Genomic DNA, 56435 nt, shown 5'->3' with positions numbered 1-56435 from the left:
GCGGTTTCGCCAAGACTGGCGGTCAGCAGAAACACCAGCCCAGAGCCCGCCACGAAAGCCATAAAGCCGAAGTTATCGATCCAGCAGGTGAAGTAACCGCGCTTATCCACCGGCGCGTATTCGGCGAGGAATGTGGTCGCGCCGGACGTTTCGCCGCCTGCCGCAAAACCCTGCACCAGACGGGTGAGCACCAGCAGCGCAGGCGCCAGCAGGCCAATCTGATGATACGTCGGCAAGAGGCCCATGATGAAGGTGGCGCCGGAGGTGAGCAGAATGACCGTCGCCAGCACGCGCTTGCGGCCGATGCGGTCGCCAAGCGAGCCGAAATAGAGCCCGCCGAGCGGGCGCATAATAAAGCCCGCGCCGAACACCGCGAAGGACGAGAGCAGCGCCGCCGCCGGGTCGCCGGTCTGGAAAAACTGCATCCCGATAATGGCCGCCAGCGTGCCGTAGAGCCCGAAATCGAACCATTCAACAAAATGGCCGACGCCGGTCGCCAGCAGTACCTTGCGTAGTTTACGCGCCAGTTGCGCCTGGTCGTCCACGTCTGCCCTTGTCGCTTCACGTTGCACTGACTGCGTCATGCTGTCTCTCCCGGCTGGCGCGGTGACAATCGCGCGAGTGTTTCTATAATAGATATAGATCTATAAGCCGCCGTTGTCAGACCGCCCACGTTGCGCCGCTTAAAATGTGAGCTCCGCCACGCAGCGCCGCGTAAAAAGCCGGAAAGATCACATTTCGGCGCGCGTTAATCGCGCTTACCCGGCATCATGCGCAGCAGCGTGTTGTCTTTCCAGAAATAGTGATGCACGAGCGCCGCAGCCGCATGAAGCCCTATGACAAAGTAGCTGAGATTCGCGATAAAGGCGTGAATAGCGCGCAACTGCATTTCGCTGTCTTCATCCGGCTCGGCGGCGACCGGCATCCTGATGCCAAAGGCATACCAGTCACTGCCGCCATAATATTTGGCAACGATGCCGAGCAGCGGCAGACCGATAAACATCAGATAGATGACCAGATGCACCAGATGGGAAAGCCCGATATACATCGCGCGCGGTTTCGGCACGATGGGCGGCGCGGGGTATTTCATGCGCACCAGCAGGCGTGTGACCATCAGCACCAGAATCGCGATGCCGCAGCTAAAGTGCGTCCAGATAAACAGCCGCCCGAGAGGTCGCGGCACCAGCCCACGCAGTTCCATCGCCGCGTAAGCCATAACCACCAGAAAAAATACCAGCCAGTGAAGCGTGATTTGCAATGAGGTGTATTTACTGCGCATAAGACTATCCTGATTAAACGCAACGAAAACACCAGGATAACGGCTGAAGATGAAATATTCATTAGTTTTCATGCCACCGCAAAACAAATTAAAGGAGAGAGTATGAACGCCCACGACGCTCTGTTGACCCGTATGCGCGAGGCGGTTGCGCGCAGCCGCGAACTCTCCGTCTGGCCGCAGGACGAGGCGCCGGGCGCGCGTCAAAGCCCGGCGGTGTTTACCCTTGAGGAGCGCCTGACTGGCGCAAGCGAACTCGACCGCTCTGTCACCGGCATACGCGCGCCGCGCATTGTGGTTTACGCGCCGGAAAATCCTAACGGCATCGGCATTCTGGTGACGCCCGGCGGCTCGTACCGCCGCGTGGTGCTGGATAAAGAAGGCAGCGCGCTGGCCCCTGAGTTTAACGATCGCGGCTATACGCTGTTTGTGATGACCTATCGCCTGCCCGGTGACGGCCATGCCGAAGGCGCCGACGCCCCGCTCGCCGATCTCCAGCGCGCCATGCGGCTTATCCGCGCCCAGGCGACGCGCTGGCAGCTCGACCCGGATAAACTCGGCGTGCTGGGTTTTTCCGCAGGCGGTCACGCTGCCGCAAGCCTCGGCACGCGCTGGAACGATGCGGTGTACGCGCCGCTGGATGAAACCGACGCGTTCAGCGCCCGCCCGGCGTTTATGGGGCTGGCCTACCCGGTGATGACGATGGAGGAGCCGGTGGCGCACCCCGGCTCGCGGGAGGCGCTGACAGGCACAGCGCCGGATGACGCCGCTATCTGCCGCTACTCGCCGCAAAGGGCGGTTAACGCCAGCACGCCGCCCACGTTTCTTCTGCACGCGGTGGATGACCCGGCGGTAAAAGTGGAAAACAGCCTGCTGATGTTTAACGCGCTGCACGCGCAGGGCGTGCCGGTAGAGATGCATCTTTTTGAACAGGGGCAACACGGGTTCGGCATTCGCGATGCGCTGGGGCTGCCTGCGCACGTCTGGCCGACGCTGCTGATGAACTGGATCGAGAGCAAACAGTAACGCAGCGGGCCGCCCGTGAGCGGCCCTGCACTTTTAGCTTTGCAGATAAACGACCTGGGTTTGCAGGTATTCATGCAGACCGTGTTTGCCATCCGCCCCGCCGATGCCGGATTTGCGCCAGCCCGCATGGAACCCCTGCATCGCTTCGAAGTTCTCGCGGTTGATATAGGTTTCGCCGAACTTCAGACCTTTAATCGCTTTCATGGCGGTGGCGAGCGACTGCGTATAAATCGACGACGTCAGGCCGTACTCGCTGTCATTCGCCATCGCAAGGGCGTCCTCCAGCGTATCGAACGTGACGACCGGCAGTACCGGGCCGAACGTCTCTTCGTGCATGATGCTCATCTCCTGGCGCACATCCACCAGCAGCGTCGGCGGATAAAAATACCCCTTGCCCTCCACCGCCTTGCCGCCGAGCACTACCGTCGCGCCTTCGCTGACCGCACGCGCCACTTTTTCCTTCACGCGCGCCAGCGCAGCCGCGTTAATCAGCGGGCCCATGGCGATATCATCGCGTGCCCCCGGATCGCCGAATTTCACGGCGCTTAGCGCCTCGCCAAGGGCGCTCACAAAGCGATCGTAAATACCCTTCTGCACATAGACGCGCTCGGCGCAGTTACAGACCTGCCCGGTGTTAATCACGCGCGAATCGACAATCGCTTTTACCGCAAGCGGTACATCCGCATCGTCCATCACGATGGCGGGCGCTTTGCCGCCGAGCTCCAGACAGACTTTGGTGATGTTTTTCGCAGCCGCCGCCATGATTTTCTCGCCCGCGCCGACGCTGCCGGTCATGCTCACCAGCGCCACCTTCGGGTTACCCGCCAGCGCCTGGCCGACGGTTTCGCCGCGCCCGAACACCAGGTTAAAGACGCCCGCCGGCAGCCCTACCTCGTGTACGATCTGCGCAAACGCGATGGCGTTATTCGGCGTGAATTCGCTCGGTTTGATCACAATGGTGTTGCCGGTGATGAGCGCAGGCGCCAGCTTGCGGGCAATCAGGAAGAACGGGAAATTCCACGGGAGAATGCCGGTGGTGACGCCAAGCGCGCGTTTAAAGACGAGAATGTTCTCACCCGGCCGGTCGCTTTGCAGGATTTCGCCTTCATAACGGCGCGCCCACTCGGCCATATAGTCGATGTAATCCGCCGTGAAGTTGACTTCAACGCTCGCAAGCTGCTGCGTTTTACCGCCTTCCGCCACGATAAGCGCGCTGATCTCCGCCGCTTTTTCGCGAATGCCCGCAGCGATTTTACGCAGCCACCCGGCGCGCTCGATGGCGGGCAGCGCTTCCCAGTTTTCCTGCGCGCGGGCGGCGGCATCAATGGCGCGGCCCGCATCCTCTGCCGTTCCGTCCGGGATACGGGAGAGCACCGCCTCCGTGGCGGGGTTGACCACGTCGATCCACGTCTCGCCCTGCCACTGAACGAACTGACCGTCGATATACATCGGATGTTGTACGGGTGCTGTCATTGCGTGCTCCTGCTGTCGTATGGTTTTTAACAGGTGAATGAATTGTTAAAAAACTACGAATAACGGGCAGGCCAGCGAAGCGTTTTGGCTGAAAATGTGAATCAGGTCGGAAAAAACGGCGAAGAATCCCGCCGGGAGGTAACAATTATTCAACACGCGGCTGCCCGTTTGCGCTGCAAACCGCGCAAACGGGCAGCCGGGCCGTCAGGCGAGCGACCGGTGACGTAAAAAGCTGGTGAGCTGTGGTTCATCGTGCAGCGCCTGCCAGGCGTTCAGCACCTCAGGCGGGATCACCACTTCATCAATGAAATCGCGGCCCGCCGGGCCGTAGCCGCCAGCATCGTTGCGCAGACGCGGGATCTCGCCCAGCACCAGCGACAGATACCGCTCAACCGGCCAGAGCCCTTCGGACGGCTCGCGGAACTGCACTGCCCTGGCGCCGTTCTCCAGCACCGGCTGTACGCCGGGGAAACTCCGCCATTCGGTCGGGGACGGCGCGTCGCGCCAGGCGCGGGTAAACGTGGCGTGGGTGCGCCGCTGCATAGTCGGGTCCTGAATCAGGATGGCGCGCGCGGGCCATTCACCACGTTGCTCCAGCAGCTCGCGGGTGAAACGGGCGTTCTCGCCGCAGTTGGTGGATTTCTCCTCAACGATAATCTGCTCGTCGGGCACTTCATGAAAATCGCGGGCGATGCGGGCCAGGATCCCCGCCTCGGTAAGCCCCGTGGTGCGCAGATGGTTGTAGCGGGGATGCTGCGCCACCGCGGCATAGAGGAACGTGGTCGAGTGACCCAGCCCGCCGGTAACCAGCAGCGGCAGTCCGCTCTCTTTAGCAAGATGCGCGGCGGCGTCCACGGTCGGTAGCACCGCGTTGCCCGCGAGCACAATCAGCTGCGCGTCCCCGGCGGCGGGCGCTGCGGCAAAATCGTTACGGGCGAGCCACGCGCCGATGAGGTTAACACGCTGCAGCGTGCCTTCCGAAAGCAGAGGAAAAGGCATCATGTTCATGGTCACCTCCATAGTAAAAGCCAGCATTCAGCGTACCCACTGGCGCGCCTCGCCCCTACCGGAGAGCTCCTAATCTGAGAACTGCCACCCACTCGCCGGCGAGCGCGAAAAAAACGCTGCCAGGATTAATCATAAAACCGCATTCCTTTATAGGGCGCGGCGCGGCAGGCGGCGAGCCGGGTGGCGAGGCTGCCGACGTGCAGCTCAAGCTGATGCCCGTCCGGGTCGAGAAAATACCAGGAGTCGCCCTCGCTGCGGTTGGTTTTCCAGGGCGTTACGCCCGCGGCGGTCAGTGTTTCCACTACCTGCGGGAAATCCGCCTCACTTACGGTAAACGCATAATGCGTGTAGTCCGCGGCAGGCGAACCGGCATTTTCATCCAGCGACAGACACAGCCACAGAGAGCCGCACGAAAGATATGCCCCGCCGTCCCAGCGCGCATGCAGTCGCAGCCCCGGCAGCGACTGGTAAAACGCAAGGCTTCGCGCCACATCGCGCACCGCGAGCGTCAGGTGATTAAGCCCGCTGAGCATGCGCTGCGTCCTCGTCCTGAAGCGTTCTTGCGAAGCAGACCGCATCCTCCTGCCCCACATAGCGTCCGTAGTTGTCGATAATTTCATAACCGCGGCGCAGGTAAAATTCTACCGCGCGCGGGTTAGTGCGACGGGTCTCCAGCCACGCTTGCTGGTAGCCGAAGTCACGCGCGAAGCGCTCCGCCGCGCTTAATAACTGGCTCCCCGCGCCGGGGTTATCCGGCAGCGCGAACAGGCGTTTGATTTCGGCGACGCCAGGCTGAAGCGGACGGCAGGCCACGCAGCCGATGGCCGCGCCGCTGGCGTTACGCGCCAGCAAAAAAATCGCGCCCTTAACGCGCACATCGTCATTATCAAACGACTGCCTGCCCGAGCTGCCGGTGAGCGCGGCCAGCGTCTCGGAGAGCGCCGCGAGTAAAACGATAGCGTCAGGGTGCGTCGGATCGCTCGGTTCAATCAGGTAATCAGACATCTTTCTCTCTCATTCATGCGGCATCAACCCGCTTCAACAGCATAGCGCAGCGGCGGCCCGCGCCGTAGCAATTCAGACAACGCGCCGCAATACATTCACAATATTTTTTAAAGATTAATTTACATTCACTTGAATTATTAAAATGCCGCGCTCTAGAATAGTTAGAGCACTAACGAATGGATAACCGCTGTGGATACGCGTGACCTGACTTTCTCACATTTGCTGTGGATGACCGCCCACCACTGGCGGCTCGCGATGGACCGGCGGCTGAAAGGGCTTGGCATGAGCCAGGCGAGCTGGGTGGCCGTCGCCGCCATCGCGCGCAATGCAACGCCGCTGTCACAGGGCGAGCTGGCGCAGCAACTGGGTGTGGAGAGCGCGACGCTGGTGCCGTTGCTGAATCGTCTGGTGGAGCAGCATCTTATAGATCGCGTCACGCCGCCTGGCGATCGTCGCAAGCGGCTGCTGGTCGCCACAGACCAGGGCCAGGCGCTGTTTGAAAAGGTGAAAGTCGAGGCGGACAGCCTCAGGGAGACTATCCTTTCCACCATTCCCCCGGAAGAACTGGCCGTCACGCGTCGCGTACTGGACCGTTTGTTGCAGGAAATTGAAAAACAGTAATGCGATCGGTGAAACACGACCCTTATGCGCCGCGCGAATGGGCGCCTCATGAAAAACCGATGCTGCTCGGCTCGCCGTCGACGCCGCACCATGCGCCCTGGAAGCGCATCGCCTATGGCATCGTCGGGCTGCTGGTGTGTCTGACCGGCGCGCTCGGCAACGCGATGGTCACGGCGAACCTGCAAAATTTGCAGGGCACGTTCGCGGCCTGGTCGACGGAAATCGCCTGGCTGCCCGCGGTCTACGTGATGACCAACGTCTCCATCAACCTGCTGCTGGTGAAATTTCGCCAGCAATACGGGCTGCGCGCCTTTACCGAAGGGTTCCTGGTGCTCTACGTGCTGGTGACGTTTTTCCACCTGTTCGTTAACGATCTCAACACCGCGATTATGGTGCGCGCCGCGCACGGCATGGTGGGCGCGGCGCTCAGCTCGCTCGGCATCTATTACCAGATCCAGGCCTGGCCCGCGAAACATCGCCTGAAAGCGCTGACCATCGGTATTACCGGTTCGCAGCTGGCGATCCCCATCGCCCGCCTCTTCTCCACCGAGCTGCTGCAACTGGAGGAGTGGCGCGGCCTCTATTTGTTTGAGCTGGGGCTGGCGCTGATTTCACTCGCCTGCGTGATCGCGCTGAAATTACCGCCGGGCGATCGCCGTAAAGTGTTTGAGAAAAAAGATTTTATTACGTTCTTACTGATGGCGCCCGGCATGGCGCTGCTCTGCGGCGCGCTGTCGCTCGGGCGGCTCGACTGGTGGTTTGAAGCGCCGTGGATAGGCTGGGCGCTCGGCGCCTCGCTGGTGCTCATCATCACCGCTATCGCGTTTGAACATAACCGCGCTAACCCATTGCTGAACACCCGCTGGCTCTCCAGCGGCAGTATCGTGCGCCTCGGGCTGATTATGGTGCTGATCCGCATTGTCCTGGCGGAGCAGAACACGGGCGCTATCGGCTGGTTGCAGTACATCGGTTTACAGAATGAGCAGATGACGCACCTGGCGCTGGCGATTCTGGCGGGCGTGATTTGCGGCATCGTCACCAGCGCGCTCACTATCAACCCGCAAAAAACCGTCTGGCCGATCATGGTCTCGCTGGCGCTGATGATTATCGCCTCGCTGATGGACAGCCAGGCCACCAGCCAGACCCGCGCCGACCAGATGCTGATAAGCCAGTTCCTGCTCGGCTTCGGCAGCGCCTTTTTCCTGGCGCCGGCGATGCTGGCGGGCATCGGCGGCGTTATCGCCGATCCACGCAATCTGGTGAGCTTCTCGGTGCTGTTCGGCATGAGCCAGAACCTGGGCGGGCTAATCGGCTCGGCGCTGCTCGGCACTTTTCAGACCTGGCGGGAGAAATATCACTCCAGCCTGCTCGCCGACCAGCTCTCCTCGCTTAACCCGCTGGTGAATGAACGGCTCGCGCAGTATAGCCAGCTCTGGAGCAACCTGTTTACCGACCCGACGCTGCTAAACACCCAGGCGGTGCAGCAGTTGCAAACTGTAGCGACCACCGAGGCCAATATTCTGGCCTATAACGATACCTGTCTGCTGACGGCGGCTATCGCCGCCTCGACGCTCTTGTGGATTTTCTGGCGGCTTATCCGCCTGCGGCTTGCCGCGCGCCGTGCCCTGAAGCAGGCGATGCAGAGCGGCCAGTAACCTGACGATTTTTTGACTGAAATGATTCTGGAGTAGTGATGAGCCAACAAGGCGCCCCCACCCCCGCGTCGCCGGAAAAAAACAACCTGCGCGTGGTGTCCTTTTTCGCCGCCGGCGCCATCGGGCTGGTCGGCCTGCTGGTGATTATGTACGCCTGGCAGCTTCCGCCGTTTACCCGCCACGCGGCTTCCACGGATAACGCCTACGTGCGCGGCATGACGACGTTTATCAGCCCGCAGGTGAACGGCTATATCACCGCCGTCAACGTGCAGGATTTCGCGCATGTAAAACAGGGCGACGTGCTGATGACCATCGATGACCGTATCTACAAACAGCGGGTGCATCAGGCGCAGGCGACGCTCGCGATGCGCGAGGCGGCGCTTGCTAACAATCTGCAACAGCGCCGCAGCGCCGAGGCGACCATCGCCCAGAATAAAGCGGCGCTCGCCAGCGCCCGCGCCCAGAGCCTGCATAATCAGGCCGACTTACGCCGTGTGAAGGAACTGGCCCAGGACGGCTCGCTGTCGGTGCGCGAGCGCGACGCCGCCATCGCCAGCGCCGCGCAGGGCAGCGCCAGCGTTGAGCAGGCCGCCGCCCAGCTTGAGGTATCGCGTCAGAACCTGCAAAGCGTGATTGTGAACCGCGCGTCGCTGGAAGCGGATGTCGAAAATGCCCGCGCGGCGCTGGAGCTTGCCGAAATCGACCTGCAAAACACCCGTATCATCGCCCCACGCGACGGTCAGCTTGGGCAAATTACCGTGCGCCAGGGCGGCTACGTGACCGCCGGAGCGCGGCTGACGTCGCTGGTGCCGCCGCAGAACTGGATCATCGCCAACCTGAAAGAAACCCAGCTTGCTGACGTGAAAACCGGCCAGCCGGTCACGTTCACGGTGGACGCGCTGAATGATGAGAAATTCGAAGGCCGCGTGCAGAGCATCTCTCCGGCGACAGGCGTGGAGTTCAGCGCCATTACGCCCGATAACGCGACCGGCAACTTTGTGAAAATCGCCCAGCGTATTCCGGTACGTATCGAGGTGCTGGGCGACGCCGAAAAACGCGCCCGCCTGCGCCCCGGCATGTCGGTACAGGTCACGATCAACACCCGCAGCGAGGCGAAATAATGCGCCGCTCTCTGACTCTGCTGGCCGCCGCGCTCCTGCTCGCGGGCTGTCATTCAGGCAGCGTGGAGCAGGCCCGCCCGACGCTGGTTATTCCGCCGGCCTGGCGCGCCGCCGTCGGCCCGTCCTCGCCTACAGAAGGTTTCTGGTGGCGCAATTTTCACGATTCCGCGCTTAACCGCTATGTGGACCAGGCGCTGCGTTACAACAGCGACGTGCTGCTGGCCCGCGAACGCGTTAACCAATATCAGGCGCAGGTACAGGCGGCGCTCGGCGATCGCTTCCCGACGCTCGACGCTGGTTTGAGCGCCGGTCGCAGCCGTTCGCAATCCGCCGCGACGGGGCTGCCGGTGTATGGCGATCTCTATAAAGGCAGCCTGAACGCCAGTTATAACGTCGATATCTGGGGCCAGTACGCCAGCGCCGCCGATGCCGCACGGGCGAGCCTGGAGGCGCAGAAAGCGGCGGCCGCCGCCGCGAACCTCACCGTGGCGTCGCAGGTCGCCAGCGGTTATATCACGCTGCTGGCGCTGGATGAGCAGCTTCGGGTAACGCAATCAACGCTTGCCGCGCGCGAAGACGCGCTGAAGCTGGCGAAACGCCAGTATGAAACCGGCTACAGCTCACGGCTGGAGCTGATGCAGTCGGAATCCGAAGTGCGCGCCACGCGCGCGCAAATCCCGCAGATTCAGCACCAGATCACGCAGCAGGAAAACGCGCTGAGCATTCTCATCGGCCAGAACCCCGGCCCGGTCGCGCGCGGCGGCGAGTTTGACGCCTTAAGCCCGCTTACGATCCCCTCCCAGTTGCCGTCGTCGTTGTTAAACCGCCGCCCGGATATCGTTCAGGCCGAACAGACGCTGGTGGCGAGCGACGCGCAGCTGCAAGTGGCTCGCGCGCGTCTGCTGCCGGGCATTAACCTCACCGCGTCGGGATCGCTTCAGGAGAATACCCTGCCGGAACTGCTCGCCAATCCGCTGCGGCTCTGGAGCGTAGGCGCCAGCGTACTGGCGCCGCTGCTCAACCGCGAGGCGCTGAATGCGCAAGTAGACGTGACAACGTCACAAAAGAATCAGGCGTTGTACAGCTATGAGCGCACGGTGCGCAATGCTTTTAAGGAAGTGAACGACAGTCTTGACGCGGTGCAGCGCCTTGGCGAACAGCTCGTTGAGCTACAGGCGCAGGCGCAGGCCGCGCAGGAGACGCTGCGTATCGCCCATAACCGTTACCAGAACGGGTACGCCTCTTATCTTGATGAGCTGGATGCCCGCCGTACGCTCTTTTCGGCGCAGCTTAATGTGGTGCAGGTGAAAAATAATCTGCTGCTGGCGCAGGTGGATCTCTACCGGTCGCTCGGCGGCGGGTGGCCGGGCGGCGCAGCGCAAAGCGGGAAACCCGGCTATGCTCCATAGGTGGCCCACCCGTAGCATAACGCGCCCGCGCGGCGCGCTTTCAGGAGAGCGGTTCGATGCAGCAAGAATGGAGCGAAGTGGACGAGTATCTCGCGCAGGCGCTAATTCCCGCCGATCCGCTGATGGCGCAGGTGCTGGAGAACAACCGTCTGGCGGGTCTGCCGCCGCATGATGTATCGCCTTTGCAGGGGCAGTTTCTGGGGCTTTTAGTGATGATGACCGGCGCGAAACGGGTGCTGGAAATCGGTACGCTCGGCGGTTACAGCACGCTGTGGCTGGCGCGCGCGCTGCCGGAGGATGGCGTAGTGGTGACGCTTGAGGCGAACGCGGAACACGCCGCTGTGGCGGCCGCCAACCTGGCGCTGGCGAGCGTGACGCCGAAAGTGCAGCTGCGCGTGGGGCCCGCGGCGGAAAACCTGCCGCTGTACGCCGACGAGCCGCCCTTCGATCTGATTTTTATTGATGCCGATAAACCGAATAACCCGCTGTACCTGGAATGGGCATTGACGCTCTCGCGCACCGGCACGGTGATTGTCGGCGATAACGTGGTGCGCGACGGCGCCGTAACCGACCCGCAGAGCGACGATTTGCGCGTCCAGGGCGTGCGGACCTTCATTGAGATGCTGGGCAACCATCCGCGCCTGCGCGCCACCGCGCTGCAAATCGTCGGCAGCAAGGGCTGGGACGGATTTACGCTCGCGGTGGTGAAGTAAGTCCGGTCTGGTGAGACGGCGGGTGCGCTTCGCTTACCCGCCCTACGCACAGATGAGCGTGGGTGTTGTAGGGTGGGTAAGCGCAGCGCGCCCACCGTCGCCACATTACGCACCTACCCATGCCACACGAACACCCACCGCCCTCACATTTACGCCCCGCCCACCTGCTCCATCGCCTGCAACACGCGCTTATCGGAGACCGGATATGGCGTGCCGAGCTGCTGGGCGAAATAACTCACGCGCAGCTCCTCGATCATCCAGCGGATCTCCTGCACATCGTCGTCGTCGCGACGCGCGGGCGGCAGCTTGTTGAGCCACTGCTGCCACGCCTGCTGTACGGCTTCCACCTTCAGCATCTGCGCGCGGTCGCGGTGCGGGTCGACGGCCATTTTCTCAAGCCGTTTTTCAATGGCGTTGAGATAACGCAGCGTGTCGCCGAGGCGCTTATAACCGTTGCCGGTGACAAACCCGCGATACACCAGCCCGCTCATCTGGGCTTTAACATCAGACAGGCCGAGCGCCATCGTCATATCCACACGCCCTTTCAGACGCTTGTTGATACTAAAGACCGCCGTCAGGATCTGCTCAACCTGCTTTGCGATATCCACCACGGTGTCGTTAAGCTGCGCGCGCACGTTATCGTGAAGCTGCGCAAAGCCTGTCTCGCTCCATACCGGCCCGCCGTTTTCGGCGATAAGTTTATCGACGCCGCAGGAGATGCAGTCGTCAATCAGATCCAGCACCTTGCCGTACGGGTTGAAATAGAGCCCCAGCTTCGCTTTGTTCGGCAGTTTCTCGTGCAGATATTTAATCGGCGAGGGGATATTCAGCAGCAACAGGCGGCGCAGGCCGCGCCACATGGCGTGCTGCTGCTCCTGCGGGTTGTCGAACAGCCGGATGCCGACGCTCTCTTTCTCATCCACCAGCGCCGGGAACGCTTTCACCTGGTAGCCGCCGCGCTTCTGCTCATAACGCTCAGGCAGCGTGCCGAAGCTCCAGATATGCAGCCCGCTCTGCTCAATGCCGTCATCCGCCACGGCGGAAAGCGTCTCCTGCACTTTCTCCTTGAGCCCCTCTTTCAGCGCGTGGAGATCTTTGCCCTCGCGCAGCTTGCGGCCTTTCTCATCCACCACGCGGAAGGTCATTTTAAGATGATCGGGCACCTGTTCGGCCTGCCACGCCTCGCGGTCAATCGTCACGCCGGTCATACGGCGCAACTCGCGCTCCAGCGAGTCCAGCAGCGGCAGCTCCAGCGGCGTAACGCGGCCTAAAAACGCCTCGGCGTAGTTGGGGGCCGGAACGAAATTGCGGCGCACCGGTTTCGGCAGCGATTTAATCAGCGCGATGATGAGTTCGCGGCGCATTCCCGGCACCTGCCACTCAAAGCCTACGTCTTCGACCTGGTTTAACAGCGGCAGCGGGATGTGTACCGTCACGCCGTCGGCGGCGTCGCCCGGCTCAAACTGGTAGGACAGGCGCAGCTTCAGGTTGCCCTGATGCCAGAAGTTCGGGTAATCGAGCTTGCTGACTTTCTCCGCGCCCTCTTTGATCAACATGCTCTTTTCAAAATTGAGCAGATCCGGCGTTTCGCGGCTCGCCTGCTTCCACCAGCTGTCGAAGTGGCGGGCGGAAATCGCCTCAACGCTGATGCGCTGATCGTAAAACTCAAACAGCGTGTCGTCGTCCACCAGAATGTCGCGGCGACGCGATTTATGCTCCAGCTCCTCCACTTCGGCGCGCAGCTTCTGGTTTTCGCGGAAAAAGGCGTGACGCGTCTGCCAGTCGCCTTCCACCAGCGCGTGGCGGATAAACAGCTCGCGGGAGAGCACAGGATCGATCTGGCTGTAGTTGACGCTGCGCGCGGCCACGATGGGCAGGCCGTAGAGCGTCACTTTCTCGCTCGCCATTACGGCGCCCTGCGCCCGCTCCCAGTGCGGCTCACTGTATGAGCGCTTAATCAGGTGCTGCGCCACCGGCTCGATCCACTCCGGATCGATACGCGCCGCGATGCGGCCCCACAGCCGGCTGGTCTCCACCAGCTCCGCCACCATTGCCCACTTCGGCGGCTTTTTAAACAGCCCCGAGCCCGGAAAAATGGAGAACCGCGCGTTGCGCGCGCCGGTGTACTCCTGTTTATCAGCGTCTTTCATGCCGATATGCGACAGCAGGCCGGTCAGCAGCGCCGTGTGCACCTCGCGGTAGCCCGCCGGTTCGCTGTTTACCGGAATGCCCAGCTCTTTCACCACCTGGCGCAGCTGGGTGTAGATATCCTGCCATTCGCGCACCCGCAGGTAATTAAGGTAATCAGTACGGCACAGGCGGCGGAACTGATTGGACGAGAGCGCCTTTTGCTGCTCGCCGAGGTAGTTCCACAAGTTCACGAAGCCCAGGAAATCGGACTCTTTATCGTGGAAGCGGCGGTGTTTTTCATCCGACGCCTGCTGTTTATCGAGCGGACGCTCGCGCGGATCCTGAATCGACAACGCCGAGGTGATGATCATCGCCTCGCGCACGCAGCCATGCTTTTGCGCCTCCAGCACCATGCGCGCGAGACGCGGGTCCACCGGCAGTTGCGACAGCTGACGGCCCAGCGGCGTCAGTTTATACACCGACGCCTGCGCGTCAGTCGTAATCGCCCCCAGCTCCTCCAGCAGGCGCACGCCGTCCTGAATGTTGCGCTTATCCGGCGCTTCGACAAACGGGAACGCCGCGATATCGCCAAGGCCCAGCGCCGTCATTTGCAGAATAACGGACGCCAGGTTGGTGCGCAGGATTTCCGGGTCGGTAAATTCCGGACGCGAGAGGAAATCATCTTCCGAATAGAGACGAATACAGATGCCTTCCGAGACGCGCCCGCAGCGGCCTTTACGCTGGTTGGCGGAGGCCTGAGACACCGGCTCGATAGGCAGCCGCTGCACTTTGGTGCGGTAGCTGTAACGGCTGATGCGCGCCGTACCGGGGTCTATCACATATTTAATACCCGGCACCGTCAGCGAGGTTTCCGCCACGTTGGTCGCCAGCACAATGCGTCGCCCTGAATGCGACTGGAAGACGCGGTTCTGCTCGCTGTTGGAGAGGCGCGCATAGAGCGGCAGCACCTCGGTATGCGGCAGGTTGAGCTTCATCAGGCCGTCGGCGGTGTCGCGGATTTCGCGCTCGCCGCTCATAAAAATCAGGATATCGCCCGGCCCTTCGCGGCCCAGCTCTTCCACGGCGTCGAAAATCGCCTGCAGCTGGTCGCGCTCGGTATCGTCCGCCTCTTCGACGATCGGGCGATAGCGCACCTCAACCGGATAAGTACGGCCGGAAACTTCGATAATCGGCGCGTTGTTGAAGTGGCGCGAGAAGCGTTCAGGATCGATGGTCGCCGACGTAATAATGATTTTCAGATCCGGGCGCTTTGGCAGCAGTTCGCGCAGGTAGCCCAGCAGAAAATCGATGTTCAGGCTGCGCTCGTGCGCCTCATCGATAATGATAGTGTCGTACTGCATCAGCAGACGGTCCTGCTGGATCTCCGCCAGCAGAATACCGTCGGTCATCAGCTTGACCATGGTGTTGTCGCTGACGTGATCGCTGAAGCGCACTTTATAGCCCACGCAGCCGCCCGGCTCGGTGTGCAGTTCTTCGGCGATGCGGTTAGCGACGGTACGCGCCGCGAGACGCCGCGGCTGGGTGTGGCCGATAAGCCCTTTCACCCCGCGCCCCAGCTCCATGCAGATTTTCGGCAACTGGGTGGTTTTCCCGGAACCGGTCTCCCCCGCCACGATCACCACCTGGTGGTCGCGCACGGCGTTAAGAATATCCTGCTTCTTCTGGCTGACCGGCAGGTTTTCCGGGTAAGTAATGGCCGGGCGCGCCGCTTCGCGCAGCAGGACTCTCCCTGCCGCCTCGCTCATCTCCTGAGAGAGCTGTTCGAAAAGCGCCTGCTGAGATTCAGTATTTTTAATCTTTTTGGCCCCGTGCAGGCGACGAGCGAAGCGGCTTTTATCGCGCAGCATCAGCGAGTCGAGACGTGCCATCAGGGCGGAGAGGGTAATGTTTTGTTTTTCCATCATGGTGTTATGCGGCCTGTGCGCGGCCCGTTGTAGCTAAAGGTTTCGTTAAGGGTAGAGTACCACACCGCTTCCTGACGCGCCTTGTTCAAAAATTTAGAACATAGACTTCGATATATTGCGCTATCACTGTAATCGGTTTGTGAATAGAGTTGTCGTCAAGCAACGGGGGCAACCGCCCTGACAACCAAATCAAAAGGAACATCCCATGAGCAAAGTACTCGTTCTGAAGTCCAGTATTCTGGCAGGTTACTCCCAGTCCAACCAGCTTTCCGACTACTTCGTGGATCAGTGGCGTGAAAAGCACAGCGCGGATGAAATCACCGTGCGCGACCTGGCGGCAAACCCGGTGCCGGTACTGGATGGCGAACTGGTCGGCGCGCTGCGTCCGTCAGACGCGCCGCTGACCCCGCGTCAGCAGGACGCGCTGTCGCTCTCTGATGAACTGATTGCTGAGCTGCAGGCGCACGATGTGATTGTTATTGCGGCGCCGATGTACAATTTCAACATCCCGACCCAGCTGAAGAACTACTTTGACCTGGTGGCCCGCGCTGGCGTGACGTTCCGTTACACCGAGAAAGGCCCGGAAGGTCTGGTGACCGGCAAACGCGCTATCGTGCTGACCACCCGTGGCGGCATCCATAAGGATACCCCGACCGATCTGGTAACGCCGTACCTCTCCCTGTTCCTGGGCTTTATCGGCATCACCGACGTAAACGTCGTGTTTGCCGAAGGCGTGGCCTACGGCCCGGAAATGGCGACCAAAGCGCAGAGCGACGCCAAAGCCGCTATCGACGCGCTGGTCTCTGCATAATCAGACGGCCAGACGAAAAAACCGCCCTCCGGGACGGTTTTTTTATGGGCGAAAGCGGCGTTACGCCACGACCCACGGCGTTTCATCGAGCGCGAACACCAGCGTGTTGTCGCGCACCTGGTAGGGAATGGTGTAGGTACGCGGATCATGCATATCGCGATCGCCGCAGGGCTCGAAATAGTGCACCAGACAGCGGAACGTAAACGTGCTGTCGGTGATATCGGTGACCTCAAACGACTCCGGCTGATACGCGTAGCGGATATCGTCCGGGTGCTCGGACATCACCAGCGATTTAAACAGCCCGGCGTTGGCGCGCAGCACCTGCGCGATAGCGGATAACGACGACGCCTGGTCGCCGTCCAGCGGCAGAGTATATTCGGTTGCCATAAGGTTTCTCCTGTAAAAACGTCTCCCGAGCCTGACACAGGCGCGCAGCCTCGTCTGTTACCCGTGGGGAGTAGCGCCGTTATTTTTTCATCCACCGGCCATTGATGCCGCGCACGTACTCGCCGGGTTTGCTGCGCGCCACCAGCTTCTGCCCCGCCATTTTAGCCACGGCATCGACCGGCAATCCGTTCTGTTGCGCCACCTCGCGGTAGCTTGCGGCGCGCGCCTGGTTAATGCGCGCCACCAGCGTCGCCGTTTCCGCATCCTGCGCCACGGGCGCGAGATAACCGCTGAGCGTTTCGCCCACCCGCCCCTGCGCGCGGGCCTCTTCCAGCGTCAACGCATAACTGACGGGGCTTGCCAGCAACAGCGTCAGCATCACGACCAGCAGGCTTCTCATTGGCTCGCCCCCTCAGAAGAGATCGCTGCGGCTTTGCAGCAACGCTTCGACGTCTTTATCCACTTTAATATGGATATCGTGTTCAATTTTGACGTTCATATTAATGGTAATCGGCTCTTTCGGCGCCGCCACCTCAATGCGCGGCGTACAGCCGCCCAGCGCCAGCGGGATGAGGCCCGCCATCAGCGTGATTACGATTTTCATGGTTGTTCCTCGCAGGTCTTCCCTGACGTTGCCTTGCAGCGCGCGGCGGGGAGCGTCGCGTGTTGTTCAAGCCAGGACTGTAAATTGTCGCCGAAACGTAAACTGCGCCACAGCGTGAAAAGATTTTCCTGATGCTGATAGTTAAGCCGCACGCCGCTGGTTTTGCCGTCCACGTGGCTTTCGCCACGGAATTCCGAGCGCATGCGCAGCACGCCGAGATTATCAACATCAAGCCGCGTCCAGGAGCGGGAGATTTCCATATAGCGCAGCCAGTTGACCGCCGCCGCGGCCGCCGCGTTATCACGCGCCATCGCGTCCGCCATCTCTTTATCCATGCGCAGCGTCAGCGGGCCGGGGCTGGTGAGCCAGCCGTCATGCACAATCCACTGCGGGTTATCGAGCCACAGCGGCAGCGCCCCGTTAATGGCCCCGGAGAGCGCCACCTGTTTGACGTTGGTGGCGGTGATGAGTTCGCTCGACGAGATATTTTCCAGCCGCAACAGCCCGGCCGTGTGCTGCGGCAGGCGTAACTGCTGCATCCGGATTTTGCCGCCGAGCAGCGATGCGCTGACGTCGCTTAGCACCAGCGGGCTCGCCTCGCTCCACGGGTAACTGCCCTGGAGCGACGCCGTGATATCCCGCGCCGGCACCTGGCTTTGGATCTCCGCGATATTCAGGCGCACCGGCCCGCGCGCGCCAAACTGCCAGGTCGAATCGCGAAAGCGGAACGGCAGCACGACGTCAACGCCGTTGAACTGGTTGTCTTTGGTCCAGGCGCTGCCCTGTTTCACCACGCCGTGGCCGCCCGCCTCGAAGCCCTGGCCTGCGGCGGCGGAGAACGCTACCTGGGCGTAAAAGCCGCCGTCGCGCAGCAGCAGCTTCCAGTCTGGCGGCAGCAGCGGCTGGAATACGGCCAGCGGCTGCGGCGACCACCAGGCCTGACCGCGCAGCCGTTCGCCATCCCAGCGGCCATTGACGCGTACCGGCCCGATCTCGCCCGCGTGCAGGTCGCCTTTAAACTGAAACGCGCTCGGGTCGCGCCCCTGCACGCTAAAGTTGAGCGTCGAGGGCGGCAGGCTGGCGCCGCGGCTAAAATGCGTCGTCCCGGCGTCGAGCTTCAGCGCGCCCTCCAGCGCCTGGGCGGCGGCGGCCCGCGCCCAACGCACCGGCGTGCTGAGCGCCAGTTGCGGGTGCTCGACCGTCATGCTGCCGTACTGCCATTGATCGAAACGCGTGTTGAGCTCGCTGAGGGTGATAACGTCGTCGCGCCACTCGCCGCGCCCGCCAATCGACCAGCGCGATCGCATCGGTTCAAAGGTGCCGTTGCCCCAGTAGCGCCAGCGCCACAGGCCAGCATCAGGCAGAAAATCTTCGGCGCGACCATCGAGATGCAGCAGCATATCGCCCTGGCCGGGCTCGCTGGCGCGGGCGATAGCCTGTAACCGCCCGTCGATGCCTTTTTCCGTGACCGTGACGCCCGCGAGCGGCCAGCGGATCTCTTCGATATTCAGCGCATCAATCACACGTCCGCGCGAGCGCAGCAGCGCGCCCGGCAGGAAACGCAGCTCCGGCGATAACAGCGGGCCGCGCAGCATGGCGGGCAAACCGGCGTAAATCGCCAGCGCGTCCTGTTTGGCCTCGCCAGTGATGCGCAGCGGCATCGCGCTTTCTCGCAGGCTCAGAGTGCCGGGGCCGAAGGTCAGCACCGCGTTGCCCTTCCCGGCGTTCCCCTGCGTCACCACATTGATTCGCCCGCTGACGCGCGCCGCGTCCAGCCCGCCGCGCCAGTTCTCCACACGCAGCGCGGCGCGTCCGCTCAGCGGAAACCCCTGATACGGCCAGCGCCAGCGCCCGTCGCTGAAGGCGAATGAATCGTGGCCGGCCTGCCACGGGAGATCGAGCAGCGGATCGGGATCGTCCTGCGCGAAGACCAGCAGTTGCCCTTCGCCGCCGCGCCACGTTACCTCGGCGCGGGCGTTATACGGCGCCCGGGGCAGCGAAAACCGCGCCTGCGCCTCGCCTTTGGTCGGAATGCCGTCCGGCATCAGCGCGAGCGTGAAATCGCCGAGCAGCGACACCGGCGGCTGACCGTCAAAGAGCGCCAGACGCAGCTGTTCAACCTTCAGCGCCTGCCCTTCGAGACGCGCTTTGACCTCCAGCTTATCGCCGGTAAACGTGACCCTCTGCGCCTGTGGGCTCAGGCTCAACCGCAATGCGCCGACATAATCCGGCAGGTCGGCGAGCGTAAGGCGCGCAATATCGACGTCACTTTCCGGCAGCATCGCCTGCCACCGGGCGAGCGTGCGCGCCGCGCCGGGCGCGGGAGCGTCAGGTATGGCGCTAAAGCAGCCGGTGTTAAGGGCGAGCGCGTCGAGATGCAGCCGCCAGCGCGTCGGGTGGCTTAGCACCACGTTTTGCGCGTGAGCGAGTTCACAGTTACCTGCGAAATAACGCAGATCCGGCAGCACGATAGTGGAGCGGGTCAGGCGCGGGCGCTGCTCCAGCGCAATGCGCGTACCCTGCGGCAGCCAGACGCCCGCGAGCGTCGGCAACCAGTAGCCTGCGGTTAAGAGCAGCGTCAGAGGAAGCAGCACAACCAGAAGTAATAAAGCGATGACGGCTCTGTATTTACCCTTCATGGGCCGTTAATATCCTGATTCAGCGAGAATTTATGCCGAAGAAAGCCGTTATTCTGACAGCTTTGCCGGGCGAGGTGAAGCCAGGGCGGCTCTGAAAGCATAGTTGACCTAGAATTAGAGGTAAGCAGCTGTTCGACAATTATTTTTTAAACTTTGTACGATATTTTTAATTATGCTAACGTGATCACAGCAAATCACTGGAGAAAGTCTTATGAAACTGGCGGTTTATAGCACAAAGCAGTACGACAAAAAGTATTTGCAGCATGTTAACCAGGATTATGGCTTCGATCTTGAATTTTATGACTTCCTGTTAACCGAGCGCACGGCGAAAACCGCGTTGAACTGTGACGGTGTCTGTATTTTTGTGAATGACGACGGCAGCCGCCCGGTACTGGAAGAGCTGAAAAAGCATGGCGTGAAGTTTATCGCGCTGCGCTGCGCGGGCTTTAACAACGTCGATCTCGACGCGGCGAAAGAGCTGGGGCTGAAAGTGGTGCGCGTGCCGGCATACTCTCCCGAAGCCGTCGCTGAACATGCGGTAGGCATGATGATGTGTCTCAACCGCCGTATTCACCGCGCGTATCAACGCACCCGCGACGCCAACTTTAACCTTGAGGGGCTGACCGGTTTTACGATGTACGGCAAGACCGCAGGCGTTATCGGCACCGGTAAAATCGGCGTCGCGGCGCTGCGCATCCTGAAAGGTTTTGGCATGCGCCTGCTGGCGTTCGATCCGTACCCGAGCGCCGCCGCGCTGGAGATTGGCGTCGAATATGTCGACCTGCCGACCCTGCTGGCGCAATCCGATGTGATTAGCCTTCACTGCCCGCTGACCCCGGAAAACTATCACCTGCTTAACCAGAGCGCGTTTGAGCAGATGAAAGATGGCGTGATGATCATCAATACCAGTCGCGGCGCCCTGATCGATTCTCAGGCGGCGATCGAAGCGCTTAAATGCCAGAAAATCGGCGCGCTGGGCATGGACGTGTATGAAAACGAGCGCGATCTGTTCTTTGAAGATAAATCCAACGACGTGATTCAGGATGATGTGTTCCGCCGTCTCTCCGCCTGCCACAACGTGTTGTTCACCGGCCATCAGGCGTTCCTGACGGAAGAGGCGCTTATCAGCATTTCTGAAACCACGCTTGGCAATCTGCGCCAGCTGGAACAAGGCCAGCCTTGCCCTAACGAGCTGGTGTAACACCGCCGACGCGCCGTCTGGCGCGTCGCGTTTTTTACCTCGGGGAGACGCCCATGAAAAACATCCTTTTCACGTTACTGGCGGGAATGACCCTCGCGGGCTGCCAGAGCGCCACCTCTTCGCACGTCACGCCTGACATGCTGCAACATCACCGCTACGTGCTGCAAACCGTGAACGGCGCGCCGCTCGACGCCACGCGCCGTGTGCCTGAGCTGAGTTTTGGCGAGCAAATGCATGTCTCCGGCAGCATGTGTAACCGCTTTATGGGTCAGGGAGAGCTGCATGGCGATACGCTGAAGGTGCAGGGGCTGGCGTCAACGCGCATGTTATGCGCCGAGCCGCAGCTTAATGAACTGGATAAGCTGATAAATGAGATGTTAAGTCAGGGAGCGACGGTGAGCGTGGAGAAACAGCAACTCACCCTGAAATACCGCCAGTACAGTCTGGTCTATAAACTGGCGGATCTGATGTCGTAATCAGTACGCGGCGCAGGCGCCAGAGGCGAGCGCCGCTTCGCTGCAGCGTTTGCCGTTGGGCAGCGCGCACATGCCGGTAGACGTGCCGTCAAGCTGGCGCGCGACCGACAGCGAGCCCCCGACCATCGCGCAGTTCGCCTGCCCTGCGCTCGACATCGCAGCCCGCATTCCCGGCGGCACATGGGCCGCGGTGGCCTGCTGAACGGGTTCGCTGCTGCATGCCGATAATAATAACGCGGCACATCCTACCCAAAACGCTGCTCGCATGTTTCTCCCCTTTCGTTGACAAGCAAAACCTGAGCATCATAGGCCGCCCGACGCGGCGCGTCGAGATTCCCACTGCTGCTTTTTTGGACGAAGACACAATTTTTTGCGCTTTTCGGCCTTCTTCTCTTGATCCTGCGCATGAAATGATTCACCTGGCGAATAGTCAGTACACAAAAACGAAAATCCCGTTTCCGGGGGTTTGCTAGAATTCCCTTATTACTACAGGGTCTGTCGCCCCCGCGCAGACCTGACAATGTTGCGCAATGTAAGGATCTTTTATGATTACTACCGACGGCAACGGCGCAGTCGCTTCAGTCGCGTTTCGCACCAGTGAAGTTATCGCCATTTATCCCATCACGCCGAGCTCCACGATGGCGGAGCAGGCCGATGCCTGGGCCGGCAACGGGATGAAAAACGTCTGGGGCGACGTCCCGCGCGTGGTAGAGATGCAGTCCGAGGCGGGCGCTATCGCCACCGTCCACGGCGCGCTCCAGACGGGCGCCCTCTCCACCTCGTTTACCTCTTCCCAGGGCCTGCTGTTAATGATCCCGACGCTCTATAAGCTCGCCGGTCAGTTAACGCCCTTTGTGCTGCACGTAGCGGCGCGTACCGTCGCCACCCACGCGCTGTCGATTTTCGGCGATCATTCAGACGTCATGGCCGTGCGCCAGACCGGCTGCGCGATGCTGTGCGCCGCAAGCGTGCAGGAGGCGCAGGATTTCGCGCTGATTTCCCATATCGCCACGCTGAAAAGCCGTGTGCCGTTTATTCATTTTTTCGACGGGTTTCGCACCTCCCACGAAATCAATAAAATCGCGCCGCTCGCCGATGACACGATCCGCGCCCTGTTGCCCCAGGCGGAGATTGATGCCCACCGCGCCCGCGCGCTCAACCCGGAACACCCGGTTATCCGCGGCACCTCCGCCAACCCGGATACGTATTTCCAGTCCCGCGAGGCAACCAATCCCTGGTATAACGCGGTCTATGACCATGTCGAACAGGCGATGAACGATTTCGCCGCCGCCACGGGCCGCCAGTACAGGCCGTTTGAGTATTACGGCCATCCGGAGGCCGAACGGGTGATTCTCCTGATGGGCTCCGCCAGCGGCACCTGCGAAGAAGTGGTGGATGAACTGCTCACGCGCGGCGAGAAAGTGGGCGTGCTGAAAGTGCGTCTGTTCCGCCCGTTCAGCGCGCATCACCTGCTGGCGGCGCTGCCGCACAGCGCGCAACGCATCGCCGTGCTCGATCGCACCAAAGAGCCTGGCGCGCACGCGGAGCCGCTTTATCTGGATGTGATGACCGCGCTGGCGGAAGCCTTTAACCGCGGCGAGCGCGACAGCCTGCCGCGCGTCATCGGCGGGCGCTACGGGCTCTCCTCCAAAGAGTTCGGCCCGGACTGCGTGCTGGCGGTCTTTAATGAACTGAGCGCTGCCGCGCCGAAACCGCGCTTTACCGTCGGTATTTACGATGACGTGACGCATCTCTCCCTGCCGCTGCCGGAAAATACGCTGCCTTCTCATGCGCGCCTGGAAGCGCTGTTTTACGGGCTGGGCAGCGACGGCAGCGTCTCGGCCACCAAGAACAACATTAAAATTATTGGTAACGCGACGCCGTGGTACGCCCAGGGCTATTTCGTTTACGACTCCAAAAAGGCGGGCGGCCTGACCGTTTCCCACCTGCGCGTCAGCGAGCGGCCGATAAACTCCGCGTATCTGGTCAGCCAGGCGGATTTCGTCGGCTGTCATCAGTTGCAGTTTATCGATAAATACCCGATGGCCGAACGCCTGAAGCCTGGCGGCATTTTCCTGATTAACACGCCTTACGCGCCGGATGAGGTCTGGCACCAGTTGCCGCAGGAAGTTCAGGCGGCGCTGAATAACAAAAACGCGCGCGTCTTTGTGGTGAACGCCGCGAAAATCGCCCGCGAATGCCAGCTCGGCGCGCGCATCAACACCGTCATGCAGATGGCGTTTTTCCATCTGACGCAGATCCTGCCGGGCGACAGCGCCCTGCAGGCGCTCCAGGGCGCCATCGCCAAAAGCTACAGCAGCAAAGGCCAGGAGCTGGTGGAGCGTAACTGGCAGGCGCTGGCGCTGGCCCGCGAATCTCTCTTCGAAGTGGCGCGCCAGCCCGTCGATGAAAGCAGCCATATGCGCCCGCCGGTGGTCTCCGACGCCGCGCCCGATTTTGTGAAAACCGTCACCGCCGCCATGCTGGCGGGCCTTGGCGATGCGCTGCCGGTCTCCGCGCTGCCGCCGGACGGCACCTGGCCGCTCGGCACGACCCAGTGGGAGAAACGCAACATCGCCGAGGCGATCCCCATCTGGAAAGAAGAGCTTTGCACCCAGTGTAACCACTGCGTCGCCGCCTGCCCGCACTCGGCTATCCGCGCCAAAGTGGTGGCACCGGAAGCGCTCGCCGACGCGCCCGGCTCCCTCGCCGCGCTGGATGTGAAATCCCGCGATATGCGCGGCCAGAAATATGTGCTCCAGGTGGCCCCGGAAGACTGCACCGGCTGCAACCTGTGCGTCGAGGTCTGCCCGGCGAAAGACCGGCAGAACCCGGAAATCAAGGCGATTAATATGATGTCGCGCCTGGAGCATGTGGAGGAAGAGAAGCGCAACTACGATTTCTTCCTGAGCCTGCCGGAGATCGATCGCAGCACGCTGGAACGTATCGACATTCGCACCTCGCAGCTCATCACGCCGCTGTTTGAATACTCCGGCGCATGCTCCGGCTGCGGTGAAACGCCCTATATCAAGCTGCTGACCCAGCTTTACGGCGACCGTATGTTGATTGCCAACGCCACCGGCTGCTCCTCGATTTATGGCGGCAACCTGCCCTCGACGCCGTATACCACCGATGCCAATGGCCGCGGCCCGGCGTGGGCAAACTCGCTGTTTGAGGATAACGCGGAGTTCGGTCTTGGTTTCCGCTTAACGGTCGATCAGCACAAGGCCCGCGTGCGGCGTCTGCTGGCGCAATTTGCCGATATGCTCTCACCCGCGCTGTTTGATGCGCTGCAAAACGACGCCACGCCGCAGGCGCGTCGCGAACAGGTCGCAGACCTGCGCCAGCAGTTACAGGGCGTGGAAGGCGCGCAACAGTTGCTCGCCGATGCCGACGCGCTGGTGGAGAAATCTATCTGGCTGATTGGCGGCGACGGCTGGGCGTATGACATCGGTTTTGGCGGCCTCGACCATGTGCTGAGCCTCACTGAGAACGTCAATATTCTGGTGCTTGATACGCAGTGTTATTCCAACACCGGCGGACAGGCGTCGAAAGCCACGCCGCTCGGCGCGGTGACGAAATTCGGCGAGCACGGCAAACGCAAGGCACGCAAAGATCTGGGCGTGAGCATGATGATGTACGGTCATGTGTATGTGGCGCAGATTTCGCTTGGCGCGCAGCTTAACCAGACGGTGAAAGCGATTCAGGAGGCGGAAGCTTACCCCGGCCCGTCGCTGATTATTGCCTACAGCCCCTGCGAGGAGCATGGCTACGATCTGGCGCTGAGCCACGATCAGATGCGCCAGCTCACCGCGACGGGCTTCTGGCCGCTCTATCGCTTCGACCCGCGTCGCGCCGACGAAGGCAAGCTGCCGCTGTCGCTCGATTCTCGCCCGCCGTCAGACGCGCTGGCGGAAACCCTGCTCGCCGAGCAGCGCTTCCGCCGTCTGAACGCGCAGCAGCCGGAGGTAGCCGAACAGCTCTGGAAAGACGCCGCCGCCGATTTGCAAAAACGCTACGACTTCCTGGCGCAGCTCGCGGGCAAAGCCGAGAAAGTCAGCGACTAATTTAGCGCTTATCTTTATCGCCCCTGTTTTTGGCAGGGGCGTTTGCACCCAGCTCCTCGCGACTTAATACCCGATACCAGGTAAATTTATCGCCGGTCGTGCACTTCACCGCCACGCCGTGCAAATCCCCGTCCTTCAGGAAAAACCCACGATATTGATTTTCACCCACCGCTAAATAACGCGCCTTTTCACCGAGATCATAAATCGTCTGGTAGCGATCGCCGCAACGAAACGTAGTGCGGGTATCAAACTGATAAAAGGAATTTAATAACGCGCCGCCCAGCGTGCGGGTATTAGCCATAATTAAGCCTGATAAAATGCAGGTAAATGCCACGATAAATATATATTGATTGTCCATGGAGAGCTTGGCCCGTTTCTTGCGATTTTTCAGGTTCGCCTCCATCACGCCTGCAATGACAATCACAATTAAATAGGCAATATTCACCATGATGAATGCCGCCAGAAATAACGTCATTGACCAGGTGGTATACGGGAGCTGCGCGGCAGAAATATCCCAGGATTCAAGCAAAATGCCGCTGGCGATCATTCTGGCAAGAAACAACACCAGCGCCAGCAGCAGGGCCAGTGCTTTGTTCAGTAGCGATGCAGCGAGCGGCGAGAGGACCGAAAGACAAAACAGATAAGACAGGAGCAGGCTGAACACGCCGAAAAAGCAAGAAGCAGCCACCAGAGACCAGACGATAATCCCTGGCGCGTGCGCGACCGCCAGTAAAAAGCTTAAAGAGATGGAAAGCATGGCGGTGCGAGACAGCGCTACCGAGGCTTTCACTTTGCTGTTCTGCTTGCGCGGCAGAAAACACTTCAGACGTTTGCGCTCATGGGTATGAAACGCCGCGCGTCCGTAGTATTCAATAATATACGCACACACCCACAGCATATTAAACCAGATGGCTACGCCGACCAGCGACGGGTGATGTGTTTTATTCGCTATCGCGAGCAGAAAGAGCGTAATGAACCAGTTAATACACCAGAAGAGAATAAGCGCGGGCAACTGGCGCGAGAATTTATGCAATAAGCCAAACATGACCTTTCCTTAAGTCATAAAACCCTACACTTTAATGAGAAATATTCTGGCCTGCAACCTGACCATAAGGATGTAATTCCGCGCCGTGATTATTTTTTAAAACCGCCACCATCGCCGATTCCCCTGCTTAATGTCAGGATATCGCCAGGTATAATCTGAAGTTGAAATTCGCTATACTCCGCCGCCTGCCTGTAAGGGCTTCACGTAAACTCGGGGAAATAAGATGCATACTTTAGGGATGATTATTGGCGCGCTGCTGGTGGTTTTTATTGTTATGGCTGTCAAAAAGCGTAAGCGTTAATACATCAGCATTGCTGCAAACAAAAAGCGCCGCCTCCCTGCGGCGCTTTTTTTTACAGCGACATATCAACCACGATGCGGCCGGTGATTTTCCCGTTACGCATACGAGCGAAAATATCGTTGATATTCTCCAGCGGCTCGACCGCAATTTCCGCCGCCACTTTGTTATGCCCGGCGAAATCGAGCGCCTCCTGCAAGTCTTTACGCGTGCCCACAATCGAGCCGCGCACCGTCGTGCCGTCCAGCACCATATCGAAGATAGAGAGATCGAATTTGCCCGGCGGCAGGCCGTTTAACACCATGGTGCCGCCACGGCGCATCATTGTTGTGGCCTGCGCGAACGCTTTTGGCGAGACCGCCGTCACCAGCACGCCGTGCGCGCCGCCGAAGGTGTCATGGAAATAGCTGCCCGGATCGACTTCCAGCGCGTTGGCGACGACCTGCGCGCCGAGGCGTTTCGCGAACTCCAGCTTATCCTTGTCGATATCCACCGCCGCCACGTTCAGCCCCATGGCGTTGGCGTACTGAATAGCCAGATGCCCTAACCCGCCAATACCGGAAATCACCACCCAGTCGCCCGGTTTGGTGTCGGTCATTTTCAGCCCTTTATAGACCGTGACGCCCGCGCAGAGGATTGGCGCAATGCTGGTGAATTCAACATTATCCGGCAAGATGCCGACGTAATTGGCATCCGCCAGGCAATACTCCGCAAAGGTGCCGTTCACCGAATACCCGGAGTTTTGCTGGCCGTGACAGAGCGTTTCCCAGCCGCTTAAGCAGTGTTCGCAATGGCCGCAGGCGGAATAGAGCCACGGCACGCCGACGCGATCGCCCTCTTTAATGTGCGTCACCCCCTGACCGACCGCCACGACGTGGCCTACGCCTTCGTGCCCCGGAATAAACGGCGGGTTCGGTTTCACCGGCCAGTCGCCTTCCGCCGCGTGTAAATCGGTATGGCAGACGCCGGTCGCGGCGATTTTCACCAGCACTTTACCCGGCGTCACTTCCGGCACCAGCACTTCCTGGATCTCCAGCGGCTGCCCGAAGGCTTTTACCACGGCCGCTTTCATTTTCATCACTTTCATCAGTCACCTCGTTAACGGGTCGTTCGGATGGATCAGAAAAGGTTCAGAGGCTGGATGTCATAGCTGACCAGCAAATTTTTCACCTGCTGGTAATGCTCCAGCGCTTTCTTATGGGTTTCGCGGCCGATACCGGAATTTTTATAACCACCGAACGCGGCATGCGCCGGATAGAGGTGATAGCAGTTGGTCCAGACGCGGCCCGCTTTGATTTCGCGGCCCATACGCCAGGCAAGATTGGTGTCACGTGTCCACAGGCCCGCGCCAAGGCCAAATTCGGTAGCGTTCGCCAGCTTCAGCGCCTCATCGGCGTCTTTAAAGGTGGTGATACCGATAACCGGCCCGAAAATCTCTTCCTGGAAGAAGCGCATGTCGTTCTCGCCTTTAATCAGCGTCGGCTCAATGTAGAAGCCCTTCTCCAGCGCCGCGCCGTGGTTCAGACGCGAGCCGCCCGCGAGGATCTGGCCGCCCTCGCCGCGCGCGATATCGATGTACGAGAGAATTTTGTCGAACTGTTCCTGAGAGGCCTGTGCGCCAATCATGGTGTCAGTGTCATAGGGGTCGCCTTTACGAATGTTGGCCATACGCGCCAGCACACGCTCCATAAAGGGTTCGTAAATCGATTCCTGAATCAGGGCGCGGGAAGGACAGGTACAGACTTCCCCCTGGTTAAAGAAGCCCAGAATCAGCCCTTCGGCCGCTTTTTCAATAAATTCAGGCTCTGCCTGCATGATGTCGGCAAAGTAAATATTAGGCGACTTTCCGCCGAGTTCGACGGTGCTGGGGATAATATTTTCCGCCGCGCAGGCCAGAATATGCCGTCCGACCGGCGTGGAGCCGGTAAATGCGATTTTTTCGATGCGTTTGCTGCGCGCCAGCGCTTCGCCCGCCTCCTGCCCGAACCCATGCACCACATTCACCACGCCCGGCGGCAGCAGATCGCCAATCAGCTCCATAAAGACGGAAATGCCAAGCGGCGTCTGCTCCGCAGGTTTGAGCACCACGCAGTTGCCCGCCGCCAGCGCAGGCGCGAGTTTCCACGCCGCCATCAGGATTGGGAAGTTCCACGGGATTATCTGGCCGACCACGCCGAGCGGCTCGTAGATGTGATAAGCGACGGTGTATTGATCGATTTCCGCCACGCTGCCCTCCTGGGCGCGCAGACAACCGGCGAAGTAGCGGAAGTGGTCCACCGCCAGCGGAATATCGGCGTTCAGCGTTTCGCGGATGGGTTTGCCGTTATCCCAGCTCTCGGTGAGCGCCAGCTGTTCGATATGGCCCGCCATGCGATCGGCGATGGCCAGCAGCAAATTGGAACGCTCCTGCACGCTGGTTTTGCCCCACGCGGGCGCCGCGGCATGGGCCGCATCCAGCGCGCGTTCGATGTCGGCGGCGCCTGAGCGCGGGAACTCCGCCACCACCGCGCCCGTCACCGGCGTGGTGTTAGTGAAATATTGACCTTCGACTGGCTCGACAAACTGACCGCCAATAAAGTTTCCATAACGCTGTTTAAAGCTAACGAGAGCACCAGGCTGACCGGGGTGAGCATATTTCATGGCAAATTCCTCAGTGTAGCGACAATCGGTTAAGCACAGTCTGCTGTGCGGCACACAGAGATAAGCAGTTCTTATGCCAGAGTGGCGCAGCACAAATGCATCTTTTAAAAATATATTAAAAACAGTGTGTTGAGATTAATAAGTGCCGCGCACTGGCACGTCGTCGCGGCGTGTCGCGCGGAAAATGTCGCGGAACTGTGTCATGTGTCGCAACACATGAGACACCAAAATGCTACATATTTGAAACATGTACACTTACCGGAGAACGCCATGCCGCACAGCGCCTCGTTGACCTCCGCAGGCTTAACGCCGTACTGCGACGAGCTGTCTTTTCCGTGTCTGCTGAACGACTCCTGGCAGCGCAGCCAGCGCTACGGGCTGACCCGCGACGACGACGCCACCTCGTTTGTGAGCCGCGCCCTGCTTGAAGAAGCGCGATCCCAGCATGGCTGGCTGCAACAGCTGGCCCGCCCGCTGATGCAGCGGCTCGGCGAAAGCCTTAACCGCGCGCCGTCGGTCGTGGTCGCCTCTGACGATACCGGCCTGGTGCTGGATACCTTCGGCAATAACCAGTTTCTGCATAAGGCGCAGCGTGTGGCGCTCGCGCCCGGCAATCTGTGGGGCGAACATGCGCGCGGCACCAACGCCATCGGCACCGCGCTGGCGCTGCATGCGCCGTGCGAAGTCCACGGCAGCCAGCATTTTCTCAATCAGAACGCCGGGCTTTACTGCTACGGCGTGCCGGTGTTTCGCCCGGACGGACAGATCGCGGGCGTGCTCGATCTCTCGACGCCCGCCCGTCAGCCGGTCGCGGAGGCAGGCCGTCTGATGCGCCAGGCCGTGCGCCAGCTGGAGCACGACTGGGTTATCGCGCAACTCGACGCACAGCAGTGGCTGCTGCGCCTGCACACCGATCCCGCCGCTCTCGGCTCAGCCCAGGAACTGTTGCTGGCGTTCAGCGATAACCGGCTGGTTGCCGCCAATAAACTGGCGATGGATGAATTCAAGCTTTCCACCGCGCATATCGGCACCCTCTCCCTCGACGCGCTGTTCCCGCAGGCGCTGCCCGCAGGCGATGACGACGCGCTTACCGCCATTAATCAGCGCCGCTACCACGCCCGCCGTCAGCTTCCGGCGCGGCGCGTCTGGGCCGCGCATCCCGCGATCGCGCAGGACGAAGAGAGCGGCGTTGAGACCGCCAAGGCGTTGCGCCTGCTGAACGCGGGCATCGCGCTGTGCATTACCGGCGAAACCGGCTGCGGTAAAGAGCACCTGAGCCGCCGCCTGCACCAGCAGAGCCAGTGGCGCGACGGCCCGTTCGTCGCCATTAACTGCGCCGCGCTGCCCGAGCAGCTGATTGAATCGGAGCTTTTCGGCTACCAGCCTGGCGCGTTCACCGGCGCCAGCAGCCGCGGGTATATCGGTAAAATCCGCGAAGCCGACGGTGGCGTGCTGTTTCTTGATGAAATCGGCGATATGCCGCTTGCGATGCAGACCCGCCTGTTGCGGGTGCTGCAGGAGAAAAAAGTGGTTCCGCTCGGCGGCACCCGCGCTGTGCCGGTGGCGTTTACGCTTATCTGCGCCACCCACCGCCCGCTGGACGAAATGGTGGCGCGCGGCGCGTTTCGCGAAGATCTCTTTTACCGTATTGAAGAGTACCGGCTGCGCATACCGCCGCTGCGCGACTGGCCCGCGCTACCGCGCTTTGTACAGCGGTTATGGCAGGAGCTGGGCGGCGCGCGGCGCGGCGTTACGCTCTCTGCCGGGCTGGTGGAACATATCGCGCGTCTCCCCTGGCCGGGGAATGTGCGCCAGCTCGCGAGCCTGCTGAAAGTGCTGCTGGCGCTGGCCGATGAGGGTGACGTTGTCACGTTACGCGACCTGCCGCCCCCCTATTGTTCCGTAGACGGACATAAAGAAACGGCGCAGCCTTCAGAGAATGCTGCGCCGGATGTGGACGCCGTGTTACAGAGCGTGAATGGCAATATGAGCCTGGCAGCGCGTAAGCTTGGCGTCTCGCGCAGTACGCTCTACCGGCGGCTTGAGAAGCAGCGCGCTAGCGCAGACGCCCGCTGATATCGCCAAGCGCGTCGATGGCCGCCTGCGGGTAGCCTGCGGCGCGCAGCGGCGCGACAATCTCCTGCGCCAGATCCGGCACGTAACTCACCAGCAACTCTCCTTTGCCGCAAAACTCCGCTTCGCCGAGGGCGGCGGGCAGGATAACGCTCTGCGCGCGCGCAAGCGTCATCACCGCGCCATTCGGGGTGTGAAGGGTTACCGGCGCGCCGATGTTGGTGACAATACGCACCGAGGAGAAGTGGTAGTCGTAGCAGGTGTCGAAGCGCCAGCGCTCCAGCGCGAAGTAAGGCCCGGCGCAGCACAGCAAACGTTGAACGGCGGCGCACTCTTCCAGCACCAGCCCGCGCTGCGGCTGGGTCAGCAGTTCCGGGCGCAACTCTTCCAGCAGTTTATCGATGTTACTGGCCTGCTCGTCAGGCGGTACCGGCGAGCCATCTTCCATATTCCACGGCATCGCGTGCTGCTGAATATCAGACGTCTGTTCTATTTCATAGATCAGCGTATCCGGCCCGAAGGCGTGCAGCTGGCCGCCCGGCACATAAATCGTATCACCGGTTTTCAGCGGCAGGCGGTACATGACGCGGTCGTAATCGCCCGCCAGCAGCGCCTCGCGGATCGCCGCTTTTTTCACGCCAGTTTTGATACCGACAAGACAGGTGGCGCCGGGTGCCGCCCAGAGAATATGCCAGGCCTCGGTTTTACCGTTGGGCTGATTTTCCAGGCGCTGCGCCGTGTCGTCGTTCGCGTGCAGATGCACCGGCAGCATGCCGCTGCCGTCGATAAATTTGCTGAGTAGCGGAAAGTACGGGCCGCGCCAGCCAGGCGCGACCAGTTCATCGGGATAGCGCGTCGTCAGCTCACGCAGCGACATGCCGGCGAATTCGCCATTGGTGACGGTCGCTATCATGCCATCGACGTCACTAACCTCCCAGGTTTCAGCGATGCGCGATTCCGGCAGCTCCGCCTTACCGAGCTGCGTTTTGATGCGCGTGCCGCCGAAGATGTGGGTCGCGAGCGGCGTCGTCAGCGTAAGCGGATAGTTGAGCATCCCTCTCTCCTTTTTATCAGATAACCGCCTGGCCGCCCGTGACGGCAACGGTCGCGCCGGAGACATAGCTTGCCTCGTCGCTTGCCAGCATCACATAGACCGGCGCCAGTTCCGCTGGCTGACCGGCGCGAGCGAGCGGCACCTGGCTGCCAAACTCTTTGACCTGCTCCGGCGGCATCGTGGACGGGATAAGCGGCGTCCAGATGGGGCCCGGCGCGACGGCGTTCGCGCGAATGCCTTTTTCGGCGAGCAGCGCGGCCAGGCTGCCGGAGAAGTTCACGATAGCCGCTTTGGTGGCGGAATACGCGATGAGCTTAGGCTTCGGCTGGTCGGCGTTGACCGACGCGGTGTTGATGATGGAACCGCCCGCCGGCATATGCGGCACGGCCGCTTTGCAGATCCAGAACATGCCGTAGAGGTTGGTTTTCATGGTGCGGTCGAACTCTTCATCGCTGATTTCATCCAGCGAATCGCGGGTCATCTGGAACGCCGCGTTGTTGACCACAATGTCGATTTTCCCGAATTCCTCGGCGGCTTTTTGCACCAGCGCGCGGCAGTGAGCGGCGTCGGTGATATCGCCAGGCACCAGTATCGCTTTGCGGCCCGCTTCTTCCACCAGACGCGCGGTGTCTTTGGCATCGTCATGTTCATCAAGATAAGAGATCAGCACATCGGCCCCTTCACGGGCATACGCGATAGCGACCGCGCGGCCGATGCCGGAATCACCGCCGGTAATGATGGCGGCTTTACCGGAGAGGCGCCCGGAGCCTTTATAGCTCGTTTCGCCGTGATCGGGCTGCGGCTGCATCTTCGCGGTGCTGCCTGGGACATTCTGCTGCTGTTCAGGGAATGGCGGTTGTGGACGTGTCGTCATGGTTTGTTCTCCTGTTTCTTTTCCTTTCGCGCCGGAACGTAAACAGTGCGAAAGACATCCGGGTTTCAGGAACCTGACGCTTATCAGCGCCAACGATAAAATCAGGTTTCAGTATAGTTGACGAGATATTTATGCAAGCGAAGCGGGAAACCAAACGGGTAAATTTTACCCGGCGCGGACGATTATTTTGGTGGGGTGATGCCATGCGGATCGCGTTATTAGCGAGGCGGAGCCTGCAGGGCAAATTTAATTTATTAACAAAGACTTATAATTGATTAATTCATCCATGCCGACGTGAAAAATATTACGCGAGGCGCGCCGGTTTTTATTATTTTTCACTGGATGAGAAAGCGCTGATAAATCCGGGCCGCGCGGACGCTGCGTAGCCCGGCGTTTAAAAAAACCGCGTTTAAATATTGAGATCCACCCAAAGTGCTGCGTGATCGGAACCTGCCTGTTGCGGCTTTTTCAGTTCCGGGTAAACGTCCCATTTAACGGGTCGTTCACCGGGCCACATGCCCTTACGGATGACGCCGCCTGCGGTGACGCGCTCCCAGAGCGCGGGCGACAGCAGAATGTAATCGAGCTTGTTGTTTTTGGCGCTGTTGCCCCAGGTGCCGGGATACCCGCCATTGTCAAAGGCCGGGTGAGTAAAGGCGTCGCGCAGATCGGTCTCTTTCAGCAGCGGCGCCAGGGTGTCGCTCTCCGGCGTGTCGTTGAAATCGCCCGCGATAGCAATAAACTGCTCGCCGGCGTCGCGGCGCGCTTTGTAGATGTCCGCGACCCGCTGCGCCTGCGCTTTGCGCCTCGCGTCGGACTCCGCTTTACCGCCGTAGCCTTTACTCTTCAGATGATTGACCATCACCCATAGCGTATCGCCGTTTGCCAGCGGCACTGAATATTCCGGGCAGTCGCGCGAAAAAATCAGCTGGCCGCGCGCGTCGCGGTCGTCCACGTGGCTGCGCATCGGGCCGATGGGATATTCCGCGCCGGTAAGCAGGCCAACATCGATGCCGCGGCTGTCGTTGCCGTCGATGACCATCACATGACGAAACGGCTCGCCGCCGAGCGCCGCGATAATTTCCTGGTTAAACGCCGCCAGCGCCGGACGGCTCTCCGCCTCCACCACGGCCAGCACATCGGCGTTAAGATCGCTCATCACTTTTGCGGTGATGCGCATGGCGACTTCATCCACCGGCGAGTCGATAAGCTCAAGCGAACCGACCCAGTCGGCGCGACCGCTGGCGATAATCTCGATACCGCCGTCGCGCGGGCGCTTCAGGAGGTTGCCGCGGTTACGGCGCAGGATGACAAACGGCCCGGTGTCGGATTTCTCAAGCCCGAGCGCCACCATGAGCTTAACCATCTCTTTCTTGCTGGCCTCGCTGTAGGTAATTTCGCCGAGCAACTCATTAAGCCGCGCGAATTTCTCCAGCACCGGCCGTCCCTGCGACCAGCTGCTTTGCGACATCACGCGCGCGCGATCGAACAGGTTTTCTACGTTATAAGACGCCAGACGCATAGCCCCTCCCGTTGTGGTTATCCCCCGCCGCAGACTCCGAAGCCCGGCATCAGGTCTTTCTCAGTGTGGCAGCAAATTGTTACGTCTTCAAAACAGGCGCTACGGCGCAAAACGCGCTGGTATTCGTCGCCGTAATCCGTACCATACACGCCACGCACAGGAACACATTCGGGCCTGCTGGCGCCTGCGGCAATCTCCGCCGCGCGCGGGCAGGCCAACGGTGAATACGCGCGCCGGGCAATCCGCCAGAGCGCGCCGCAACGCAGAACTGAGCCACTTTTAAATGTCTGAAATTCAAGAAATTAGCAAAAAAGAGCAGTACAACCTCAACAAATTGCAGAAGCGCCTGCGCCGCAATGTCGGCGAAGCTATCGCCGATTACAATATGATTGAAGAAGGCGACCGCATCATGGTGTGCCTCTCCGGCGGCAAAGACAGCTACACGATGCTGGAGATTTTGCGCAACTTACAGCAGAGCGCGCCGGTGAATTTCTCGCTGGTGGCGGTGAATCTCGACCAGAAACAGCCGGGTTTCCCGGAGCATATTCTGCCGGAATATCTGGCGGCCCTTGGCGTGGAATATAAAATCGTTGAGGAAAATACCTATGGGATCGTCAAAGAGAAGATCCCCGAAGGGAAAACCACCTGCTCGCTCTGCTCACGTCTGCGTCGCGGCATTCTTTACCGCACCGCCACTGAGCTTGGCGCAACCAAAATCGCGCTGGGTCATCACCGTGACGACATTCTGCAAACGCTGTTCCTGAATATGTTCTACGGCGGAAAAATGAAAGGAATGCCGCCGAAGCTGATGAGCGATGACGGTAAACATATCGTGATTCGCCCGCTCGCCTACTGCCGTGAAAAAGACATTGAACGTTTCTCGCAGGCGAAAGGCTTCCCGATTATTCCGTGCAACCTCTGCGGCTCACAGCCGAACCTGCAGCGTCAGGTGATCGCCGATATGCTGCGCGACTGGGATAAACGTTATCCGGGCCGTATCGAAACGATGTTCAGCGCGATGCAGAATGTCGTGCCGTCGCACCTGTGCGACACCGAACTGTTCGACTTCAAAGGCATTCATCACGGCTCTGAAGTGGTGAACGGCGGCGATCTGGCGTTTGATCGCGAAGAGATCCCGATGATGCCCACCGGCTGGGCGCCGGAAGATGAAGAGGCGCCGCCGATGCAGCGCCTCGATGTGCTGGAAATCAAATAAGCCTGATGCCCTCCCCGCGGAGGGCTTTTTTTTGCCTGCTTAACGCATGTGCGGCGGCGGATCGTCGATGGGACGCGGGTCCGGCGATGGCGGATCGGGAACCGGCTGCGGCGTCGGGATTGGGTCCGGCACGGGTACGGGATCAATGGGCACCGGATCGCTCATGGTCGTCTGATACAGATGATGCATCGTCGCTTCCTCTTTGATGGCAGATACGTTAAGCGTAGAAGATGCGTCACAGAAGGGAAAAGCGAGCCGCGGCGGCGTCACGTTAAAATCAGCAGGCAAAAAAAAGCCGACTTAATTAAGTCGGCATCGTACGAATCAAATTGTGCTATGCAGTAATTCAAAAAAGGAAGTAAGACAATATGGAGCGCAACGCCCATCGCTTGACGTTGCATTCACCTGCGACAGGAATGATGCCGTGAAACGGCGTACCATTTCTTGATGTCGCTCAAACTCGTGAGGTTTTTTGGTTCACTTTGCGCGCAAAAGGCGTTTTTTTACAACCATTTACTTCGATGTAACCACCACGTAACACCGCCAATCACCAGCACCAGCGCTACGCAGAAAACGCTAAAGCCCAGATGCCAGCCGCCGCCGGGAATGCCGCCAAGGTTGACGCCAAACAGCCCCGTAAGAAACGTACTGGGCAGAAAGACCATCGCCATCAGCGACATCGTATAACTGCGGCGCGACAGCGACTCCTGCATCGTCTGGGAAATTTCATCGGCCATCACCGCGGTGCGCGCGATACAGGCGTCGATTTCATCCAGCCCACGACCAAGGCGGTCAGCGATATCCAGCATCCGGCGGCGCTGATCGTCATTCATCCAGCTAAATCGCTCGCTGGCGAGGCGTGAAAAGACATCGCGCTGCGGCGACATATAGCGACGCATGACAATCAACTGTTTGCGCAGCAGCGCCAGCACGCCGCGCGGCGGCACGATCTCTTCCAGCAGATTGTCTTCCAGATCGATAATTTTATCGTGCAGCTCTTCGATAAATTCGCTGGCGTGATCGGTCAGCGCATCGCAGGCGTCCACCAGCCAGCCGCCGACATCCGCCGGGCCGCTGCCCTCGTTCAGATCGTGAATGATATCGTCGAGCGCCAGCACCTTACGTTGACGCGTGGAGACGATAAGCCGCTCGTCGATATAGAGCCGCATCGCCACCAGCTGGTCCGGACGTTCGTCAGTGCTGCCGTTAATGCAGCGCAGCGTAATCAGCGTACCGTCGCCCATGCGCGTGACGCGCGGCCGCAGGCTCTCGCCCGCCAGCGCGTCGCGCACCATATTTGGCAGCAGCGGCGTCTCAGTGAGCCACTGCGCGCTTTCCTGGTTGGCATAGTTCAGGTGCAGCCAGCAGGGATGGTCTTTATCGATAACGCAGTCATTCTGCAACGGCTTTACGCCGCCGTGACCGTCCAGCAGCCAGGCGATGACCGCATCCGGCACATTTACTTCAGAGCCCTTAATGGCCTCCATCGCGTCTCCTGATGTTCAGTTCGAATGAGGAAAGGCTGAACGCGCCAGCCCCTGCCCAGGCTTAACGGTTTTCCAGCGCGGCCTGAATGGCGTCGGCCAGTTCAGCCAGATGATGGCGGGTATATTCGATATCTTTGGCGAGCTTATCACGCCCTTCATAGTTATTCGGGGCCGCCACGGAGGCTTTGATAAGTTCAAGCGCGGCGTTCACCGCCAGCAGGCGTTTTTCCGCATCGCTGCGGGAGGCGTAATTTTCAGGCAGCATACTTCACTCCGGTAATTCAACTGGCTTTATGGTGCTACATTGCACAGGAATTTCAAGCCGGAGCGATTCGGTTGCGGATTAAAACAGCGCTACCAGCAGGGCAACGGGAAAACTCATCGGCCAGGTCGCGCCAATAAGCGTTGCGCAGAGCAGCTTAATGCTGGTTTTGTCTTTCGCAATAAAAAAGGTAATGAGCGCCGCGATCGACGCCATAACGGCGTAAAACACGAGCATATGTTGATAGAGCGTCATGATGGCGTATCCATACTGAGAATGCGGTCGCAATATGCGATTTTTTATGACGCAGATCAAGTCTCAGTGAAGGCCGCCGCGCAGAAAAACTTGATCTGCTTCACCTTAATCCCGCTGTAAACATGGATGAATCAAATCCGCGCGTGATGTGTTAACGTCAGCCTATGCATAAATTTTACAACTCAGGGCCACTCTGTCGCAATGAGAACCACACGCGTTACGTTACGTCTTTCCCACGCTGTCAGCGACGTTATGCTTGATGACATTAAAGCCATTATTCCTGCGGATGCGCTTCAGGTCTTTACGAATCAACTGGATGAAACTCAGTACGCCACGCTGGAGTGTCTTCAGACGGAACGGAACTGTTCGCTTATCGCCTCGGCGATTGTCGTCTGGCGCCAGCTCGGACACATCAAAAGCCTGATATACCGCAACGGCGACGTTCTGCGCGATGTCTCAGACGCCAGCCAGTTTCAGCTATTCACAATGCTGCGCGCGCCGCTGACGGTGCTGGCCATTCGCTGATCGCTTTCAGATAATTCTCAACTTTCCCTCTGCGCTGCCGATAACCATCTGAAAATGGACGGGGAAGACGCTTATGCTGCCTGGAATACCCACGCTGGCGCTGGCCTTTATGGTCTGGCTGCTGATTTTTATCCCTTCTTATAAAATCGCCAGACGAGCGGGGTTCGGCTGGTCGATGGCGCTGCTATTGACGCTACCGGGCCTGAATATCGTCGCCTGGTGGTGTTTTGCCTGTATGAAGTGGCCAGCGCGCCGCTATTTCTGATTAACGTCTTGCGCGGTTTCTGACGGGCGTTTTTTAACGCCCTGCCATGTCGTGCCTGCTGAATTTTTTGAGTAAACGCCGCGCATAGCGTTAAAGCTCCGCGTCCCCTTGCCGATGATGCAGATAACCCAACGCCCGCGTTGACAGTAAAAGCCCGAGGCGTCCGCGCCACAAAAGAAGCCGTGCATAAAGGTAGCACCCCTATGTTTAGCCACATCGACAGAAAAGATGCCAGACGCATGGCAGCCCTGGATATGCTCCGGGGAAATCACGGGCACCAGGACCCGGTACTGCTGCAATTCGCGAGACTCGCAAGCCTCGCGCTCGGCATTCCTGGGTGTTTTATCGCCGTGGTGGATAAAGCGGGGCTGCCGGTACACCTTGCGCACCCCGAACCGTTGCAGCTCGACGCGGCCGTACTGACACAGCCGCTGTGCGCGCACAACGAGCCGGTCTGGTGCTGCGATACGACGCTGGATACGCAGGCGAGTCAGCATCCGCTGGTCGTGGCCGCTCCTCACGTGCGGTTTTTCGCCTGTGCGCCGCTGCGCACGCGCGACGGCAGCCTGACCGGCACCATCGGCATAACGGATACCGTGGCGCAGCCGTTTGATGACGAGCGCGCCCGGACGCTCACGCTTATCGCCGGGCTGACCGGTGCCTGGCTTGAGACATTAAACGCGGTCGGTTTTTTAGATCCGGTAACCCGCCTGCCCAATCGCCAGAAACTACTGGCCGATATGGAGCGGCTCGCCGCCAGCGGTAGCGCCGAGCGCTTCACGCTGATGATTTTCGACTGCATCGATATGCCCTCCGCCTACGAGCTGGCGCGCTCGCTCGGCATGCCCGCGCTGGAGACGCTGCTTAACGATCTCGGCCCGTTGCTGCGCATGAGGCTGCGGCTCAAAAACGACACCGTACTCTATAACGTGGCGACGGGCCGCTACGCGCTGCTGTTAAAAACGCGCAATCAAAAAGCTATTCGTCGTAACGCCGCGATACTGCCGCTGGTGAACGCGCGCATGCTGCAGGGTATTAATATCCGGCTGAATATTTTTGCTGGCGAAGTGGGCTGGCAGCCGGAGAAAACGACGCCCAACGAGGCGTTGCGTCGCGCCATCAGCGCGCTGCACGAGGCAATCTGGCTTAACAAGCGCCATATGGTGTTTGACGCCGGGCGCGATGAGAAACGCAACGTCGATTTCCAGTTGCTGCACGATCTCAGCGAGAGCATCGCCAAAAACCGCGGGCTTTATCTGATGTACCAGCCGAAAATCAAACTCAGCACCAACCGGGCCGTCGGTGCGGAGGCGCTGCTGCGCTGGCGTCACCCGACGCGCGGCGATATTCCGCCCGGCGTGTTTATTCCTCTGGCGCAAAACACCAGCCTGATGGAAGAGATTACGCAATGGGTGATAGGCGCCGCGCTGTTGCAACTGCAAAAGTGGCGCCAGGAGGGCATCAACCTGCCGTTGTCGGTCAATATCAGCGTCAGCGATCTCTCGCGTACCGGTTTTGCCGACGCGCTGGAAGAGCGTGTTCTGCGCGCCGGGCTCTCGACGAACGATATCCGTATCGAATGCCTGGAGACTGAAAAAGCGCTGGAAAGCGAAACTGCGCTCAACGAGATGGACATGCTGAAGCTGCGCGGATTTAAGATCCTGCTCGATGACTTCGGCGCAGGCTACAGCAACATCAACTACCTGCGCCGCATCCCTATCGACATTATCAAGCTCGACCGCTCACTGACCTCAAGCATCGCCCAGGAGCGCAGCAGCCAGATTATCGTGCGTAACGTTATCCAGATGCTGAAAGAGCTGGATTACGTGGTGCTGGCCGAAGGCGTGGAGGATGCCGAAACCGCGCGTCTGCTGCTGGAGTTTGGCTGCGATGAAGCTCAGGGGTATTTCTTCTCGCGCCCGGTGGAGCCCGAATATATCGCGCAGTGGATATAAATAACCTTTCTCCGGCGCGCTTCAACGCCGGAGAATCATTTTCTGCAGGTTTTGGGAAGGCCCGATAATAACCTTCCTCTTTTTGATGTTTAGCATTAATATCCATACAGTTTATGCTTTTGTATATTAATACACAGTTAAAACCGAGGCATTTCAGTAATACGCCAGAGAAAACCCGTGAAATGAAAAATAATTTTGTACCGGAATATTTCCCGTCTACGCTTATTTGCAGACCTTAGCAATGCGCTAAGGCTATCTTTGCCACCACCAGGGCATCAGGGGTTCAGGGATGAACCGCCTTTTTATGCACTTCCTCGCCTCCTGCATTTTTTCTTCACCTCTCGCCACGGTTGTCAGCGTCTGCTGTGCAGCCTCGCGGCCGGGCTCCCATGCTCAACGCTGGCGCCGCCTGACCAGACATGCGCTATAAAAATACGTCAAAATATGTCTTGAGAATTCATCATATTAATTTCATTACCAGCGAAACATAATGACCAATAAGTATACTGCCGTCTCGTTCGCATCTTTATAAATTACTCCACTTACGAAGGTTTTATCGTGAAAAATAAGAACAAACACATCAGGAAAATTTAACGGTAAAACAGTCAGTTTGTTTTAAAAGGCTATTTTTCCTGGCCACTGACTTGCACCCCAAAAATATCTTATCTACAGTTATTAATACGTTTTCGATAGCAGTCACGCACTGCTGTAATAAGTACGACCAACAACATGAGGAGAAATATATGACTCAGCATCGTGGTGGTTCAGGTAACTTCGCAGAAGATCGTCAGCGCGCCTCTGACGCAGGGCAGAAAGGCGGTCAGCATAGCAGCGGTAATTTTAAAAACGATCCGCAGCGTGCCTCTGAAGCAGGCCAGAAAGGCGGCCAGCAAAGCGGGGGGAATTTTAAAAATGACCGCGAACGCGCCTCTGAAGCGGGGCGTAAAGGTGGTGAAAACAGCCACGGCGGCGGTCGTTCCTGATACGGGTTACCGCAAGGCAAGCATAATGCACTGCTAATAGCGCAGGCGCTGTAAGTTTTAAGACATTTTGAACATCAGGAAATATAAAGGAGAGCGCTATGCTCTCCTTTTTTTATGGTGTTCGCCGGGCGGTTTAATTAGCGCCGCTCGTGCTCACGGCTGCTGAAAATATAGTTTTCCGCCGTTTCATCGGTAAGAAACACCTCCTGCGCTTCCCCGCTTGGCAATACAAAACAGACCGGCTCCCCCTGACGCAGCGCGGCAAAAGCGCTTATCTCCTGCGATTTATCGATCTCAAATGTTTTCACCGTTTCCCCGGTAACCGTATCGGGTTCACTCACGCTGTAGCTGGCGGTAAAATCCACTTCCGGGCGGTCTTTCAGATGCAGCTGGATAGAAGGCATATCGGCTCCCCGAGTGACTCAGACAGGCTAAGTGTAGCTTACACCCGTTGTTCCTGCGGTGTGTGTATGGCACGCTATACCGACTTCACCAATAAAATTAAAGCGATACGAAACGCGGCCGATAACTGATATGCATGAAAGCAGTAACCTGCGGCTGGCACCTGTTACGCCACACCAGCCAACCATCACACCTGGAGCGAGGGTGCGTGTCATCGCGCTACAGGCAAAGGGAGAGTGAGATGAAGCGGTTCGGCATTCTGGCAGTTGCCGGGGCAGTGTTTTTGTTGCAAGGGTGTGATGCAGACAGCATCGACCAGGTCAAATCCCTCAGCGCCGGGGAGCACTCCCTCGGTCAGGCCTTTGAGGCCCGCACCGATTGCGTGCAGGGCGCCTGGCGCAGCTTTGAAGACGCGGGCGGGCGCGACGTCGTGCTCTTTTCCTGTAAGCTACCCGCGCCGGAGCTGGCTGAACTGACCGATAAATTCCGCGTGCACAGCAATCAGATGGTCGAGCAGAACACCACATCGCGCTGGCGCAAAACTCACCGTAACGATATCGCCCGCGTAATGAGCGAAATAAGCATCCGTGACGTTGAACTGCTGTATGTCTGGCGTATCAGCGACGGCGCGGCGCCGTATCTGGCAGATGTCGAAGTCAAAACCGCCACCACGTTTTCAAGCTTCAGTTACAGCGTCAGTCAACCCGACGCCTTTGTCGCGCTGGCTTACCGCGATCCCCTCCCCGACCTCTGGCCACAAAGCCTGTTTCCTCAACTTGATAAAAACGCGGGCCCGCTCTACCGCCAGCTCAGCGCGCTCTGAATGCGCGGTTGCGCTCTTATTATACTGTCGCAACCGCAGGGCATGCCGGAGAAGTCCGTAATGTGCCCCGGCGTGATTTTCGGCCGACGATTTATTAAGCAAACACCGCGCTTTTTAAGTTAAATTTACTTCACAGTCGCGCAATGCCTGCGGAGAGTTATTTTTTATGCATTTCAGACGTCTGGATTATGCAGGCGCAATAAACTTCGGTTTTTCAGAAATACCGCCGCGTTTTTCATTGGATTTTATATTATTTACGTAACCTGACTATTAATAAACGCACTTAAAATTACGTCAATTATTGAATTGCGAATTATTTCATCGATAAACAAAAAGAGATGCTTTAGAATATATAATGTTTCTTTACCCTTCTTGCGGTTTATGGCCTCCCCCGCCGAAAAAATTTACTTTTCTGACGTTACAATTGAAAGACTTGCATCAGTGAACCGATGCGCACGCCATTTAAGTACGTAAAACCGATATGGAGAGAAGAATGCACTGGCGGGTGGTTGATTCTGTAGTAAGCACCGACACCAATTCTGTATTTAGCCTGATTTCCTCGCAACGCGCTTTCAAACTTATCCTGTGGTACAAAGCCACGTTTTATTTATCGCCAGGCGATAAGCTCACTCTTAATGGCGAGGCGATCGTGGTGAATGATCACCCTGTTCAGATAACCCTGTACCGGACCACGTTTTATAATCCCCGTTTCTGGCAAACCATCGTTCACAGCAATACCCACTGCGCAGGCAACCATCAGCGAAGCGTGAGCCGATGTATTTACCGGCGTAAATGTAAACTCCTCTACTGTCCGTTCCAGCGACACTGATCGTTAAGCCGTTTCGCATAGAATTTTCCAGACAGGCATGGTTCAATCTCACACCGACACGCCGCCCGGTGACGACGTGCCAGCGTCTTTTTATTTCACAAAACAGGAATGCATACCCGTGAAATACCTTCTGAATACTGCGCTGCTGGCGCTGCTGTTAAGCCCGCTCTGCGCGCAGGCGGATGAGATAACCCGCAGCGCGGCGGCGGATGCCTGTGGTCAACAGGCGGGCGAGAACGGCAGCGAGTGCCTCGAAGCGGCGGGCCTGGAATCTGATAACCAGCTTAAGCAAGCGTTTAACGCCAAAGTGACGGAGTTACAGAACTTTGATTATACCCGCTGGCCGCAGGGCGATGAGGCGCGGCGCACCCAGATGGTGGAAGCGCTGAAGCTAAGCCAGCAGCAATGGACGGACGCCCGGGATGCTTTCTGTACGGCCGCGAGCGCCTCGGCCGCCGGTACGCCCTGGCTTGCTGCCCACGCGTTAAGCTGCGTGATTAATATGAACCAGCGCCGGGTGCAAGAGCTCGCGCTGATTCACCCGGAAGCGGAAAAGTAATTCAACACTGGCGTCTGAGGAGATATTTCCGGCGCCGCCGCTACGGCCGGCGCCGGGAAAAATCAATGCTTAAGGATATACATTGTGCGGCTGTAGGCCACGTCTTCCGGGTTATTAATCGGATAACCTTTCAGCCACGGCTTAATTAACCGGCCATTGGTGTACTGATAAATCGGCGCAATCGGCGCCTGGGTTGAGATAATTCTCTCGGCGCTATTGTAATCGTCATTACGCGCTTTGGCGGAATTCTCCTGCGCGGCCTGTTGCAGCACTTTGTCGTAATCGGGATTGTTAAAGCGCGCAATATTTCCGCTATGGGTGGATGTCAGCAGCGAAAGAAACGTTGACGGTTCGTTATAATCCCCCACCCAGGAGGCGCGGATCACATCGAAATTCCCGGTATTGCGGCTGTCGATATACGTTTTCCACTCCTGGTTTTTCAGCTTCACCTCCACACCCAGATTCTTTTTCCACATCGACGCCACGGCAATCGCGATTTTCTGGTGGTTTTCAGACGTGTTATAGAGCAGCGTCAGGTTAAGCGGACGCGCCGGGCCGTAACCGGCCGCCTGCAGCAGCGTTTTCGCCTGGGCGTTAAGCTCCTGCTGGCTCACCTGCTCCCACTCCGACGGCGCGGGCGTAAAGCCTGCGGTCACGTCCGGCGTAAAGCGCCAGGCCGGTTTCTCGCCGGTGCCGAGCACTTTTTCGGCCATCAGACGGCGATCGATAGTCATGCTAAGCGCCAGGCGCACGCGCGGGTCCGCTGTCGGACCTTTCTGCGTGTTAAACGCATAGTAATAGGTGCCAAGCTGCGGCGGCGTGAAGACCTGATCGGGGATCTCTTTTTTCAGCTTCTGGTAGAGGTTTTTCGGAAAGGACTCGGTGATATCGATGTCATTTGCGAGATAGCGCTTGGTGGCGGCGGATTCCTGATTCACCGGTAAAAACGTTACCTGCGTCAGCACGGTTTTCGCGTTATCCCAGTAGTGCGTATTGGGCGTCAGCACCAGCTTTTCGTTGACCACGCGGTCTTGCAACACAAACGCGCCGTTACCCACCAGCTTGCCGGGGCGCGTCCAGTCGCCGCCCTGCTCCACATTGGCTTTCTGCACCGGATAGAGCGCCGCGTTGGCGGCCAGCGACGGGAACCACGGCAGCGGCTTATCCAGCGTCACTTTCAGCGTATGCGCATCCACGGCGCTCACGCCAAGCTGCGTCGGGGCCAGTTTGCCGTCGATAATCGCCTGTGCATTCGCGAGACCTGCCAGCGCAAAGAACCAGGCGAACGGCGAGGTGGTTTTCGGGTCGACCATGCGCTGCCAGCTGTAGACAAAATCCTGCGCCGTCACCGGCGTGCCGTCAGACCACCGGGCGTTATCGCGAAGCGTAAACGTCCAGATGCGGTTGTCGTTCGTCTGCCACTGCGTGGCGACACCCGGCACCAGTTCGCCTTTTTCATTCTGATTGACCAGCCCTTCAAAGAGATCGCGCAGCACCTGGATCTCCGGCAGCCCCACCGCTTTCGCCGGATCCAGCGAGGCGGGTTCGTCTTTCAGGTGCCGTACCAGCGTCTGGCGTTCGGCAAGCGCCGTGCCGGGCGGCACGTCGGCGGCAAAGGCGCCGGTCAGCGCGGTCGCCACCCATAATGCGCTCAGGGTAAAGCTTACAGGAATTTTCATGAGGTCCTCGTTCTCGTGTCCCGCGCCGAACCGCTCTCTCCGGGCGCTGTCGGGGAATTATTTGTTGGATGAATATAAATTGCAAACCGCAGGCCGCGATTTTGCGCGCTGACCCCGCCTCAGATCAAAGCGTTAATGCCTGAACGTTTAAATAAAGCGCAACGCGTGAGTGACCGTCAGGCTGTTGAATTTCAGCGAAATGTCGTTAACACTCCTGTTATCTCCCTTTGATGGCGGCCCTCGTATGAATACGCTTCGACCACGCGCCCAGCGCGGCGCTTTAACTGACGACGCCCGGCGTTATGGCGAATCGGCGCTCGGCGCGCCGCTGCTCTGGTTTCCGGCGCCCGAGGCGCAGCGCGCGCCGGGTCTTATCATCGCAGGCACCCACGGCGATGAGAACGCGGCGCTGGTAACGCTCTCCTGCGCGCTGCGCACGCTTGCGCCCGCGCACCGGCGGCATCATGTGGTGCTGGCGGTCAATCCGGACGGCTGCCAGCTCGGCCTGCGCGCCAACGCCCGCGGGGTCGATCTCAATCGCAATTTTCCGGCGGCTAACTGGCAGCCAGGTGAAACCGTCTATCGATGGAACAGCGCCGCCGAGGCGCGCGACGTGACGCTCTCCACCGGCGAAAAGCCAGGCTCGGAGCCGGAAACCGCCGCGCTGTGCCAGTTAATTCATCAGCTGAAACCCGCCTGGGTGGTGTCGTTTCACGATCCGTTGGGTTGTATCGAAGATCCGCAGCAGACGCCGCTCGGCCGGTGGCTCGCGGATGCGTTTGGCCTGCCGCACGTCACCAGCGTCGGTTATGAAACGCCCGGCTCGTTCGGCAGCTGGTGCGCCGATCTGGGGTTAACGTGCATCACGGCTGAGTTTCCGGCCATCTCCGCCGACGACGCTACCGAGCGTTATCTGGCGGCGATGACCGCGCTGTTGCATTACGACGACGAAGGCTGAGGCCCGACGTCAGAATAGAGATAGAGCTGGCCGGGCGTAAAGCGTAAGGCGGGCTCGACATCCACCGCAAGCCAGGTGGGGCCGTCGAGATCGGTAAAGCGCATTTGCGGGATCAGCGGCAGCGCGGCGCCGATGGCGCGTGAGGTACAGAGCATACAGCCGAGCATCAGCCCGAATCCGTCCTCTGTCGCCTGACGGGCCAGCGCCAGCGCCTCGGTCAAACCGCCGGTTTTATCGAGCTTAATATTGATCATCTCATAGCGCCCGGCGAGCGTCTTCAGACTGCCGCGCGTGTGGCAGCTCTCATCGGCGCAGATAGGCAGCGGGTGAATAAAGTTTTCCAGCGCCCGGTCATCAGAGGCGGGCAGCGGCTGCTCCAGCATCTGCACGCCGAGATCCGCGAGCAGTTGACAGCGCGCCGCCAGCCCTTCCGCATGCCAGGATTCGTTGGCATCCACAATCAGCGTCGCGTCCGGCACCGCCCCGCGAATAGCGACCATCCGCTCGGTGATAAAGGTGTCGTCGAGTTTGATTTTCAGCAGCCGTGCGCCTTTTTCCCACAGGAGCGCGGCGTTGCTCGCCATCTGTTCCGGCGCGCCTAAGACGACCGTCTGCGCGGTGGTGTGCTGGTCCGGTAGCGTGACCTCTAAAAACGCCTCCAGCGTGTCGCCCGCCCGGCGCGCGTCGAGATCCCACAGTGCGCAGTCGACGGCGTTGCGCGCGGCACCCGCCGGCAGCAATTTCTGCAATCCGGCCCGATCAAGCCCGGCTTCGATCTGCGGCACGATAGTCATGATTTGCGCCATCACCGAGGCCACGCTTTCACCGTAGCGCGGATAGGGCGTGCATTCGCCCACAGCCCTGACGCCCTCTTCTTCCAGCTCCACCACGACCACCACCGCTTCACTGCGGCTGCCGCGGGCAATCACAAACGGCGAATGGAGCGGCCAGGCTTCCTGATACACTTTTACGCTTCTCATTATTTTCCTCGCAACGGGCTTTGCCTCAGTATAGCGACTGGAAAGTTAGCCTGCCGGGACAGTTTTTTATATTCATCCACAGCGGGATCACATACACTAGCGGCGACGTTAACTATATGTAAACAGGAAGATAACTATGTCACAAATCGTCTATTTCCAGGGCAATCCGGTTTCCGTAGTGGGTCAGATCCCGCAGGCAGGCAGCAAAGCGGCGCCGTTCAGCCTGGTGGCAAAAGATCTGTCTGACGTTTCACTGAGCCAGTTTGCCGGTAAGCGTAAAGTACTGAACATTTTCCCGAGCATCGACACCGGCGTCTGCGCCGCGTCCGTGCGTAAATTCAACCAGCTGGCGACCGGGATGGAAAACACCGTCGTGCTGTGCATCTCCGCTGACCTGCCGTTCGCGCAGTCCCGCTTCTGCGGCGCGGAAGGCCTGAGCAATGTCATCACGCTCTCCACCCTGCGTAACCCGGAATTCGCGAAAGAATACGGCGTGGGCATCGAGGAAGGCGCGCTGAAAGGTCTGACCGCTCGCGCGGTGCTGGTGGTTAACGAGAACGACGAGGTGGTTTTCAGCGAGCTGGTGAATGAAATCACCCACGAGCCGAACTACGACGCAGCGCTCGACGCGCTGAAAGCGTAAATCGTCTCTTAAAAGAAAGCCTCCGCATGCGGAGGCTTTTTTGTTTGCGGCGTTACTCTTCGCCCTTGCGCTGGCTCAAGCCATATTCGCGAAGCTTATTGGCGATGGCGGTATGCGAGACGCCCAGCCGTTTCGCGAGCTTACGGGTACTCGGATAACTGCGATAAAGCTGGGTCAACACTGAACGTTCGAAGCGGCGGGTGATATCGTCGAGCGAGCCTTCCATCGCCTCTTCGCCCACCGGCAGCGCGGCGGCGTCGAAATCCGGCAGCAGGATATCCTGCGGGCGCAGCTCATAGCCTTCGAGCTGAGTCAGCGCGCGGTAGACCGCGTTTTTCAGCTGGCGCACATTGCCCGGCCAGCCGTAGCGGATCAACACCTGGCCGAGATCGCTGGCGAGTTTCGGGCGCGGCACGCCCTGTTCATCGGCGAAGCGCGCCACGAACATTTCGGTCAGCGGCATGATGTCCTGCGGACGGTCGCGCAGCGGCGGCAGGTTCAGCGTCAGTACGTTAAGCCGGTAATAGAGATCTTCGCGAAATGCGCCTTTTTGCACCAGCTCAACGAGGTTTTTCTGCGTCGCGCAGATGACGCGCACATCGACATGCACCTCATGCTCTTCGCCGACCCGACGGAACGTGCCGTCATTGAGAAAGCGCAGCAGTTTAGCCTGCATGCGCGGCGACATTTCGCCGATTTCATCCAGCAGCACCGAGCCGCCATTGGCCTGCTCGAAGAACCCTTTTTTACCTTCATGGGCGTTGGCGTAAGCGCCCGGCGCGTGGCCAAACAGCTCGCTTTCCACCACATCTTCCGGAATCGACGCGCAGTTGAGCGCCAGATAGGGCTTATCGGCGCGCGGGCTTGCCAGATGACAGGCGTGGGCCAGCAGATCTTTACCGGTACCGGTATCCCCGGTGATCAGCAGCGGCGCATTCAGCATCGCCAGTTTGCGCGCCTGATCCACCACCTGTTTCATGCGCGGGCTGACCGCGATGATATGGCTGAAGGCGTGCAGATCGAGACTGGTCAGGTTCTGAAGCTGGCGGCCCATGCGCACCGTGGAGCGCAGCATCGCGACCGCGCCGGTCAGGACGCTGGCGCCGCTCTCTTCTTCCAGATGCACCGGCGTAATTTCCAGCACAAAATCCTGGCCGTTAATCACCACGTGTTCGGTGTGCGATTCCACCGGGCTGCTCTCCAGCCAGCGCTGGAAATTAAAACCACTGATAAGGCTTGCGGCGTTATGGTTGCGCAAGCGCGCTTCATTCTGGCCGAACAGCGCGCAACTCGCCGGGTTGGCAAGTTCAATTTTGCTTTTCATATCCACCGAAAACACCGGCTCCGGCAGCGCTTCCAGCAAGGCGCTCAGCGAACGATGCTCGCGTTCGGACGGCATCCACGGCACCGTGCGCACGTCGGTAACGCCGGGAATACGGCGGATTTCCGCCATCAGGGTGCTGAAGGCGTTAAATTCCAGCGTGGAAAAATTGAGATAAATTCGCCCGATGGGGTCGATTTCGATACCGCGTAAATCGATACTGCGCAGCACCAAGAGATCGAGCAACTCACGGGTCAGACCGAGGCGGTCTTCACAAAACACTTCAAGACGCATGGCAGCACCTTCACGCATTGAGCCAACGAATGGCGAGATAATACTTCAGTTGCCGCAGCCGGGGGAGTGGTCTGTCAACAAAAATTGACAGAGTGCGGGAAAAAGCGGCGTCATGCTGTAAACCTGAGCAGGCATAACGCCGTTGCGGTCAGTCGTCGCGGTCGCGCTTCTGTTTTTGCAGCGTGGCTTTGACTTCACTCAGAAGCTGGCGGCGAAAATCGCCGAGGCGCGGCTTATCATCGTCGGTCCAGGGCAGCGGGCGGCACAATTCCATCGCCTTCACGCCAAGGCGCGCGGTCAGCAGCCCCGCGCCCAGCCCCTGCGCCACACGGGCGGAGACGCGCGCGGCAAGATCCTGTGACATCCAGTCAAGCCCGACTTCGCGCACCATCTCGCTCGCGCCGGCAAAGGCCATATTGAGCAACACCAGCCGGAACAGCCGAATGCGGCTGTAATAGCCAAGCTCGATGCCGTAGACAGTCGCGATGCGGTTGACCAGGCGCAGGTTGCGCCAGGCGATAAACGCCATATCCACCAGCGCCAGCGGGCTCACCGCAATCATCAGCGTCGATTCCGCCGCCGAGCGGCTGATGGCGCGGCGGGCCTGGAGATCCAGCACCGGCTGGACGATATGCGCGTAGAGCGTTACCACTTCACGATCGCTGTGAGTTTCATGAATGGCGGCATGCCAGCGCGCCAGCGCCGGATGCCCCTGCGTGAGCCCCGCCTGGCTTGCCAGTTTTTCGCAAAACGCGCGCGCCTTGCCGCTCCCGTGGCTCGCCAGCAGTTCGCGCGCCTCGTCGCGCTCCTCGGCCCGTTCGCGCAAGCGATACAGTCGTCGCCATTCGCTCGCGAGCGCTCCGACGCCCGCCGCCACAATCAGCCCACCGGCAACGCAGCCGCCGAGCGCTATCCAGTCGCGCATGTACCAGGCATTAGCCGCCCACTGGACGCCCTGCGCCACGACGCTCACACCAAACAGGCCAAGCCCGGCGACGACCATCCGCCGCCAGAGGCTGCGCCGGGGTTTCAGCGCATTTTCCACCACACGCTCGGGCGCATCGGCAGTCAGCGCCTCTTCTTCTGTGACCGGTATAAACGCCTGCGCCTTGTCAAACGCCTGCGTGGCGCGTAACGCCGGGCCCTCTTCCGGGCGCAACGGCTCATCAAATTCGCGGCGCGGTTTAATGTCGCTCATCGCAGCTTATCTCCTGTTAAAAATTCCAGCACCGCGTCCAGGCGGATATGCGGCAGCGGTCGGTCAACGTCCATGACGCGCGGGCGAAACGCCTCAAACTGAAAACCCTGCTGCTCCCAGAATGCGCTGCCCGGCAGCCGCGCCGGTACATCGCCGGGGTAGATAGTCAGGGGCACGCCGTCGCTTAAGCGATTGCCGCGCAGCGCCGGCACGCTTTCGCCGTGGCTCTCCACCATGCCGCTTTCCGTCGCCTGTATTGAGGCGATGCCCATACAGTCCATCTCGATGCCTTCAAAGGCGGCGTTCTGCCACGCCTCCTGCACCAGTTGCGAGAGCAGCGACACCAGATTCGCATGCTGATCGTGGGTCACGTGATCCGCTTTAGTGGCGGCAAAAAGCAGTTTGTCGATTACCGGCGAAAAGAGACGCCGGAACAGCGTGCGCTGGCCGTAATGAAAGCTTTGCATCAGCTGCGTCAGCGCCAGACGCATATCGTTAAACGCCTGCGGCCCGCTGTTGAGCGGCTGGAGGCAGTCCACCAGCACAATCTGACGATCGAAACGCACAAAGTGCTCCCGATAAAAGCCTTTCACGACCTTTTCGCAGTAGTAGTGGTAGCGCTCGCGCAGCATCCCGATATTGGTCTGTTTGCCCGCCTGCGCGAGTTTTGTCTCGCCCACATCATCGACGCCGGGCCACGGGAAGAACTGCAACACCGGCGCGCCCGCCAGATCGCCCGGCAGTACAAAACGCCCTGGCTGGATGAAGTGCAGTCCTTCGCGTTTGCACTGCATCAGGTAGTCAGTCCAGGCCTCCGCTATCTCCGCCAGCCGTTTTTCATCGCCCGGCGCCAGCGGATCGAGCCCTTCGCACAGGCTGCGCCAGCGCTGCGCCCAGACCGCCCTGTCGCCCTGCAACAGGCCGGTCATCTGGCGCGACCAGCTCAGGTAGTCCTGCGCCAGCATGGGCAGATCAAGCAGCCACTCACCGGGGTAATCGACGATATCGAGATACAGCGTGGACGTATCTTTAAAGTGACGCAGCAGTGATTCGCGCGAACGGTAGCGCAGCGCGAGGCGGATTTCGCTCACGCCGCGCGTGGGGGTCGGCCAGGCAGGCGGCGTGCCGTAAAGCTGCGCCAGCCCTTCGTCATAGGTAAAGCGCGCCACGCCCATATCCTGCTGCGGCACGCGACGCACGCCGAGCAGGCGTTCTTCGCGTACCGGCGAAAAGAGCGGCAGCCGCGCCCCGCTGTTGACGGAAAGCAGTTGATTCACCAGCGCGGTGATAAACGCGGTTTTCCCGCTGCGGCTAAGCCCGGTTACGGCGAGGCGCAAATGCCTGTCGACGCTGCGATTCATCAGCGCCTGCATTTCACTCTGAAGTTGTTTAATCATATCCCTGCCCGATGCGTTTATATCCTCTGATGATAACAGTAAGGCCCGAACGCGGCGATTCAAGCGCCGCTGACGCCGATTTACAAAAATGTGGCGCATAGACAGTACGTCGGGGCTTCAGTAAGATAATTTTGTCGAAGCGATGTGGTGGAGCACGGGAATGTCCCCAACCATTTACGATATTGCCCGCGTGGCGAAAGTGTCCAAATCAACGGTGTCGCGCGTGCTGAATAATCAGACCAATATTTCCGACGCGGCGCGCGAGCGGGTTTTAAAAGCCATAGAAGAATTACATTATCAGCCCAATAAAATGGCGCGCGCGCTAACCTCTTCCGGTTTCGACGCGATTATGGTGATATCCACGCGCTCGACGAAAACCACGGCCGGTAATCCTTTTTTCTCTGAAGTGCTGCACGCGATAATGGCGCGTGCGGAAGAAACAGGTTTTGACGTTATTCTCCAGACGTCACGTAACAGCGAAGATGACTTACAGAAATGCCTGACGCGCATTCATCAGAAGATGATTAAAGGCATTATTATGCTGAGCGCGCCAGCGGACGAAACCTTTTTCGCAAAGCTTGATGAATGCGCTATTCCGGTTGTGGTCATAGGTAACGTCGCGGGGAATTATCAGCATATTGCATCGGTCGATACTGATAATTATCACGACAGCATCGCGCTGACCGATACGCTTATCGAGAGAGGTTGCCAGCGCATCGCCTGCCTGCACGCGCCGCTGGATTATCATGTGTCTGTGGACCGACTGGCCGGGTTTCGCGCAAGCCTCGCGAAGCATCAATGGGCTAATGAGGCCGCGTTGACGGTGGACGGCGGCTACACCCAGGAGCGCGCGCTCGACGCGGCGCGCCGCCTGCTGGCGCTGCCCGAACCGCCCGATGCGGTTTTCGCCACCGACAGCCTGAAACTGATGAGCATTTACCGTGCCGCCGCCGAGCGCGGCATTGCAATCCCGGATGCGCTCACGGTCGTCGGCTACAGCAACGAAACGCTCTCTTTCCTGCTCGCCCCGCCGCCCGGTGGTATTAACGTTCCCACCCGGCAATTAGGCGATGTCAGCAGCGCGCTGCTTTTCGCCCGCATCAACGGTGAGCCGATTCCAGCCCGCACATTAATTCCCACTACGATTATTTAAAAAAATAAGCTCCGCCTGACACGGAGCTTATTCTCATCGATATAACACTCAGACTATCGCGCTTTCCGTTTCGCTGTCGAAAACGTGGCATTTATTCATATCGAAAGCCAGCTGAATACGCTGTTCGGCCTGATAATGTTTATCCGCGCCTGCGCGCACCACCATTTCATGTCCGCCCACGGTGGCATAAAGCATAAATTCCGCGCCGGTTAATTCCGCGACGGTAATTTTCGCTTCAGTAGTTTCTTCGCCAGTGGCGCCGGGGAAAATATCCTCGGGGCGAATGCCTAATACCACGGCTTTACGCTGATAGCCGCTGTCATTAAGCCGCGCGAGTTTATCCGCTGGCAGCGGCAGTTTCAGCGTTTCCGTTACGAAATACTCACCGTCGAGCGCCCCGCGAATAAAATTCATCGCGGGCGAGCCGATAAAACCAGCCACAAACATATTCGCCGGATGGTTATAGACCTCTTTCGGCGCGCCGACCTGTTGCACGATACCGTCTTTCATAATGACAATCCGCGTCGCCATCGTCATCGCTTCGGTCTGATCGTGGGTCACGTAGATCATGGTGGTGTTAAGCTTCTGGTGCAGCTTGCTAATTTCCGCACGCATCTGAACGCGCAGTTTAGCGTCGAGATTCGAGAGCGGCTCATCCATCAGGAATACGCCCGCCTCGCGGACAATCGCACGCCCCAGCGCCACGCGCTGGCGCTGGCCGCCGGAAAGCGCGCCCGGTTTGCGCTTCAGGTACTCTTTAAGCCCGAGGATCTGCGCCGCCCAGGCGACGCGCTCTTCGATAACGTCCGGCGCTACTTTCTGCATTTTCAGCCCGAACGCCATGTTGTCATAGACCGTCATATGCGGATACAGCGCGTAGTTCTGAAACACCATCGCGATATTGCGCGCTTTGGCGGGCACGTCGTTCATACGCACGCCGTCAATCAGCAGATCGCCGCCGCTGATGGCCTCCAGCCCCGCGATCATGCGCAGCGTGGTGGATTTGCCGCAGCCTGACGGCCCGACGAAAACAATAAACTCTTTATCGGCGATCTCCAGATTGAAGTCTTTGACGACATGAACCTGGTTGTCATAAATCTTCTGAATGTGTTGTAAAGAGAGTTGAGCCATAACCTGTCCTTATTGTCAGCGCGCCGTAGCGTGCCGTTGTTGATTCCAGAGCGCGTGCAGCCGCGGCCAGGTGAGCTGTGCGGTGTTATCCAGCCGTAACGGCGCGCCGCAAAGCCCTTCGCCAATGCCCACGGCCGTCATGCCGCAGGCGTTGATAGCGTCAATGCCCGCCTGGGCATCCTCCACCCCGATACAACGCGCGGGCGCCACGCCCAGGCCCGCGCAGGCGGCGAGGAAAATCTCCGGGTCGGGCTTGGAGTGCGTAAGACGGGCGGCATCGGCGCAGAAGTCGAACTCACCGGCAAGCCCCAGCGCCTGCAAAATCGCTGGCGCATTGAGCGACACCGACGCCAGCCCGATACGGATGCCCCGCTCGCGAAGCGACGCCAGCAGCGACGCGATGCCCGGTAAGACCGACTGCGGCGTCAGCGTGCGTAACGATTCGACGTAAAGCGCGTTTTTTCGCGCCGCGAGCGCCGCTTTTTCCGCCTCGCTAAATGCTCCGGTTTTACCGCCCCAGGCGAGAATGCGCTCCAGCGAGCCCATCCGGCTGATGCCCTTAAGCTGCTGGTTAAACTGCTCGTCGATGGCAATGCCTGTCTGCGCCGCCACCTCGCGCCAGGCCACAAAATGCAGATGAGCGGTATCGGTAATAACGCCGTCGAGATCGAAAATCACTGCATCCGGTTGCATGTCGCCTCCTTGCATACATCCGCAGACAGACAGAATGTCCGCTCGCCTTCCACGTCCACCGCTGTGTCGTTGATAAACAGCCTCACCGCGCCATCGCTTCTGACCGTCAGCGCATCGTGGGTTATCACCAGATGGAGCTGTCGCCCTTGCCAGCAGAAGGGAAACGCCAGCCGCCGCCATTGCTGTGGCAGTGACGGCGTCACGTGAAGTTCCCCCGCTTTCACGCTGATGCCGGCAAACCCCTGCACCGCGCCGAGCCAGATAGCGCCCGTCGCCGCCGCATGAATACCGTCGTCGCTGCTGTGCGGCGCGTCGCCGAGATCGATGTCGCAACCCGCGCGCCAGAAGCGATACGCCTCATCGCGTCGCCCACA

53 protein-coding genes (2 of these 53 only partly in view) are annotated in these 56435 nt (G+C 59.5%); 22 read left to right on the top strand and 31 right to left on the bottom strand.

Annotation, left to right across the window (positions count from 1 at the left end; translation table 11 throughout):
• Both AB8W27_RS09640 and cybB read right to left on the bottom strand, forming a co-directional pair.
• Positions 1–584, bottom strand: the start of a protein-coding gene (locus tag AB8W27_RS09640; RefSeq protein WP_041923593.1) for an MFS transporter. Its footprint begins 742 nt before the window's first position; only the first 584 of its 1326 coding nucleotides appear in the window; it begins with the start codon at positions 582–584; the stop codon falls past the left edge of the window.
• A gap of 164 nt (positions 585–748) precedes the next feature.
• On the bottom strand, positions 749–1279 hold the full coding sequence (gene cybB / locus AB8W27_RS09635) for a cytochrome b561 (RefSeq protein ID WP_041923594.1): 531 nt from the start codon (positions 1277–1279) through the stop codon (positions 749–751).
• A gap of 102 nt (positions 1280–1381) precedes the next feature.
• Between cybB and AB8W27_RS09630 the strand changes: the two genes are divergently transcribed.
• Entirely contained in the window at positions 1382–2302 is a 921-nt protein-coding gene (locus tag AB8W27_RS09630; RefSeq protein ID WP_015741371.1) for an alpha/beta hydrolase, read from the top strand.
• Positions 2303–2335: 33 nt separating this feature from the next.
• On the opposite strand, the gene aldA is transcribed toward AB8W27_RS09630, so the two are convergent.
• The 4 genes from aldA to AB8W27_RS09610 all read right to left on the bottom strand — a co-directional run bounded on the left by aldA (position 2336) and on the right by AB8W27_RS09610 (position 5788).
• Positions 2336–3775 carry an aldehyde dehydrogenase gene (gene aldA, locus AB8W27_RS09625; protein WP_041923595.1) on the bottom strand — a complete coding sequence of 480 codons (1440 nt, stop codon included), beginning with the start codon at positions 3773–3775 and terminating at the stop codon, positions 2336–2338.
• Positions 3776–3979: 204 nt separating this feature from the next.
• Entirely contained in the window at positions 3980–4783 is an 804-nt protein-coding gene (locus tag AB8W27_RS09620; RefSeq protein ID WP_041924174.1) for a YdcF family protein, read from the bottom strand.
• A gap of 125 nt (positions 4784–4908) precedes the next feature.
• Positions 4909–5316, bottom strand: a complete 408-nt coding sequence (gene fos, locus AB8W27_RS09615; protein ID WP_015741374.1) for a FosA family fosfomycin resistance glutathione transferase — start codon at positions 5314–5316, stop codon at positions 4909–4911.
• A complete protein-coding gene (locus AB8W27_RS09610; RefSeq protein WP_015741375.1) occupies positions 5300–5788 on the bottom strand; it encodes a GNAT family N-acetyltransferase in 489 nt (162 codons plus the stop codon). The genes fos and AB8W27_RS09610 overlap by 17 nt, the downstream gene beginning before the upstream one ends.
• 189 nt (positions 5789–5977) lie before the next feature.
• Between AB8W27_RS09610 and AB8W27_RS09605 the strand changes: the two genes are divergently transcribed.
• From AB8W27_RS09605 to AB8W27_RS09585, 5 genes are read left to right on the top strand one after another with little or no spacing between them, the layout of a single operon-like run.
• Positions 5978–6409: a MarR family winged helix-turn-helix transcriptional regulator gene (locus AB8W27_RS09605; RefSeq protein ID WP_015741376.1), complete on the top strand. Its 432-nt coding sequence runs from the start codon at positions 5978–5980 to the stop codon at positions 6407–6409.
• Positions 6409–8064 (top strand): MFS transporter, encoded by a 1656-nt coding sequence (locus AB8W27_RS09600; RefSeq protein ID WP_041923596.1) that lies wholly within the window; start codon positions 6409–6411, stop codon positions 8062–8064. The genes AB8W27_RS09605 and AB8W27_RS09600 overlap by 1 nt, the downstream gene beginning before the upstream one ends.
• Positions 8065–8102: 38 nt before the next feature.
• Complete coding sequence (locus AB8W27_RS09595; RefSeq protein ID WP_015741378.1) at positions 8103–9185, top strand: HlyD family secretion protein; 1083 nt, start codon at positions 8103–8105, stop codon at positions 9183–9185.
• The gene (locus AB8W27_RS09590; RefSeq protein WP_041923597.1) at positions 9185–10594 is read left to right on the top strand and encodes an efflux transporter outer membrane subunit; all 1410 of its coding nucleotides are present in this window, start codon (positions 9185–9187) and stop codon (positions 10592–10594) included. Before AB8W27_RS09595 ends, AB8W27_RS09590 begins: the two co-directional genes overlap by 1 nt.
• 56 nt (positions 10595–10650) lie before the next feature.
• Complete coding sequence (locus AB8W27_RS09585; protein WP_015741380.1) at positions 10651–11307, top strand: O-methyltransferase; 657 nt, start codon at positions 10651–10653, stop codon at positions 11305–11307.
• Between the two features lie 149 nt (positions 11308–11456).
• Here the strand turns inward: AB8W27_RS09585 and hrpA are convergent, their stop codons facing one another.
• On the bottom strand, positions 11457–15362 hold the full coding sequence (gene hrpA, locus AB8W27_RS09580; protein WP_015741381.1) for an ATP-dependent RNA helicase HrpA: 3906 nt from the start codon (positions 15360–15362) through the stop codon (positions 11457–11459).
• 205 nt (positions 15363–15567) lie between these two features.
• Between hrpA and azoR the strand changes: the two genes are divergently transcribed.
• The gene (gene azoR / locus AB8W27_RS09575; RefSeq protein ID WP_015741382.1) at positions 15568–16173 is read left to right on the top strand and encodes an FMN-dependent NADH-azoreductase; all 606 of its coding nucleotides are present in this window, start codon (positions 15568–15570) and stop codon (positions 16171–16173) included.
• Between the two features lie 60 nt (positions 16174–16233).
• Here the strand turns inward: azoR and AB8W27_RS09570 are convergent, their stop codons facing one another.
• The 4 genes from AB8W27_RS09570 to AB8W27_RS09555 form a co-directional block, all read right to left on the bottom strand.
• Positions 16234–16560, bottom strand: coding sequence for a hypothetical protein (locus AB8W27_RS09570; protein ID WP_015741383.1), 327 nt, complete (start codon positions 16558–16560; stop codon positions 16234–16236).
• A gap of 79 nt (positions 16561–16639) precedes the next feature.
• A complete protein-coding gene (locus tag AB8W27_RS09565) occupies positions 16640–16960 on the bottom strand; it encodes a YdbL family protein (RefSeq protein WP_015741384.1) in 321 nt (106 codons plus the stop codon).
• Positions 16961–16972: 12 nt separating this feature from the next.
• Positions 16973–17164, bottom strand: coding sequence for a YnbE family lipoprotein (locus tag AB8W27_RS09560; protein ID WP_015741385.1), 192 nt, complete (start codon positions 17162–17164; stop codon positions 16973–16975).
• Complete coding sequence (locus tag AB8W27_RS09555; protein WP_041923598.1) at positions 17161–19803, bottom strand: YdbH family protein; 2643 nt, start codon at positions 19801–19803, stop codon at positions 17161–17163. The genes AB8W27_RS09560 and AB8W27_RS09555 overlap by 4 nt, the downstream gene beginning before the upstream one ends.
• Before the next feature lie 211 nt (positions 19804–20014).
• Between AB8W27_RS09555 and AB8W27_RS09550 the strand changes: the two genes are divergently transcribed.
• Entirely contained in the window at positions 20015–21004 is a 990-nt protein-coding gene (locus AB8W27_RS09550) for a 2-hydroxyacid dehydrogenase (protein ID WP_041923599.1), read from the top strand.
• 53 nt (positions 21005–21057) lie between these two features.
• Entirely contained in the window at positions 21058–21480 is a 423-nt protein-coding gene (hslJ, locus tag AB8W27_RS09545; protein ID WP_015741388.1) for a heat shock protein HslJ, read from the top strand.
• Here the strand turns inward: hslJ and AB8W27_RS09540 are convergent, their stop codons facing one another.
• Complete coding sequence (locus AB8W27_RS09540; RefSeq protein WP_032804641.1) at positions 21481–21747, bottom strand: DUF333 domain-containing protein; 267 nt, start codon at positions 21745–21747, stop codon at positions 21481–21483.
• A gap of 278 nt (positions 21748–22025) precedes the next feature.
• Between AB8W27_RS09540 and nifJ the strand changes: the two genes are divergently transcribed.
• The gene (gene nifJ / locus AB8W27_RS09535; RefSeq protein ID WP_015741389.1) at positions 22026–25547 is read left to right on the top strand and encodes a pyruvate:ferredoxin (flavodoxin) oxidoreductase; all 3522 of its coding nucleotides are present in this window, start codon (positions 22026–22028) and stop codon (positions 25545–25547) included.
• A gap of 1 nt (position 25548) precedes the next feature.
• Here nifJ and AB8W27_RS09530 read toward each other — a convergent pair whose 3' ends face one another.
• From AB8W27_RS09530 to AB8W27_RS09520, 3 genes are all read right to left on the bottom strand, one after another.
• Complete coding sequence (locus AB8W27_RS09530; protein ID WP_015741390.1) at positions 25549–26592, bottom strand: hypothetical protein; 1044 nt, start codon at positions 26590–26592, stop codon at positions 25549–25551.
• Positions 26593–26945: 353 nt separating this feature from the next.
• Positions 26946–27977 carry an alcohol dehydrogenase AdhP gene (gene adhP, locus AB8W27_RS09525; RefSeq protein WP_041923600.1) on the bottom strand — a complete coding sequence of 344 codons (1032 nt, stop codon included), beginning with the start codon at positions 27975–27977 and terminating at the stop codon, positions 26946–26948.
• A gap of 32 nt (positions 27978–28009) precedes the next feature.
• A complete protein-coding gene (locus AB8W27_RS09520; protein WP_041923601.1) occupies positions 28010–29530 on the bottom strand; it encodes an aldehyde dehydrogenase family protein in 1521 nt (506 codons plus the stop codon).
• A 270-nt stretch (positions 29531–29800) separates the two neighbouring features.
• Here AB8W27_RS09520 and AB8W27_RS09515 point away from each other — a divergent pair, with 270 nt between their 5' ends.
• On the top strand, positions 29801–31606 hold the full coding sequence (locus AB8W27_RS09515) for a sigma-54-dependent Fis family transcriptional regulator (RefSeq protein WP_041923602.1): 1806 nt from the start codon (positions 29801–29803) through the stop codon (positions 31604–31606).
• Here AB8W27_RS09515 and AB8W27_RS09510 read toward each other — a convergent pair.
• The 3 genes from AB8W27_RS09510 to AB8W27_RS09500 all read right to left on the bottom strand — a co-directional run bounded on the left by AB8W27_RS09510 (position 31587) and on the right by AB8W27_RS09500 (position 35053).
• Positions 31587–32657 (bottom strand): class I mannose-6-phosphate isomerase, encoded by a 1071-nt coding sequence (locus tag AB8W27_RS09510; RefSeq protein WP_041923603.1) that lies wholly within the window; start codon positions 32655–32657, stop codon positions 31587–31589. The genes AB8W27_RS09515 and AB8W27_RS09510 overlap by 20 nt on opposite strands.
• Before the next feature lie 16 nt (positions 32658–32673).
• The gene (locus AB8W27_RS09505) at positions 32674–33531 is read right to left on the bottom strand and encodes an SDR family oxidoreductase (RefSeq protein WP_015741396.1); all 858 of its coding nucleotides are present in this window, start codon (positions 33529–33531) and stop codon (positions 32674–32676) included.
• Between the two features lie 409 nt (positions 33532–33940).
• A complete protein-coding gene (locus AB8W27_RS09500) occupies positions 33941–35053 on the bottom strand; it encodes an endonuclease/exonuclease/phosphatase family protein (RefSeq protein ID WP_015741398.1) in 1113 nt (370 codons plus the stop codon).
• Positions 35054–35336: 283 nt separating this feature from the next.
• Between AB8W27_RS09500 and ttcA the strand changes: the two genes are divergently transcribed.
• Entirely contained in the window at positions 35337–36269 is a 933-nt protein-coding gene (ttcA, locus tag AB8W27_RS09495; protein ID WP_015741400.1) for a tRNA 2-thiocytidine(32) synthetase TtcA, read from the top strand.
• 39 nt (positions 36270–36308) lie between these two features.
• On the opposite strand, the gene AB8W27_RS09490 is transcribed toward ttcA, so the two are convergent.
• From AB8W27_RS09490 to AB8W27_RS09475, 4 genes are all read right to left on the bottom strand, one after another.
• A complete protein-coding gene (locus AB8W27_RS09490; protein ID WP_007761747.1) occupies positions 36309–36458 on the bottom strand; it encodes a hypothetical protein in 150 nt (49 codons plus the stop codon).
• 314 nt (positions 36459–36772) lie between these two features.
• Positions 36773–37756 (bottom strand): zinc transporter ZntB, encoded by a 984-nt coding sequence (gene zntB / locus AB8W27_RS09485; RefSeq protein WP_015741401.1) that lies wholly within the window; start codon positions 37754–37756, stop codon positions 36773–36775.
• A 61-nt stretch (positions 37757–37817) separates the two neighbouring features.
• Positions 37818–38021 (bottom strand): hypothetical protein, encoded by a 204-nt coding sequence (locus AB8W27_RS09480; protein ID WP_007761751.1) that lies wholly within the window; start codon positions 38019–38021, stop codon positions 37818–37820.
• Positions 38022–38099: 78 nt separating this feature from the next.
• Positions 38100–38273, bottom strand: coding sequence for a GhoT/OrtT family toxin (locus tag AB8W27_RS09475; protein WP_007761753.1), 174 nt, complete (start codon positions 38271–38273; stop codon positions 38100–38102).
• 201 nt (positions 38274–38474) lie between these two features.
• Here AB8W27_RS09475 and AB8W27_RS09470 point away from each other — a divergent pair, with 201 nt between their 5' ends.
• The 4 genes from AB8W27_RS09470 to AB8W27_RS09455 all read left to right on the top strand — a co-directional run bounded on the left by AB8W27_RS09470 (position 38475) and on the right by AB8W27_RS09455 (position 42001).
• Positions 38475–38798, top strand: coding sequence for a hypothetical protein (locus tag AB8W27_RS09470; protein WP_041923604.1), 324 nt, complete (start codon positions 38475–38477; stop codon positions 38796–38798).
• Between the two features lie 73 nt (positions 38799–38871).
• The gene (locus AB8W27_RS09465) at positions 38872–39063 is read left to right on the top strand and encodes a hypothetical protein (RefSeq protein ID WP_015741403.1); all 192 of its coding nucleotides are present in this window, start codon (positions 38872–38874) and stop codon (positions 39061–39063) included.
• A 203-nt stretch (positions 39064–39266) separates the two neighbouring features.
• Entirely contained in the window at positions 39267–41018 is a 1752-nt protein-coding gene (locus AB8W27_RS09460) for a GGDEF and EAL domain-containing protein (protein ID WP_015741405.1), read from the top strand.
• A 743-nt stretch (positions 41019–41761) separates the two neighbouring features.
• Positions 41762–42001 carry a general stress protein gene (locus tag AB8W27_RS09455; protein WP_007761764.1) on the top strand — a complete coding sequence of 80 codons (240 nt, stop codon included), beginning with the start codon at positions 41762–41764 and terminating at the stop codon, positions 41999–42001.
• Positions 42002–42138: 137 nt separating this feature from the next.
• Here AB8W27_RS09455 and AB8W27_RS09450 read toward each other — a convergent pair whose 3' ends face one another.
• The gene (locus AB8W27_RS09450) at positions 42139–42405 is read right to left on the bottom strand and encodes a hypothetical protein (protein WP_015741407.1); all 267 of its coding nucleotides are present in this window, start codon (positions 42403–42405) and stop codon (positions 42139–42141) included.
• Between the two features lie 239 nt (positions 42406–42644).
• On the opposite strand from AB8W27_RS09450, the gene AB8W27_RS09445 reads away from it, so the two are divergent.
• The 3 genes from AB8W27_RS09445 to AB8W27_RS09435 all read left to right on the top strand — a co-directional run bounded on the left by AB8W27_RS09445 (position 42645) and on the right by AB8W27_RS09435 (position 44614).
• A complete protein-coding gene (locus tag AB8W27_RS09445) occupies positions 42645–43226 on the top strand; it encodes a hypothetical protein (RefSeq protein ID WP_015741408.1) in 582 nt (193 codons plus the stop codon).
• 493 nt (positions 43227–43719) lie between these two features.
• Entirely contained in the window at positions 43720–44055 is a 336-nt protein-coding gene (locus AB8W27_RS09440; protein ID WP_015741409.1) for an anti-adapter protein IraM, read from the top strand.
• A gap of 118 nt (positions 44056–44173) precedes the next feature.
• Entirely contained in the window at positions 44174–44614 is a 441-nt protein-coding gene (locus AB8W27_RS09435; RefSeq protein ID WP_007761799.1) for a lysozyme inhibitor LprI family protein, read from the top strand.
• Between the two features lie 62 nt (positions 44615–44676).
• Here the strand turns inward: AB8W27_RS09435 and AB8W27_RS09430 are convergent, their stop codons facing one another.
• Positions 44677–46293 (bottom strand): ABC transporter substrate-binding protein, encoded by a 1617-nt coding sequence (locus AB8W27_RS09430; RefSeq protein WP_015741410.1) that lies wholly within the window; start codon positions 46291–46293, stop codon positions 44677–44679.
• Between the two features lie 244 nt (positions 46294–46537).
• Here AB8W27_RS09430 and mpaA point away from each other — a divergent pair, with 244 nt between their 5' ends.
• A complete protein-coding gene (gene mpaA, locus AB8W27_RS09425; RefSeq protein ID WP_015741411.1) occupies positions 46538–47251 on the top strand; it encodes a murein tripeptide amidase MpaA in 714 nt (237 codons plus the stop codon).
• Here the strand turns inward: mpaA and ycjG are convergent.
• Entirely contained in the window at positions 47233–48231 is a 999-nt protein-coding gene (gene ycjG, locus AB8W27_RS09420) for an L-Ala-D/L-Glu epimerase (protein ID WP_041923606.1), read from the bottom strand. The two genes, mpaA and ycjG, sit on opposite strands and share 19 nt — an antisense overlap.
• A 136-nt stretch (positions 48232–48367) precedes the next feature.
• Between ycjG and tpx the strand changes: the two genes are divergently transcribed.
• The gene (gene tpx / locus AB8W27_RS09415) at positions 48368–48874 is read left to right on the top strand and encodes a thiol peroxidase (RefSeq protein WP_041923607.1); all 507 of its coding nucleotides are present in this window, start codon (positions 48368–48370) and stop codon (positions 48872–48874) included.
• Between the two features lie 52 nt (positions 48875–48926).
• On the opposite strand, the gene tyrR is transcribed toward tpx, so the two are convergent.
• The 3 genes from tyrR to AB8W27_RS09400 all read right to left on the bottom strand — a co-directional run bounded on the left by tyrR (position 48927) and on the right by AB8W27_RS09400 (position 53084).
• Positions 48927–50489, bottom strand: a complete 1563-nt coding sequence (gene tyrR / locus AB8W27_RS09410) for a transcriptional regulator TyrR (protein WP_015741414.1) — start codon at positions 50487–50489, stop codon at positions 48927–48929.
• Positions 50490–50637: 148 nt separating this feature from the next.
• Complete coding sequence (locus AB8W27_RS09405) at positions 50638–51687, bottom strand: YcjF family protein (protein WP_015741415.1); 1050 nt, start codon at positions 51685–51687, stop codon at positions 50638–50640.
• Positions 51684–53084: a YcjX family protein gene (locus AB8W27_RS09400; RefSeq protein ID WP_369833006.1), complete on the bottom strand. Its 1401-nt coding sequence runs from the start codon at positions 53082–53084 to the stop codon at positions 51684–51686. The genes AB8W27_RS09405 and AB8W27_RS09400 overlap by 4 nt, the downstream gene beginning before the upstream one ends.
• Before the next feature lie 160 nt (positions 53085–53244).
• On the opposite strand from AB8W27_RS09400, the gene AB8W27_RS09395 reads away from it, so the two are divergent.
• Positions 53245–54237 (top strand): LacI family DNA-binding transcriptional regulator, encoded by a 993-nt coding sequence (locus tag AB8W27_RS09395; RefSeq protein ID WP_041923608.1) that lies wholly within the window; start codon positions 53245–53247, stop codon positions 54235–54237.
• Positions 54238–54285: 48 nt separating this feature from the next.
• Here the strand turns inward: AB8W27_RS09395 and AB8W27_RS09390 are convergent, their stop codons facing one another.
• The 3 genes in view from AB8W27_RS09390 to AB8W27_RS09380 are tightly spaced (at most 15 nt apart) and all read right to left on the bottom strand, a layout consistent with a single transcriptional unit that may run on beyond the window.
• Positions 54286–55368: an ABC transporter ATP-binding protein gene (locus AB8W27_RS09390; protein WP_015741418.1), complete on the bottom strand. Its 1083-nt coding sequence runs from the start codon at positions 55366–55368 to the stop codon at positions 54286–54288.
• A gap of 15 nt (positions 55369–55383) precedes the next feature.
• Positions 55384–56061, bottom strand: coding sequence for a beta-phosphoglucomutase (gene pgmB / locus AB8W27_RS09385; RefSeq protein ID WP_015741419.1), 678 nt, complete (start codon positions 56059–56061; stop codon positions 55384–55386).
• Positions 56043–56435: the final stretch of a glycoside hydrolase family 65 protein gene (locus AB8W27_RS09380; RefSeq protein WP_041923609.1), read on the bottom strand. The gene runs 1866 nt beyond the window's last position; 393 of the gene's 2259 nt are visible here — the last part of the coding sequence; its start codon lies beyond the right edge, outside the window; its stop codon occupies positions 56043–56045. Before AB8W27_RS09380 ends, pgmB begins: the two co-directional genes overlap by 19 nt.

It is taken from the genome of Cronobacter turicensis (assembly GCF_041222865.1).
Lineage (GTDB): Bacteria > Pseudomonadota > Gammaproteobacteria > Enterobacterales > Enterobacteriaceae > Cronobacter > Cronobacter turicensis.
The sequence above is the reverse complement of the archived record's forward strand: the minus strand, read 5'-3'. Positions and strand labels throughout refer to the sequence as shown.

Coding starts and splice junctions, on each gene's coding strand:
- cybB (WP_041923594.1), bottom strand. CDS start 1,279: ATGCGCAGTAAATACACCTCATTGCAAATCACGCTTCACTGGCTGGTA.
- AB8W27_RS09630 (WP_015741371.1), top strand. CDS start 1,382: ATGAACGCCCACGACGCTCTGTTGACCCGTATGCGCGAGGCGGTTGCG.
- aldA (WP_041923595.1), bottom strand. CDS start 3,775: ATGACAGCACCCGTACAACATCCGATGTATATCGACGGTCAGTTCGTT.
- AB8W27_RS09620 (WP_041924174.1), bottom strand. CDS start 4,783: ATGAACATGATGCCTTTTCCTCTGCTTTCGGAAGGCACGCTGCAGCGT.
- fos (WP_015741374.1), bottom strand. CDS start 5,316: ATGCTCAGCGGGCTTAATCACCTGACGCTCGCGGTGCGCGATGTGGCG.
- AB8W27_RS09610 (WP_015741375.1), bottom strand. CDS start 5,788: ATGTCTGATTACCTGATTGAACCGAGCGATCCGACGCACCCTGACGCT.
- AB8W27_RS09600 (WP_041923596.1), top strand. CDS start 6,409: ATGCGATCGGTGAAACACGACCCTTATGCGCCGCGCGAATGGGCGCCT.
- AB8W27_RS09595 (WP_015741378.1), top strand. CDS start 8,103: ATGAGCCAACAAGGCGCCCCCACCCCCGCGTCGCCGGAAAAAAACAAC.
- AB8W27_RS09590 (WP_041923597.1), top strand. CDS start 9,185: ATGCGCCGCTCTCTGACTCTGCTGGCCGCCGCGCTCCTGCTCGCGGGC.
- AB8W27_RS09585 (WP_015741380.1), top strand. CDS start 10,651: ATGCAGCAAGAATGGAGCGAAGTGGACGAGTATCTCGCGCAGGCGCTA.
- hrpA (WP_015741381.1), bottom strand. CDS start 15,362: ATGATGGAAAAACAAAACATTACCCTCTCCGCCCTGATGGCACGTCTC.
- azoR (WP_015741382.1), top strand. CDS start 15,568: ATGAGCAAAGTACTCGTTCTGAAGTCCAGTATTCTGGCAGGTTACTCC.
- AB8W27_RS09570 (WP_015741383.1), bottom strand. CDS start 16,560: ATGGCAACCGAATATACTCTGCCGCTGGACGGCGACCAGGCGTCGTCG.
- AB8W27_RS09565 (WP_015741384.1), bottom strand. CDS start 16,960: ATGAGAAGCCTGCTGGTCGTGATGCTGACGCTGTTGCTGGCAAGCCCC.
- AB8W27_RS09560 (WP_015741385.1), bottom strand. CDS start 17,164: ATGAAAATCGTAATCACGCTGATGGCGGGCCTCATCCCGCTGGCGCTG.
- AB8W27_RS09555 (WP_041923598.1), bottom strand. CDS start 19,803: ATGAAGGGTAAATACAGAGCCGTCATCGCTTTATTACTTCTGGTTGTG.
- AB8W27_RS09550 (WP_041923599.1), top strand. CDS start 20,015: ATGAAACTGGCGGTTTATAGCACAAAGCAGTACGACAAAAAGTATTTG.
- hslJ (WP_015741388.1), top strand. CDS start 21,058: ATGAAAAACATCCTTTTCACGTTACTGGCGGGAATGACCCTCGCGGGC.
- AB8W27_RS09540 (WP_032804641.1), bottom strand. CDS start 21,747: ATGCGAGCAGCGTTTTGGGTAGGATGTGCCGCGTTATTATTATCGGCA.
- nifJ (WP_015741389.1), top strand. CDS start 22,026: ATGATTACTACCGACGGCAACGGCGCAGTCGCTTCAGTCGCGTTTCGC.
- AB8W27_RS09530 (WP_015741390.1), bottom strand. CDS start 26,592: ATGTTTGGCTTATTGCATAAATTCTCGCGCCAGTTGCCCGCGCTTATT.
- adhP (WP_041923600.1), bottom strand. CDS start 27,977: ATGAAAGTGATGAAAATGAAAGCGGCCGTGGTAAAAGCCTTCGGGCAG.
- AB8W27_RS09520 (WP_041923601.1), bottom strand. CDS start 29,530: ATGAAATATGCTCACCCCGGTCAGCCTGGTGCTCTCGTTAGCTTTAAA.
- AB8W27_RS09515 (WP_041923602.1), top strand. CDS start 29,801: ATGCCGCACAGCGCCTCGTTGACCTCCGCAGGCTTAACGCCGTACTGC.
- AB8W27_RS09510 (WP_041923603.1), bottom strand. CDS start 32,657: ATGCTCAACTATCCGCTTACGCTGACGACGCCGCTCGCGACCCACATC.
- AB8W27_RS09505 (WP_015741396.1), bottom strand. CDS start 33,531: ATGACGACACGTCCACAACCGCCATTCCCTGAACAGCAGCAGAATGTC.
- AB8W27_RS09500 (WP_015741398.1), bottom strand. CDS start 35,053: ATGCGTCTGGCGTCTTATAACGTAGAAAACCTGTTCGATCGCGCGCGC.
- ttcA (WP_015741400.1), top strand. CDS start 35,337: ATGTCTGAAATTCAAGAAATTAGCAAAAAAGAGCAGTACAACCTCAAC.
- AB8W27_RS09490 (WP_007761747.1), bottom strand. CDS start 36,458: ATGCATCATCTGTATCAGACGACCATGAGCGATCCGGTGCCCATTGAT.
- zntB (WP_015741401.1), bottom strand. CDS start 37,756: ATGGAGGCCATTAAGGGCTCTGAAGTAAATGTGCCGGATGCGGTCATC.
- AB8W27_RS09480 (WP_007761751.1), bottom strand. CDS start 38,021: ATGCTGCCTGAAAATTACGCCTCCCGCAGCGATGCGGAAAAACGCCTG.
- AB8W27_RS09475 (WP_007761753.1), bottom strand. CDS start 38,273: ATGACGCTCTATCAACATATGCTCGTGTTTTACGCCGTTATGGCGTCG.
- AB8W27_RS09470 (WP_041923604.1), top strand. CDS start 38,475: ATGAGAACCACACGCGTTACGTTACGTCTTTCCCACGCTGTCAGCGAC.
- AB8W27_RS09465 (WP_015741403.1), top strand. CDS start 38,872: ATGCTGCCTGGAATACCCACGCTGGCGCTGGCCTTTATGGTCTGGCTG.
- AB8W27_RS09460 (WP_015741405.1), top strand. CDS start 39,267: ATGTTTAGCCACATCGACAGAAAAGATGCCAGACGCATGGCAGCCCTG.
- AB8W27_RS09455 (WP_007761764.1), top strand. CDS start 41,762: ATGACTCAGCATCGTGGTGGTTCAGGTAACTTCGCAGAAGATCGTCAG.
- AB8W27_RS09450 (WP_015741407.1), bottom strand. CDS start 42,405: ATGCCTTCTATCCAGCTGCATCTGAAAGACCGCCCGGAAGTGGATTTT.
- AB8W27_RS09445 (WP_015741408.1), top strand. CDS start 42,645: ATGAAGCGGTTCGGCATTCTGGCAGTTGCCGGGGCAGTGTTTTTGTTG.
- AB8W27_RS09440 (WP_015741409.1), top strand. CDS start 43,720: ATGCACTGGCGGGTGGTTGATTCTGTAGTAAGCACCGACACCAATTCT.
- AB8W27_RS09430 (WP_015741410.1), bottom strand. CDS start 46,293: ATGAAAATTCCTGTAAGCTTTACCCTGAGCGCATTATGGGTGGCGACC.
- mpaA (WP_015741411.1), top strand. CDS start 46,538: ATGAATACGCTTCGACCACGCGCCCAGCGCGGCGCTTTAACTGACGAC.
- ycjG (WP_041923606.1), bottom strand. CDS start 48,231: ATGAGAAGCGTAAAAGTGTATCAGGAAGCCTGGCCGCTCCATTCGCCG.
- tpx (WP_041923607.1), top strand. CDS start 48,368: ATGTCACAAATCGTCTATTTCCAGGGCAATCCGGTTTCCGTAGTGGGT.
- tyrR (WP_015741414.1), bottom strand. CDS start 50,489: ATGCGTCTTGAAGTGTTTTGTGAAGACCGCCTCGGTCTGACCCGTGAG.
- AB8W27_RS09405 (WP_015741415.1), bottom strand. CDS start 51,687: ATGAGCGACATTAAACCGCGCCGCGAATTTGATGAGCCGTTGCGCCCG.
- AB8W27_RS09400 (WP_369833006.1), bottom strand. CDS start 53,084: ATGATTAAACAACTTCAGAGTGAAATGCAGGCGCTGATGAATCGCAGC.
- AB8W27_RS09395 (WP_041923608.1), top strand. CDS start 53,245: ATGTCCCCAACCATTTACGATATTGCCCGCGTGGCGAAAGTGTCCAAA.
- AB8W27_RS09390 (WP_015741418.1), bottom strand. CDS start 55,368: ATGGCTCAACTCTCTTTACAACACATTCAGAAGATTTATGACAACCAG.
- pgmB (WP_015741419.1), bottom strand. CDS start 56,061: ATGCAACCGGATGCAGTGATTTTCGATCTCGACGGCGTTATTACCGAT.